This is a genomic window from Staphylococcus sp. URHA0057 (genome assembly GCF_000620265.1).
Taxonomy (GTDB): domain Bacteria; phylum Bacillota; class Bacilli; order Staphylococcales; family Staphylococcaceae; genus Staphylococcus; species Staphylococcus pasteuri.
This window is the reverse complement of record NZ_KK211096.1, coordinates 1-57,671: the sequence shown is the minus strand read 5'-3', so window position 1 is coordinate 57,671 and position 57,671 is coordinate 1. Positions and strand designations below refer to the sequence as shown.

Genomic DNA, 57,671 nt, shown 5'->3' with positions numbered 1-57,671 from the left:
GCTATCTGCGTCGGAATCGGAATCTGCGTCGCTATCTGCATCCGAGTCTGAGTCCGCATCGCTATCCGCATCTGAGTCGGAGTCCGCATCGCTGTCTGCGTCGGAATCGGAGTCTGCATCACTGTCTGCGTCGGAGTCTGAATCGGCATCGCTGTCGGAATCTGAATCTGAGTCTGCATCGCTATCTGCATCGGAATCTGAATCTGCGTCGCTATCTGCATCGGAGTCTGAATCAGCATCACTGTCTGCATCAGAATCTGAATCTGCGTCGCTATCTGCATCAGAATCTGAATCGGCATCGCTATCTGAGTCACTGTCTGCGTCTGAATCTGAGTCCGCATCACTGTCTGCATCGGAATCTGAATCCGCGTCGCTATCTGCATCAGAATCTGAGTCTGCATCGGAGTCTGAGTCCGCATCACTATCTGCGTCTGAGTCTGAATCTGCATCGCTGTCGGCATCTGAGTCTGAGTCCGCATCACTGTCTGCGTCGGAATCGGAATCCGCATCGCTATCTGAATCGGAATCTGAATCTGCGTCACTGTCGGCGTCTGAGTCTGAGTCCGCATCGCTGTCTGAATCTGAATCGGAGTCTGCGTCACTATCTGCGTCGCTGTCCGCATCTGAATCGGAATCCGCATCACTGTCTGCGTCGGAATCTGAGTCCGCATCGCTATCTGAATCTGAATCTGAATCCGCGTCGCTATCTGCATCAGAATCTGAGTCTGCATCGCTGTCAGCGTCTGAATCGGAATAAGCATCGCTATCTGCGTCGCTGTCAGCGTCTGAATCGGAATAAGCATCGCTATCTGCGTCTGAGTCTGAGTCCGCGTCGCTATCCGCATCTGAATCGGAATCCGCATCACTGTCTGCATCGGAGTCGGAGTCCACGTCACTGTCTGCATCGGAGTCGGAGTCCGCGTCACTGTCTGCATCGCTATCTGAGTCTGAGTCGTCATCATAGTAACCATTATCTATAGTCATATCATCATGATCAGTAATAGTTACATGGACATCTTCACCATCAGCGTCTTTATCGTCTTCACCAGAATTAGTAGTTGTTTGAGTAAGTCCTTCAGGTTTATCAAAATGAACAATATAATCTCCACTATCTAAATCATCAAAACGATATTTACCATTTTCATCTGTAGTTGTTGTTTTAAGTACATTACCGTCTTTATCTTTTAATGTTACAGTTACGCCTGGAATACCTTTTTCTGTATCATCTTGTTTACCATCTTTATTTGTATCTTCCCATACATAGTCGCCTAGTGAATATTTTTTGGCATCTCCAGTTGCAGTAGAAGAACCTGCTACAGCAGCATATGAATTTGACCATCCATAAGATTTTTCATTTGTTTCTAATTTATAATCAATTTTACCATTAGTGTCTGTAGAACTATCTTGAGGGTAAGCTACTTGTTGAATAATATATTGCTTATTACTACTTTTAGCTCCATTTAATAAGTCAATCGTCGCAGTTTGATTATTATTACTATAATTTATTTTAAAATTACTAGTTACATCTTTAAGGTTTGCAGTATTAGGTGCAAAACTATCAACAAACTGATTTTGATTAGTTACTTCATAAATTTTGAAATTATTTTTACTAGGATCAAACTTAAATCCAGTTAAATTAGTTGTGAATTTCTCAGTAGTAAATGTACTTTTAGGTTGGTTAATATATGCAGTCATATGACGTGCTAATGTATCATTTTCTATATAATTAGTACTAGAAATAATCGGAACATTTTTATTACCATAGTCTACAATTACATTTTTTGAATATGAGTCACTTCCTAATGTCACTTGCATAGGATAAGATGTTTTATCTGTAGTTGCACTTTCTTTTTTGGCAAAAGCAACTTTTTCAAAACTACCTTTAATATTATTATATTGATCTACATAGTTAGTAAACGTATACGTTGTCGAATTAGACGCGCTATCATAAACTCCCTTAGCAACTAATCTTCCATTTTCATCATATAAATTTTGTTCTGTAGTAGGTAAAGTCACTGAACCTGGACGGATATATTGACCGTATTTAAAGGTCATTTGATCGCCTTCATGTACATCATCATCTATTGTGTAATCAGCTTTTACTTTTAATACATCACTTGATGTTGCCCAAAATTCTTTATTGCCTGTTTGAGTATTTGTATGACCTTTATCAATAGCTATATCAATATTAGAAAAATGTACTTTATTATTTACATTCGTACCTTGTTTTGCAGCAGCTAATTTTCTTACAGCTAAACGACTTACAGTTTTTGGTGTAGAAGTTATAGAGCGTTCAGTAGCATAAGTTGTTTCTGATTCTTTCTTATTTGAATAATCTTTAGCTAATGCATTTAATAATGTATTTTTATCAATATTATTAAAGTCTAAATCTAAGTTTTCAACTTGTGCTTTAGCATTTGCTTTACTTGTGTTATTTGCATCAGCAATATAATTAGTTAAAGCATCTTGTTTATCTTGTGTTGTTGTAGCATTTTGAACATCGTTAACTACAGTGTCAACGTCTTGTGAATTATTTGTTTTTTGTGAATTTTGAGATTGAGTTTTTGTTTGAGATGTTTCTTCTGAAGTAGTTTCTTTTGAATCAGTTTGATTTGATTCTGGGGTCTGTTCTGTAGTAGTCTCAGCTTTTGGCGCTTCTTGTGTTGGTTGTTCTTTAGTAGTGTTTGATTGTGTGTCTTCTGTTGTTGATTCTTCTTTAGTTGTTTCTGCTTTTGGTGCCTCTTTTGTCGGTTCTTCTTTAATAGCATCTGCTTTTGTGTCTTCTGTCGTTGATTCCTCTTTAGTTGTTTCTACTTTTGGTCTTTCTGTTGTTGATTCTTCTTTAATGTTTGCTTGTGTTGTAGATTCTTTAGCAGCATCTTCTTTTGTTACTTGTTCTTCAGAAGAATTTGCTTTTGAATCTTCTTGTGTAGATTGTTCTTCTGTTACGTTATTTTCTTTAGTTAGATCTGTTTGTTCAGGACGATCATTGTTATTTGTAGTTTGTTCGTTTGTTTGAACAACATCTTTTTGTTTCACAGCATCATCTTGTGAGGACGTATCTTCACTTGTTTGTGCTGACGACTCTTCAGTAGTATTTTCAGCTGCTTTAGCTTCTTGGTTTCCAACACCAAATACTAATGTAGCTCCTACTAATATTGATGCGGTTCCTACTGTGAATTTTCTGATAGAATATTTGTTCAATTTGTTAGGTAAAAAATCTAGTCTTTTTTTTCATATTTTCCTCCTAGCTACTTTTAAAAATTATATGTAACAACCATATATTTATACATATCGTTGTCATCTCAAATATAATATAAACAATATTGTTTTGAAACGCTTATTTATTTTTGTATATAAACAAATATATTCGTTATGTTTAATTGTTCTTATTTTTATTTACTAAAATTTAAAAACACTTCAAATTTTAGTAAACTTAATTTACAAAATAATTACAAAAAAATTATCCTCTCAATTGTTCAATGTCTAGTTAGAGTTAGTGATTACAAGTTCAATCGTTTCTCTCTAAAAAATTGGACACAAAATTTAACAATTAAAAGGATTATCGTTATATGTATACTATATGCTTAATTACAATTGTACTTTTAATATTTAATTGTAGCGTTTCATTAGATATTGCAAGCCAAGAAATGACTTCCAATGATTTAACAACATTATTGTATAATCTTTTTAAAAGAATATCAATCATAAAAATGCCATAAAATTAAATAACTTAATTCTAAAAATGTATAGAATTTACAAACAAATTACTTTTTAAACATAATAAAACTCAAACAATAATGATAGAGTTCTGAATAATTTAAACCCTTATCAAATATTTGTTTGAGTTAAGTTAGTAATTTATATAATTGTTTATTTCAAATGATCATATGGGCTATTATTAGCGAATGAAACAATTTGGTCGACAAATAATCTTGCACGTAATTGAAATTCGTCATCTTCTAAGTATAAAGTACCATCATCCAATTTAGCATAATCGCTATCATGTGTAGCAATTTGTGTTGGAACTGCTATTCCTAATAAGCTTCTAACGATAATCCGTAATTGTGAAAGTGGTTCTGAGCTTACTATTCCTCCACTATTACCAATTAGACCAACAGGTTTCATTTTAAAATAATCCATATTTAAATGATCTAATGCATTTTTTAAAATACCTGAAAATGAGCCATGATAATTAGGTGTTCCTAGTATAAAGAAATCTGATTCCATAGCTTTGCTTTGTAACATATCTACATTTTGTTTAATTTCATCAGTTGCTTGTGTTGTACCTGCAAAGTCCAATTGATGGATTGGATTTTTAGCTAAATCAAAAATTTCCAATTCGACATCATGTTCTTCAAATTGTCCTTGTAAATATTGGGCTAAGGCACTTGTATGAGACCCCAATTGTGCACTTCCTATTATTGCTATTCCTTTCATTCTCTTGTTAACTCCTTTTTAGCTATATTATTGATTGTCATTAATCAGTTTCATAATTGCTTTTCCTACACCACTATTTTCATTAGTGTCAGTTGTATACTTTGCGATAGCTTTTACTTCTGGTGCTGCATTGTCCATAGCAACAGGATATCCCACTCGTTCTAACATAGAAACGTCGTTTAAGTTATCGCCAATTGCCATTACGTTTTCCATTTTGACTCCTAATCGTTCAGCAATTGTTTCTAATGCAATACCTTTTTGTGCATCTGAATGAGTAATTTCTAAATTTCCTCTTGAAGAAGATGAAATAGCAAGGTTTGGTGATGCCGCAAGTTCTTGTCCAATACGGTCCATCTTTTCTAAATCTGGATTAAAAGCTAATACTTTCATGATTAATTCACCTGGAATATCCTCTATATCATCATAACTTTCGACGACTTTTAAAGTTCCATTATCAATACGTTTTTGAATTCCTGCTTTTATCTTTTCAACATCTGCTTGTTGACCAGCACGTTCAGCAATATCTATATAAATATCTAAGTCTTTTTGAGGATTTTCAGTATAAATACCTCTATTAGTGTAAATTTGGTAGTATATACCTTCATCTTTTAATTTTGAAGTCACTTTATTAACTAATTCATGATTGAGATGAGAGGTACTCATAATATTAAATGTTTCATCGCGACCTTCCGCCCCGTTCAAACAAATATACGGTACTTTCAAGTCTGTATCAGCTACTGGTGTATTTGCTTCATAAAAAGCTCTACCAGTTGCGATGACTACAGTAATACCTTGTTCTTGAGCATATCGAATTGCTTGTTGATTCTCTGGAGAAATTTCATGTGCTGCATTTAATAACGTACCATCCATATCTGTTGCTATTAACTTAATCATTCGTTAACCTCGTTCCATTCTATTATTTATTATCTAGATAATTTATTTACATTCAAACACTTGCTTTACTATTCTATTTTAACAAATTCTCTTGTATCTATTGAATAGCCCGTTTGTCTGATTTTTTCTTTTCTCTTAAATTTTTAAAAAATTTTCTCAGTAGGTTACCACACTCTGCTTCTAACAATCCGCTTTCTACTTGTGCTCTGTGATTAAAATTCGGTTGGTTCAATAAATTCATTAAACTACCCGAACAACCACCTTTAGGATCTGCAGCACCATATTTAATAGAAGGAATGCGACTCATTACTATAGTACCCGCACACATAACACATGGCTCAAGTGTTACAAATAAAGTACAATCTTCAAGACGCCAACTTCCTAAAACTTCAGCGGCACGCTCAATGGCTAAATGTTCAGCGTGTGCAGTGGGTTGTTGCATAGTTTCTCTTAGATTATGTGCACGAGCTATAATTTGATGATTTTTAACTATAACAGCACCGATAGGCACTTCACCTAACTGTTCAGCTTTTTGGGCTTCTTCTATTGCAATTTTCATATAATATTCATCAGTTTCCATTCGTGTCCAGACACCTCACTTGTGTTACAATACTCACTGTCTATCTTAACATTTGGAGAAGTGAATATGAATAAACCATTTATCGCAATTGAAGGTCCAATAGGTGTTGGTAAATCTTCCCTTGCACACAAATTAAGTCAATCATTAGATTTCTATGAAGAAAAAGAAATTGTTGATGAAAATCCTTTTTTATCAGATTTTTATGAAGATATTTCAAAATGGAGTTTCCAAACTGAAATGTTCTTTTTATGTAATAGGTATAAACAATTTCAAGATATCAACTTTAAACATAAAGGTATTGTTAGTGACGCACATATTTATAAAAATAAAATTTTTGCGAAAAATACACTACAACCTGATGAATTTAATAAATTCACACGTATATATGACATACTTACCGAAGATTTATCGATGCCTGATACTGTTATTTTTTTAGATGCAGAATTAGAAACTCTTAAGGCAAGAATAGCTAAACGTAATCGTAGCTTTGAACATCAAATTGAAGATGATTACTTATTAGCTTTAAAACATGATTATCATAATTTTTATAAGTCTTTACAAAATACAAACGTAAAAACATTATTCATTGATACGACTAAACTAGACTTTGTTAATAATGAAGATGATTACCAAGGTATTTTAAAACAAGTAAAATCAATGATTGGAGATATATAAAATGAATTCGTTTAACATACCACAAGATGCTATTATTACAATTGCAGGTACAGTTGGAGTAGGTAAATCAACACTCACTCAAGCTTTGGCAGATAAATTAAATTTTAAAACTTCATTTGAGAACGTAGAACACAATCCTTACTTGGATAAATTCTATAATGACTTTGAGCGCTGGAGTTTTCATCTACAAATTTATTTTTTAGCAGAACGTTTTAAAGGACAAAAACGAATGTTTGAATATGGAGGCGGTTTTGTACAAGACCGTTCAATATATGAAGATGTTGATATATTTGCGAAAATGCATGAAGAACAAGGTACAATGAGTGAAGCTGATTTTCAAACATACTCTGAACTATTTAACGTTATGGTTATGACACCTTATTTTCCAAAGCCTGATGTGCTTATTTATTTGGAATGTAACTATGATGAAGTCATAGAGAGAATTAAAGAACGTGGTCGTGATATTGAAATTAATACTGACCCTGAATACTGGCAAAAACTATTTAAACGTTATGATAATTGGATCAATAGTTTTAACGCTTGTCCTGTTGTCCGCGTTAACATTAACGACTATGATGTGCATAATGACCCAGATTCATTAAACCCTATTATTGAAAAAATAGCTCATGTTATTAAAACATATAGAGAAACTGACCCTAGATAAAAAAAGGATTATAAAATTTAACGCCAATATAGATATCTTTTTGATAAAGACGTCTATATTGGCGCTTTTTAATTATTTTTGTGAAAATTGATCAATGACATTTTTAACTTCTTTAGCACTTTCTACTATAACATCTGCCTCATGGAGTTCTTCTTCTTTAGCAATACCTGTTAAAACACCAATACTTAATCCTAGGTGGGCATTTATCGCAGTCTTCATATCATTTGCTGTATCGCCGACGATAGCAACTTGTTCAGGTTTAACATTATAAGCGGCAAATAATGGATCCAATACTTTAGGATTAGGCTTTTCTTCAGCATGTGTTTCTGTAGAAATAACTAAGTCAAATAAACTAGTAGATTGTGTTGCTTCTAAAAATTGAGTTGCTCCTTTATTTGTATCACTTGTAACGATTCCTATTTTATAACCTTTTTCTCGTAATTCTACAATTGTGTCATACACGCCTTCAATCCAATTATTTTCTGGTTCCCTTGAATCTACTAATTCTTGACTTGTATTTCTTGCCCATTCAGAAGTATCTTGTCCAGTAATATTATCAAATGATTTAATCATTTCGCCTAATGAACCCGAACCCATAACTGAATCAGGTACAATTTTGTCATCCATTATACCAAGTTGTCGATGTGCAACTTCTTTATCATGTACAGGAAATGTATCTAGTAATTTATCGACAAGACGTATACCAATCTTTTCCCAACTTTTATCAAATTCTATTAATGTGCCATCTTTATCGAATAGTATCCATTCCATTGATATCTCTACACTCCATGTTTATATTTTCTTTCAACATATACCATTGTAGTACAACCTTACTTAAAAAAATAGAAAAGTCACTTATATACAACACATGCGTATATATACTTTTTTCTACTTCATATGAATTTAAAGAATATAAAAATTTATATTACTTTCTCACATGTAAAAAAGCTAGAAACCTTTAAATTATAAGGCTTCTAGCTCATACTCTATATATTTTAATATCTTGGAACTACAAATCTCCAACCATGGCGATCTTCAAGTGTTCCGTTTTGAATACCAGTATATTCATTATATAGTTTTTGAGTAACTTCACCTGGTTCATTATTATTAATCACGATTTCACGGTCTTCATAACGTAAAGTACCAACTGGTGAGATAACTGCTGCTGTACCTGTACCGAATACTTCAGTTAATTCACCTTTATCATATGATTCAAATAACTCATCAATTGATACACGACGTTCTTCTACTTCATATCCTAAATCTTGAGCTAATTCAATAATTGATTTACGTGTAATACCTGGTAAAATACTACCATTTAATGCTGGTGTAACAACTTTACCATTTTCAACGAAGAAGATATTCATACTTCCTACTTCTTCTACATATTTTTGTTCAACACCATCTAACCAAAGCACTTGGTCATAACCTAATTTATTAGCGTTCGTTTGTGCTAATAGACTTGCTGCATAGTTACCTGCTACTTTAGCAAAACCAACTCCGCCTCTTACTGCACGAACATATTCATCTTCAACGTAAATTTTAGTTGATTTTAATGTATCTCCACCATAATAAGCGCCTGAAGGTGATAAAATAATTAATAATTTATAAGCTTGTGACGCTCTTACTCCTAAGATACCTTCTGTCGCAAATACAAATGGACGAATGTATAATGATTGACCTTCTCCTTCAGGAATCCAATCACGTTCTACATCTACTAATTGTTTTAAACCTTCCAATAATACATCTTCATCTACTTCAGGCATTTCTAAACGAGCTAAAGAATTGTTAATACGTTTAAAGTTTTGGTCTGGACGGAATAAAACTACTTCTCCATTATATTTATATGCTTTTAATCCTTCGAAAACAGCTTGCCCATAATGTAAACCTTGAGCTGCTGGTGAAATTTCAAAAGGTGCGTATGGTACTATTTTCAAATCATGCCAACCTTTATCAGCATCATAATCATAACTCAACATATAATCTGTAAAGTATTGACCAAATCCTAAGTTAGAACTATCTGGTTTTTCTTTTAATGTTTCTCTTTTTTCAAAATTGACTTGTTCTGTCATGATAACGGCCTCCTAATATTGCTACCAATATAAATATGTATACTAGATTATAGCAATCGAAATAATACTATTCAATAAGTTTTCCGAAAATTCAAAATAAATACTTATGTATACAATATATCTTAAGTTAAACACTATCATCTACATCTTACAAGTTATCTTACTGATTAAGCATAAAAAACACTCCTTCTAATGTAAAAATAATTAGAAGGAGTAAAAATAGTATTTATATCGTTATATATATTGAACGGGTTATTTTGTAGCTTTTTCTTTCTTTTCAATAGCTTCTAACATTAATTTAGTCATGCTTTCTAAATCATATTTAGGATCGAATCCCCATTCACCACGTGAACAACTCGTATCAATGCTATCAGGCCAACTCTTAGCGATATTCTCTCTGACAGGATCTACATCATAGTCTAATGTGAAATCTGGATAATATTGTTGAATGGCTTCTTTAACCATTTCTGGATCAATACTCATCGCACTTAAGTTATAGCCATTTCTAGTTTCTAATTTTGCTCCATCCGCTTCCATTAACTGAATAATAGCATCGATTGCATCATCCATATACATCATATCCATGAATGTACCTTTATCAATATAGCTTGTGTAATGATTTTCTCTCACTGCTTTGAAATAGATTTCAACAGCATAATCTGTAGTACCGCCACCTGGTTCTTTAACATGTGAAATTAAGCCAGGAAATCTCACGCTACGTGTATCTACGCCAAATTTTGTGAAGTAATATTGGCATAACAATTCACCAGCAACTTTATTAACACCATACATAGTTGTAGGTTGTTGAATGGTTACTTGTGGTGTATTAACTTTAGGTGTTGAATCACCAAATGCACCAATAGAACTTGGTGTGAAGAAATGTAAGTCATATGTTCGTGCTGCTTCTAGAGCATTCATTAATCCACCCATATTTAAATCCCAAGCGAACATTGGGTTCTTCTCAGCAGTTGCTGATAATAAAGCAGCCATATGCATTAATGTATCTGCTCCAAAATTCTCAACTAATTCAAACATTTTATCTCGATCAGTCACGTCTAAAATTTCAAATGGACCATCTTGAACTGGAGAATCCGCTTCTGGTTCTCTAATATCTGTTGCAAGTACATTATCTGTACCATAAATTTTTCTACATTTTACAACTAATTCAGTACCTATTTGGCCTAAAGCGCCTGTAATCATAATTTTCTTCATTATAAAATCTCCCCTTGTGTTTATAGAAAATTCATTGTCTTTCTTGTATGTACAAACATTCTATTTACATCTATATTGTAATATAAAAGCGCTTTCTTGTATATATAGTGAGTACAAAGTTAATATTTTAAAATAATTTGAATAACATTACTTTTATTTTTGAGTACTTCCAGTATTCATTTATTAAACACACAAAAATGGTCAATATAAAAATAAGTGACGATGTTTTTATATTAACATCATCACTATCTATCAATTACTTCATTAAAAATGATTTAAATGTCTGCGGTTTATCATTTACTAGCATTTCAAAATCATTAGACTGTTGATCTAAAAGTCCTCTTGCTCCAGCTTCATACATTGATGCTAATAAATCACCAAATCCTTTTGGTTCATCATACATTTTAGCAAATGTCTCTAAAGAAACCGGATCATATTCAATTTTAGTTCCCGATACTTCCGAAAGTATATTTGCAAGTTCGTACATATCATAACTGTATCCGGATAATAAGTAGCGTTTCCCCCATGAATTGGGATTATTTAATATAGCGATAATTCCTCTTGCAATATCATGTCTTGAAATATAATTAATTCGACCATCACCCACCGGATAAATCAATTTATGCATATTCATCAATTCTGGAAGATAGGGTTTTAAAGGATCCATATACATTGCCATTCTAACGTACGTAAAATCAATACCACTTGTAGCTAATAACCGTTCTGCATATCCAAAGTATGGACTCATATGAAATGGATTGTCGTGTTGATCTGCATAATATCCAATATATATAATATGTTTTACGCTGCTTTCTTTAGCTGCATCAACAAGATTCTCTACTTCTGGAATACGTTTTATAGATGGGTGTATAATACTTGGGATAAAAATAACTGTATCAATATCATGAAAAGCACTAACCATACTTTCTTTATTGAAATAATCTAAGTGTCTTACTGTAACATGTTCTTTCCAATCTGTTGGTACCTTATCTAAATTTCTTACACCTATATAAAATTCTTTCATTTTATGTTCTATGGCTTGATTAGTAATATGTGTGCCCAAATTACCTGTTGCACCTGTTAACATGACCTTCATTTTATTCATCTCCCTTTTCCAATATATTTTAATATATTCGATGTTTCTTTATCATAAATAAACACTTAGTAAATTAACTATTGTCAATTCACTAAGTGTCCATTGCTAAATATATATCATTTTATGCTTCCATTAACTTATCGACATTGCGCATAATTCTTGCTTTTTTATAACCATGAAGATCATGTAACTCTTTATACGCACTAAATAATTTTTTATAACGTTTTACTTTTTCTGGATCAGGTGTCACTTCATATAATATAGGTTCTTTCATTGATTCAATTGCTTCATTTAAACTTTGGTGAGCACCACCACAAACAGAACCAAGAATTGCTGCACCAATTGCTGGAGCATATTCACTATCAATAATAGTTACTTTTTTATTAAGCACGTTTGCATAGATATCCATCATTAAAGGATTTTTCTTAGGTATTCCGCCGCAAGCAAATACATCTTCGACATCCATATTCCAACTTTGATATTGTTGCATAATCATTTTAGTACCAAATGCAGTAGCTTCTAAATATGCACGATATAATTCTTCATGTGTTGTTTGTAGTGACATACCGAATACGCATCCTTTAAGATTACTATCACTTAATACACTTCGGTTACCATTATGCCAATCTAAAACGACAAGACCACTTTCACCTGGCATTTGATCTTTTACTTTTTCATTCAATAATTCAAAAATTGAAATACCTCTTTCATTTGCTTCATCTACGTACTCTTTTGGTGATTGTTTAGCAATATATTCAAATAAATCACCGACTGCAGATTGCCCCGCTTCATAAGCATATAATTCAGGAATAATAGCTCCTTTAACAGAACCAGAGATACCTGGTACTTGATGTTGCTGTTCATTTATCATTAAATGACATGTACTCGTTCCTATAACCATAGTCATTTGTTTGTCTTGTTGTGAACCAATTCCTAATAGACTTGAATGTGCATCTATAATAAATGGACTTACTTTAGTCTGTGTAGAAAGACCAAGTTTTTCGGCCATTTCTTCTGATAATTGTCCTACTGTTTCGCCAATTTTAACTATTGGTGCATCCACTTTATCACGAACAACATCTGATAATTGATCACTCACTTTATCAAATAAATCATAATGGAATCCTTCATTTTCTTCCCAGAATGATTTAAATCCTAATCCACAGTTCGAACGAACATTTTCACCTGTTAACTTATTAACAATCCAGTCGCCAGCTTCCATTATATTAGCTGTTTTATCTAACACTTCTGGTGCTTTGTTCATAACTTCCATAATTTTTGGAATCATCCACTCACTACTTACATTAAATCCGTAATAACCTAACCATCTACTCTTATTATCTAAAGCAGTTTGGAATAATTGGTCCGCTTCAGCTTGAGCACCATGATGTTTCCATAACTTAACGTATGCATGTGGATTATTTTCAAAACCAGGTAAATTATGAATAGGTTCTAAATTTTCGTCAGTAAACATAACTGTTGATGAAGTAAAATCTATTCCTATTCCTACTATTTCTTCTGGTTTCACACCTGAAGATTGAATTAAATAAGGTACGCCTTCTTCTAAAACTTCCATATAATCGTTACCATTTTGAAGTGAAAAACTATGTGGCAATTTTACCCCATTTAAATCTTTTTCGATTGTGCCATGTGTATATGGCTTTATATATTTATCTATAATTTTTCCATTTGTAGTATCAACTAAAAAAGCTCTACCTGAGCCTGTTCCATAATCTACTCCAATACTATAACTCATTACTAATACCCCCATACTTTGTCTGCATCTCTGTTTAAGTAAGCGTTTTCTTTAGATGATACGCACAAATGAACAATAAATCAATAAAAAAACATAAAAAAGCATCAAAACAAACATTTTTGTGCAAAAACCATTGACACAAATGACTGTAAGCGTTTACCATTATTTACATAAATAAAAATGAACAGAAATTAAAGGGAGATGAACAGAAATGAGCATTGAATCAAAAGCATATCGTCTTATTCAACCAGGCGAATTTGAATATACAACAATAAATCATGAGTTTAGAGATGGTGATGTTATTGTTAATCCAGAAAAAGCAAGTGTCTGTCACGCTGACTTAAGATATTACACAGGTAATAGACGTAAAGAAGCACTAGATAAAAAATTACCAATGGCATTATTCCACGAAGGTATCGGTACTATTGAAGATTCTAAACATCCTGATTATCAAAAAGGAGATAAAGTAGTTATCGTTCCTAATATTCCTTCTCGTTTAAGAGCTGGTGATTTTGAAGAAACAGATTTACTTGATAACTATGATGAAAATGCCGTATTTATGGGTAGCGGTTATGATGGTATTTGCCAAGATAGAATGGTAGTACCTGGTGACAACATCGTTAAAATTCCAGATACATTAGATGAAGATGTTGCGTTATTAGCTGAACTTTGTTCAGTATCATTATTCCCAATCAATCAATTAAAAGAAATCACAACTAAATCTTCTCCACAAGTAGCTGTATTTGGTGACGGACCAGTTGGATATTTAGCTGCAACAGCTTTACATTATATTTATGGTATTGAACAAGAAAACTTAATTGTCTTCGGTGCTATTGAAGAAAAATTAAAATCATTTGAAAACTTTGCAACTACACATCTAGTTAATGATTATGATTTCAATAGTCATAAAGGTGTTCATACCGTATTTGAATGTTGCGGTGGAAAATTCTCTGAATCTGCTATTAACCAAGCAATTGACTTAATCGATAGACAAGGTCAAATCGTGTTAATGGGTGTAACAGAAGATTTAGTAGGTATTAATACACGTGACGTATTAGAAAAAGGTTTAACACTTTCAGGTAGTTCAAGAAGTACTAAACATGAATTCGAACAATTAATTGCTTCATTCGAAAATAAAGACTATCAACAAGCACTTAAAAAATTAATCCCTGATGATTACTATGATATCCATAGTACAGAGGATTTGAAAAAAGCAATGGATGATACTGCTGCTCACAAAGGTTGGAAAAAAACTTATTTAAGATATCACTGGTCATAAACCATTGTATCTAAGGGGAGATAACAAATGATGAATAAGACAACATTTTTAGGTATGCCCAAACAAATTGTTTGGGGTTACATAGGGATTTTAATATTTATGATGGGAGACGGCCTAGAAATTGGTTGGTTAAGTCCTTATTTACAACATAATGGTTTCAGCTCTAATGAAGTGAGTTGGCTATTTGGTTGTTATGGTATCACAGTCGCAATTGCAAGTTGGTTTAGTGGCGTATTTGCTGAAGCATTCGGTGGTAAACGTACAATGTTTATCGGCTTGATTTTATACATTATAGGAACTATTTGTTTCGTTGGTATTGCATTACCATCTGAAAACTTAGCAATTATGTATCCAGCTTATGCACTACGCGGTTTAGGTTATCCATTATTTGCATATTCATTCTTAGTATGGATTTCATACCGTTCAGAACAACGCACATTGGGTGCAGCTGTTGGTTGGTTCTGGCTAGTATTTACTGGTGGACTAAACGTATTAGGTGCGTTTTATTCTATCTATGCGATTAAATACTTAGGTCATATTGGAACATTATGGAGTTCATTATTCTGGGTAATTTTAGGTGGCTTTTTAGCTATTGTCTTAAATAGAGATAAATTACCTACAGATAAAAGTAATGCTAAAGCTAAATTAAAAGAAATGATGAAAGGTTTCACTATTGTAGTTGAAGAACCAAAAGTATTATTAGGTGGTATTGTTCGTGTTATTAACACTACTGCACAATTTGCATTCCCTATTTTCTTACCTTTATATCTAGAATCATACGGAATACCAACTTCAAAATGGTTAGCTGTTTGGTCTGCTATCTTCTTCGGTAATATCGTATTCAACCTTATTTGGGGTATTATTGGAGATAAAATTGGTTGGCGTAATACTGTAATGATCTTTGGTGGTATCGGTAGTGGTGTTTCTTGTCTATTAATGGGTTATGTCCCAATATGGTCACACGGTAACATTATTTTATTAACAATTGTTGGCGTTGCTTGGGGAATCTTTATTGCAGCTTATGTACCATTAACTGCATTAATTCCTTCACTTGTTAAAAAAGATAAAGGCGCAACACTTTCAATCTTAAACTTAGGTGCTGGTTTACCAGTATTCATAGGACCAATGATAGTTAGAATTTTCTTAGAGCCACTTGGAGATTTAGGTGTAATTTGGATTTTAGGAATTATATACTTTATTAGTACAATCCTAACATTCTTCATTAAAATGCCGAAGAGTCAACAATATGGTGAAACGGAATAACGTTAAATAATTTATAGGCTGTAGACTGAATATATGATGATCATTTCATTGTCATACTTTCATCTACAGCCTTTATTATGTATTTGATATACTATAATTAAAATCGACTTAATCTTATCATTTTTATTATCAAAATTACTGAATGGAGACGTTTTATATGTTACCTGCTGAAAGAGAACAAAAAATCATTGCTTATTTAACTAAATATAAAACTGCTACTGTTCATACATTAGCAACAGAATTTAACGTACACGATGCAACGATTCGTCGTGACTTAGTAAAACTTGAACAATACAACCAAATCAGACGTACCCATGGTGGTGTCGTACTAAATAATGAAAATGTTTATAGTGAATTAAATTTCGATGATAGACAAACTTCTTACTATTATGAAAAATTAGGTATAGGATACAAAGCTGCTGAATTTGTAGATGATGGAGATACATTAATTATTGATTCAGGTTCTACCACTCTATTATTTGCAAAAGCTATTTTACAAAAGCAAAATTTAACTATTATCACTAATGACATTCATATTGCTTCTATTCTTCATTCTTCTAACCATAAAGTGATTGTCACTGGTGGTACACTTTATCATAATAATTATGTATTAAATGGATTAATTACTACTCAAACCTTGCAATCATTTAATTCTATGAAAGCATTTTTAGCTACACCTGCTATGGATGCATTAAAAGGCGTGACGCACTACAGCGAAGAATTCGTAGATGCTAAACGCCAAATGGTTTATCAGTCTAAAGAGGTTTACATGTTAACAGATAGTTCAAAGTTAAATAAAGTAGCATTTTATCAAGTTTGTCCAACTAACAAAATTACTACGTTGATTACTGATAATCATGAAGATTTACAAGAATACAAAAAAGTAATTCCTAATGTGATCGCCATTAATCCAAGTGATTATCAATAAAGCAAAAATTTTACTATCGCATACAAAAATAAAGAAGTGAGGTAGAAATTGTACATTTTCCACCTCACTTTATTTTTATTGTTGAGCTTTTTTATAAAAATAATTGGCAACTACAATGTCTACAATTGCTAAGCCCACTGATTTAAATAAAGTGATTTCGTTATCATTCATACGTCCTTGTTTATTCCCAGCAACAATGTCACCAAGTTCTGCATAAAGTGATTCTTGAGATAATATGCCTTCTTGTTCAGGAATTTTTAAATCTCCTGTTTCTTCCATTGCAGCTTCTGTAGATTCAACAATAATTTTATCTGCTACTTTCATTGATTCAGAAGGTAATTCTTGCATATCTGGTTTAAAAGAACCTACCGCATTGAGATGTACACCCGCTTCTAAAGTTCGACTAAACACAGGATGTGAAGAATTAGTAGCTGTCACAACAATATCTGCACCTTCTATTGCTTCATCAGCATTTTCAAATACTTTTACGTTAACATCATATGTTGTTTGTGACTGTTTTGCTAAACGCTCAGCTTTTTCCGTCGTTCTACTTGCAAAATGAATAGTATCAATATCTCTAACAGCTAAAACAGCTTCAATTAATCCTTCTGCTTGTTCTCCTGCACCAATTACACATAAAGTACGTGCATCTTCCCTAGCTAAATATTTTGTTGCTACACCAGAAATTGCACCTGTTCTGATTTTAGTTAAATAGCCTCCATCTAGGACTGATAACGTTTCACCTGTCTCATAATCACTCAAAATTACTGATCCACTGATAGTTGATTTACCTTTTTCAGGATTTTTAGGTGCAAATGTAACTGTTTTTAATCCCACAATTTTTAAGACATCAGATAACGCAGGCATAACTAAATATCTATTTTCATCATTAAAAGGAATTGAATATCGTAATGGTGTTTCAGTCTTACCTTCTGAAAAAGCTTTCAAGGATTCTCCTACTTCATCTATTACTTCACGCATATTTAATAATTGTTGTTGATCTTTTTCATTTAAATATAGCATTCCTTTTCCTCCATAAAATTTAATTATTCATTTATATACCTAATACCCGATATTTTATAAAAAAATGTTGGCAAATTAAAGTTTATATTGTTCTCAAACTGTATTCATGCTATTCTTAAAAACATAAATAAAGAGACAGTTGGACATTATTGTGTCTTAACTATCTCTGCGATTTTGTTTAACTAAACAAAACTATTTAATTTAACTTTTGACGACATTCATTCTCCTACACTGGAGAATGATTTTTTTTGGCTTTTTTTAGTTATTAATAGGTATATGATATCTTTTAACTGGTAATCCATTCTTTTTGATATATGGTTCTATTTCGTATCCTCCATATGATTTTATAACTTTTTGTGATGCAAAATTTTTAGGATTACACGTCATTAGCACATTTTTTATTTGATACGTTTTTAAAATATCTATCGCTTTTCCTAACATAACAGTCGCATAGCCTTTACCACGTTGTGATTTTGCTACACCATACCCTACATGACCGCCAATACGAGTTAATTGTTCGTTAAGTTCATATCTAATGTTAACCGCTCCTACAATTTTTCCATTTTTAAAATAAAAAAATGTACTGGTTTCAACCCAATCTTCCCTAGGTTTAGGTTGATTAATATAATCCACCATGTCTTTGAAACTAGTATACTTCTTTAAATCTGTATTACCAGGTACAATCTTCTCATTATGTTCGTACCACTCATTAATATATTGTAGGAATAATTGTTCATCTTTATAATCAAGTTGGCGTAGTTCATCTACAACATCCATAATGTTCACCTCAAGATATTAAAAAAGCACTCACAGTTAATGAGTGCTTTATTTATTATTCTTATATTAAATAATGTTAAGTTCTTTTCCTACTTTTTCGTAAGCAGCTAAAGCTTTATCCAACATTTCTTTAGTATGTGCTGCTGTAGGCATATTTCTTACTCTACCCGTACCTTTTGGCACTGTAGGGAATACGATTGACTTAACATATATACCTTCTTCTTTTAATCGTTTACTGAATGCTTGCGTATCTTTTTCATCACCAATAATAACTGGTGTAATTGGTGTTTCTGATTCACCTGTATCAAATCCTAGTTTTGCTAAACCATCTTTAAGATATTGAGCATTTTCCCATAATTGATCATGCAATTCAGTTGAAGCCATTAATTTTTTAACTGCTTCTGTAATAGCTTTTGTATCTCCAGGCGCTAATGATGTAGAGAATAAGAATGGACGAGATTGTGCTTTTAACCAGTCAATTAATTCTTTAGTTCCTGCAACATAACCTCCAACAACACCAATTGCTTTAGATAATGTACCAATTTGGAAATCAATTTTATCTTGTAAGCCAAAGTGTTTAACCGTACCAGCACCTTTACCCATTACACCAGAGCCATGTGCATCATCTACATAAGTTAATAAACCAAATTCTTCAGCTATTTTAACAATTTCAGGCAGTTTAGCAACATCGCCATCCATACTAAACACACCATCAGTGATATACATTACTTTATTATACTGACCTGATTCTACAGCTTCTTTAGCTTTTGCTCTTAAATCATCCATATCTGAATGATTCACACGAATAATTTTCGCTTTAGATAAACGACAACCATCAATAATTGAAGCGTGGTTCAATTCATCAGACAGAATAGCGTCATTTTTATTCATTACAGCTGAAATCGCAGCCATATTGCAATTAAATCCAGATTGGTATGCAATTGCAGCTTCTGTACCTTTAAATTTAGCTAATGTTTCTTCTAATTCATCATGTAAATCTAACGTACCGTTAATAGAACGTACAGCACCAGCACCAACACCATGTGTATCAATCGCAGCTTTAGCAGCTTCTTTTAAATCTTCATTTGTTGCTAATCCTAAATAGTTATTTGAACTTAAATTGACATAAGTTTTACCTTCAATTTTAATTTCTGGACCATTAGCACCTTCAATTGAATCTATTTCATTGTATAAACCATTTTCTTTCAAATAATTAATGTTTTCATCTAAAAAATCATGTAGTGATTGAACCACAACGATATCCCCCTTGTTTCTCTATTTGTCTTTATAATACATCAATTTAGCCTTTCATGAAAGCCCTATCACTCGTGGTAATTTTAAAAAATAAATATTCATTTTCAACTATTTTGTAACATTAGATAGTGATATACTAATTATCATAATAATACGGAAGAAGTGATCGTTTTGTTTGATTGGTTTCAATTGGCTAGTAAAAAAGAAAAAAGAATGATTCAACTGCGACGTTATTTACATCAATATCCTGAACTTTCTTTTGAAGAGAAGCAAACACATGACTATATAGTTAATCAACTTAGCCAATTGTCATGTGACATTCAAACTCCAGTAGGTAGAAACGGAATTAAAGCAACTTTTAAAGGAAAAGAAAATGGACCGACTATCGCATTTCGTGCTGATTTTGATGCATTACCAGTTCAAGAACTAAATGATGTGTCTTATAAATCTAAAAACGATGGTTGTATGCATGCGTGTGGACATGATGGTCATACAGCCATACTATTAGGTGTTGCTGAAATAGTAAATGAGCATCGTCACCTACTTAAAGGTAATGTCGTTTTTATCTTTCAATATGGTGAGGAAATTATGCCTGGTGGTTCTCAAGAAATGATTAATGATGGTTGTTTAAAAGACGTAGATAAAATTTACGGTACGCATCTTTGGAGTGGCTATCCAACAGGAACCATATATTCACGACCAGGTCCAATTATGGCTTCACCAGATGAATTTAGTATTACAATTCAAGGTAAAGGCGGCCACGGCGCTAAACCACAAGAAACTATTGATCCTATTGTTATTATAGCTGAGTTTATTTTAAGTGCTCAAAAAATCATCTCACGCACTATAGATCCTGTAAAACAAGCTGTTTTAACATTTGGTATGGTACAGGCTGGTTCATCAGATAGTGTTATACCAGATAGTGCATTTTGTAAAGGGACAGTGCGTACATTTGATACACAAATTCAAAGTCATGTTAAACAAAAGATGGATAAATTACTACAGGGTTTGGCATTAGCAAATGATATCACATATGATTTTAACTATATTAAAGGGTATTTACCTCTTCATAATCATGATCAAGCCTATGAAGTTGTTAAACAAGCAGCTAACGATATGCATTTACGCTTTAATGAATCTGATTTAATGATGATTGGGGAAGATTTTTCACATTATTTAAAAGTGAGACCTGGGGCTTTCTTCTTAACAGGTTGTGGCAATAAAGATAAACAGATCACAGCACCACATCATAATCCCTACTTTGATATAGATGAATCAGCATTCAAATATGCAGCAAGTGAATTCTTAAAAATATTAGAAATTGAAAAAGTTTTTTAAAAATATAAACCGATATCTATCCTGAAATAATTATGAACTTACAAACATCTCTAAATGATTAATAATCATTCATTTAGAGGTGTTTTTGTATATAAAAGCTAACACATTTCATATGTAATATTGAACTTAATTATGGAGTATGTATAATTCGTAATTAGCTGAATACGAGGTATATAGGCAAAATTCAAAGTACATATTTTATAAATAAAAAAGACCCCTAAACGGGGCCTTTAATTATATCGAATAATAAATTATTCGTGGATTTCAGTTACAACGCCTGATCCTACAGTACGTCCACCTTCACGGATTGAGAAACGAGTACCGTCTTCAATCGCGATTGGAGCGATTAATTCAACTGTCATTTCAACGTTGTCACCAGGCATAACCATTTCAGTACCTTCTGGTAAGTTAACTACACCAGTTACGTCAGTAGTACGGAAATAGAATTGTGGGCGGTAGTTACTGAAGAATGGAGTATGACGTCCACCTTCATCTTTAGATAAAACGTAAACTTCCGCTTTGAATTTTGTATGAGGTGTGATTGAACCTGGAGCAGCTAATACTTGTCCACGTTGTACGTCTTCACGAGCAACACCACGTAATAATGCACCGATGTTGTCACCAGCTTCAGCGTAGTCTAATAATTTACGGAACATTTCTACACCAGTAACAGTTGTTTTAGAAGTGTCATGTAAACCGATGATTTCAACTTCTTCACCAACTTTGATTTGACCACGTTCAACACGGCCTGTAGCAACAGTACCACGACCAGTGATTGAGAATACGTCCTCAACTGGCATCATGAATGGTTTGTCAGAATCACGTTCTGGAGTTGGAATGTAGTCATCAACTGCTTGCATTAATTCTAAGATTTTTTCTTCGTATTTTTCGTCGCCTTCTAATGCTTTTAATGCAGAACCAGCGATTACAGGTACGTCGTCACCTGGGAAGTCATATTCAGTTAATAAGTCACGAACTTCCATTTCTACTAATTCTAATAATTCTTCGTCGTCTACCATATCAACTTTGTTTAAGAATACAACTAAAGCTGGTACACCAACGTTACGAGATAATAGAATGTGTTCACGAGTTTGTGGCATTGGACCGTCAGCTGCAGATACAACTAAGATACCGCCGTCCATTTGAGCAGCACCAGTGATCATGTTTTTAACATAGTCAGCGTGTCCTGGGCAGTCAACGTGAGCGTAGTGACGTTTGTCAGTTTGATATTCGATGTGTGCAGTATTGATTGTAATACCACGTTCTTTTTCTTCTGGTGCGTTGTCAATCATGTCATATGATTGTGCAACAGTGTCACCGTTTTTAGCTAATACAGTTGCGATTGCAGCTGTTAAAGTAGTTTTACCATGGTCAACGTGACCGATAGTACCAATATTGGCATGTTCTTTTGAGCGATCAAATTTTTCTTTTGCCATTATTAAATCTCTCCTATTCTTAATAAAAGTTATTTTCAAATTTATCTCTCATGATAGTTTCTCACCATCATGAGAAGATGATTGATTAAGTTGAGTCTAAAAGAAGTATTACTCAATTCATACTTCCTTTATAATGCATTTACCCATAAAAATCAATTCATAAAAGTGATTAGCCTATAACTAAGCTCAACCTGTATTTTAACCTAGCATAGCTAGTAAAAACAAGTTATATTATTCACCTTTATTTTTCTTAATGATTTCTTCAGAAATTGATTTTGGAACTTCTGCATAGTGGTCAAAGTACATAGTGTAAGTACCGCGACCTTGAGTGTTAGAACGTAATGAAGTTGCGTAACCGAACATTTCTGAAAGTGGTACATAAGCATTTACAACTTGTGCATTACCACGAGGTTCCATACCATCAACACGTCCACGACGAGATGTTACGTCACCCATGATATCGCCCATGTATTCTTCAGGCATTTCGATAGTTACTTTCATCATTGGTTCTAAGATAACTGGATCACATTTTTTAGCAGCTTCTTTAAGTGCTAATGATGCAGCAATTTTGAAGGCCATTTCAGATGAATCGACATCATGGTATGAACCATCATATAATTTAGCTTTAACATCAATTAATGGATAACCAGCAAGAACACCATTTTCCATAGCATCTTTAAGACCAGCTTCTACTGATGGAATGTATTCACGAGGAACTACACCACCAACGATAGCATTTTCGAATTCGAAACCGCCACCAGTTTCATTAGGTGTGAATTCAATATGAACATCACCATATTGACCACGACCACCTGATTGACGAGAGAATTTACCTTGAACTTGTGCTGATTGCTTGAATGTTTCACGATATGAAACCATTGGCGCACCAACATTACATTCAACGTTAAATTCTTTCTTCATACGGTCAACTAAGATATCTAAGTGTAACTCACCCATACCACCGATGATAACTTGTCCAGTTTCTTCGTCAGTATGTGCATGGAAAGTTGGGTCTTCTTCTTGTAATTTAACTAAAGCTTGAGTCATTTTATCTTGGTCAGCTTTAGATTTTGGTTCAACTGATAAGTGGATAACTGGTTCTGGGAATTCCATTGATTCCAAGATAATGTCGTTTTTCTCTCCACATAAAGTATCACCAGTACCTGTTTCTTTAAGACCTACCGCAGCAGCGATATCGCCTGAGTAAACAGTGTCAATCTCTTGACGTGAGTTAGCGTGCATTTGTAATAAACGACCTACACGTTCACGTTTGTCTTTAGATGAGTTTTTAATATATGAACCTGAGCTCATAGTACCTGAGTAAACACGGAAGAAAGTTAATTTACCAACATAAGGGTCAGTCATAACTTTAAATGCTAATGCAGCGAATTCAGCTGAATCGTCTGGTTTAGCAATTACTTCTTCTTCAGGATTGTTAGCACGGTGACCAACGATTGGTTTTACATCTAAAGGAGATGGTAGGTAATCAATTACAGCGTTAAGCATTAATTGAACACCTTTGTTTTTGAATGCAGTACCGCAAAGAACTGGGTAGAATTCTACATCAGTTGTAGCTTGACGGATTGCATTTTTTAATTCTTCAACTGAAATTTCTTCGTCACCAAGATATTTTTCCATTAATTCATCATTAGTTTCAGCTACTGCTTCAATTAATGTTGAACGAGCTTCTTCAGCTCTTTCTTTGTGATCATCTGGAATTTCAATTTCATCGATTTCTGTACCTAGGTCGTTAGTGTATTTGAAACATTTCATTTCAACTAAGTCAATGATTGCTTCAAATTCATCTTCAGCACCAATAGGTAATTGGATAGGTGCAGCATTAGCTTGTAAGCGGTCATGTAATGTGCTTACAGAATAATCAAAGTTTGCTCCTAATTTATCCATTTTGTTAATAAACACGATACGAGGTACGCCGTATGTTGTAGCCTGACGCCAAACTGTTTCAGTTTGAGGTTCAACACCTGATTGAGCATCAAGTACTGTAACCGCACCGTCAAGTACACGTAAAGAACGTTCAACTTCAACTGTGAAGTCTACGTGTCCTGGTGTATCGATAATATTTACACGGTGGCCTTCCCAAGCTGCAGTTGTTGCAGCAGATGTGATAGTAATACCACGATCTTGTTCTTGTTCCATCCAGTCCATTTGTGAAGCACCTTCGTGAGTTTCACCAATTTTGTGGATACGACCTGTGTAATAAAGAATACGTTCTGTCGTAGTAGTTTTACCAGCATCAATGTGAGCCATGATACCGATATTACGAGTATTTTTCAAAGAAAATTCTCTTGCCATGTATTTTTTCTCCTTCCAGTTATTACTGAATAAGTACTTTAGATATGGCGATGCCCTAAGCATGAGCCATTATTGGTAAACCAATCGTTTGGAACACACTCAGGGTAAAAGCTTCAATCTTACCAACGGTAGTGAGCAAATGCTTTGTTAGCTTCAGCCATTTTGTGAGTGTCCTCACGTTTCTTAACTGCACCACCTGTATTATTTGCTGCATCTAAGATTTCGTTAGCTAAACGTTCTTCCATAGTTTTTTCACCACGAAGACGCGCATAGTTAACTAACCAACGTAATCCTAAAGTAGAACGACGTTCTGGGCGTACCTCAACAGGTACTTGGTAGTTTGAACCACCCACACGACGAGCTTTAACTTCTAATACTGGCATAATGTTTTCGATTGCTTCTTCGAATACTTCAATAGCTTGACGACCACTACGTTCTTCAACTAGGTCGAACGCTGAATAAAGAATTCTTTGAGCTGTTCCACGTTTACCGTCTAACATAATTTTGTTAATTAATTTTGTAACTAATTTTGAGTTATGAATTGGATCTGGTAATACGTCTCTTTTAGGTACTGATCCTTTACGAGGCATAATGTAAATCCTCCCTTCCTATTATAGTATATTGTGTTTCATTATTTTTAAAATTTACGTAATCTTAAAAATTAATTTTTAGGTTTTTTAGTTCCGTATAATGAACGACCTTGTCTACGTCCGTCTACACCTGAAGTATCAAGTGCACCACGTACAATGTGGTAACGCACACCAGGTAAGTCTTTTACACGTCCACCACGTACAAGTACTACACTGTGTTCTTGTAAGTTGTGTCCGATACCAGGAATGTATGCGTTGATTTCAATGTTATTTGATAAACGCACACGTGCATATTTACGTAACGCTGAGTTAGGTTTTTTAGGTGTCATAGTACCCACTCGAGTACAAACGCCACGTTTTTGTGGAGAATTCAATTCAGTGAATTGTTTCTTCTTACTGTTAAAACCTCTGTTTAAAGCTGGTGAATCAGATTTTTTTGATTTGCTTTGTCTTGGTTTACGTACTAATTGGTTAATAGTTGGCATTGAATATGTCCTCCTCTCTTCATTTTTTAATGCCACACATCCAGGTGGTTCATTTTAAGGTTAAATAAAATTTAGTAAGTAAAAACTTACTAATTCTCATTCAATATAGCAACGATTGTTGCATTAACATTAATACCTACATATTCTCCTAAATCCTTCTTAGATGAGAAAAGTGTATATGGTATGTTTTTTTGATTGATTTGGCTTAACACGCGAGTCATAAGATGAACCTCAACGTCTTGAGCAATAATCAATGATGTAACTTGATCTTTATTCAACGCTTTAAGCGTCTCCTTCAGACCAACTACATATTGTTGTTTGTTAAAGCGTGCAACTTTTTCATTAGACATTTATAATATCCTCCAAAGTTCTGCTTGCATCAACCTTTAATATAGTAACATTACATGACTACAATAGTCAATATTTATTCATGCATTTATGAAATAAATAAGAATCAAGAGACTAAAATTTTCGTTTAGTCTCTTGATTAAATAACTATTCGGTAACGTCTACCTCTTCTTCTGTACTAGCAACTGGAGCTACGTTTTTATCGAATTGAACATCGCTATAACGTCTCATACCAGTACCAGCTGGGATAAGTTTACCGATAATTACATTTTCTTTAAGACCAAGTAAATCATCGCGTTTACCTTTAATAGCTGCATCAGTAAGTACACGAGTTGTTTCTTGGAATGATGCTGCAGATAAGAAGCTTTCTGTTTCAAGAGAAGCTTTTGTAATACCTAGCAATACTGGTTTTGCAGTTGCTGGGCGTTTACGTTCTTTAAATGCTTCTCTGTTAGCATCTGTAAAGTTGTGGATATCAACTAATGAACCAGGTAATAACTTAGTATCTCCTGCTTCAATGATACGAACTTTACGTAACATTTGTCTTACCATTACCTCAACGTGTTTATCATCAATTTCAACACCTTGCATACGGTAAACTTTTTGAACTTCTTTTAATAAATAGCTTTCAGTAGCATTTAAACCAGCAACTGATAAGAAGTTTTTAGGTTCAATTGAACCTTCTGTTAATACTTCACCACGTTCAACTGATTGTCCTACTTCAACTTTAAGTCTAGAAGTTCCTGAAGCTAGATAAGATCTAGTTTCATTTTCACCTTTAACAACAATTTCTTGTTGACGGTCTTTTGCTAATTTAATATCTTCTACTACACCTTCAATTTCAGTGATTACAGCTTGACCTTTAGGGTTACGTGCTTCAAATATTTCTTGAATACGTGGAAGACCTTGAGTAATATCGCTTCCGGCTACCCCACCTGTATGGAATGTACGCATTGTAAGCTGTGTACCTGGTTCACCGATTGATTGTGCAGCAATTGTACCAACTGCTTCACCCACTTCAACTTTTTCACCTGTTGCAAGGTTTTTACCATAACATTTTTCACATACACCATGACGTGTATTACAAGTGAATGCTGAACGGATGTACATTTGTTCAATGCCAGCGTCAGTAATTTTCTTAGCAATTTCAGCAGTGATTAACTCATCTGGACGGATAATCACTTCATCAGTTTCAGGATGACGGATAGTTTCTTTTGAGTAACGTCCTTCAATACGTTCAATGAATGGTTCAATCATTTCTGTACCTTCTCTAATATCTGAAACAAGTAAACCTCTGTCAGTACCACAATCTTCTTCACGAACAATAACATCTTGTGCAACGTCAACAAGACGACGAGTAAGATAACCTGAATCGGCAGTTTTAAGTGCTGTATCGGCAAGACCTTTACGCGCACCATGAGTAGAAATGAAGTACTCTAACACTGTTAAACCTTCACGGAATGATGATGTGATTGGTAGTTCGATGATCTTACCTGATGGTGCAGCCATCAATCCACGCATACCTGCTAACTGTGTAAAGTTAGATGCGTTACCACGGGCACCAGAGTCACTCATCATGAAGATTGGGTTTGTTTTTTCAAGTGATTGCATTAATTCACCTTGAATTTGGTCCTTAGCATCTGTCCAAATTTCAACGACAGCATTGTAACGTTCTTCTTCAGTGATTAAACCACGATTGAATTGTTTAGTTACACGATCAACTAATTTTTCATGCTCATCTAAAATATCTTTTTTATCTGGTAATACCACGATATCAGATACACCAACAGTGATACCTGCTTTTGATGAGAATTTAAATCCTAGGTCTTTCATGCGGTCAAGCATCATAGATGTATCAGTGATACTAAATCTATTGAATACTTCAGCAATGATATTACCTAAGAATTTTTTATTGAATGGTTCAGTTAATTCTTTAGTTTCAAAGAATTCTTTTAATCCACCTTCACCTAACTCTGTTGGGTCAACAAAGTATTTATCAGGTGTTTTACCTTCAAGGTTAGCTTGAGTTGGTTCATTGATATAAGCAAATGAATCAGGAATGATTTCATTAAAGATAATTTTACCTACTGAAGTAGCTAAAATTTTATTGTTTTGCTCATCTGTAAATGTTGGATTATTGAATGAACTTGCATGTACACCAATTCTAGTGTGTAAATGAACATAGCCATTAGCATATGCTTTTAACACTTCGTTAGTATCATTAAAGATTGCCCCAGTGTTAACAGCATCTTTACGTTCTAATGTTAGGTAATAGTTACCTAATACCATATCCTGTGATGGTGTAACAACTGGTTTACCATCTTTAGGGTTCAAGATGTTTTGCGCAGCTAACATTAACATACGTGCTTCGGCTTGAGCCTCTTTAGATAATGGAACGTGAACAGCCATTTGGTCACCATCAAAGTCAGCGTTATATGCTGTAGTAACAAGAGGGTGTAAACGGATTGCACGACCTTCAACTAAAGTTGGTTCGAATGCTTGGATACCTAATCTGTGAAGTGTAGGTGCACGGTTTAGTAATACTGGATGTTCTACGATAACTTCTTCTAAAACATCCCATACTTCATCGTCCATGCGTTCGATTTTACTCTTCGCATTTTTAATGTTTGTTGCAATTTCACGTTGAACTAATTCTTTCATTACGAAAGGTTTAAATAGTTCAAGTGCCATTTCTTTAGGTAAGCCACATTGATACATTTTCAGACTTGGACCTACTGCGATAACGGAACGACCTGAATAGTCAACACGTTTACCTAATAAGTTTTGACGGAAACGACCTTGTTTACCTTTTAACATATGTGATAGTGATTTTAATGGACGGTTACCAGGACCTGTAACAGGACGGCCACGACGACCATTATCAATTAAAGCATCAACAGCTTCTTGTAACATACGTTTTTCATTTTGAACTATGATTCCAGGTGCACCAAGATCTAATAAGCGTTTCAAACGATTGTTACGGTTAATAACACGTCTATATAAATCGTTTAAGTCACTTGTTGCAAAACGTCCACCGTCTAATTGAACCATTGGACGGATTTCTGGTGGGATGATTGGAAGTACATCTAAAATCATCCAAGCTGGATTGTTACCTGAATTACGGAATGATTCAACTACCTCTAAACGTTTGATAGCACGAGTAAGTCTTTGTCCTGTTGCAGATTCTAATTCATCACGTAAAGTTTTAAGTTCTTCATCTAAGTCAATTTCTGATAATAAGTCTCTGATACCTTCAGCACCCATTTTGGCAACAAATTGACCTGGATATTTATCATAATAATCTCTAAATTCTGCTTCTGATAATAATGTTTTCTTTTCTAAACCAGTTGGACCTGGGTCAACAACAACATAAGAAGCAAAGTAAATAACTTCTTCTAATGCTCTTGGAGACATATCTAATAATAGACCCATACGGCTAGGGATACCTTTGAAGTACCAAATATGTGAAACTGGTGCTGCTAATTCAATGTGTCCCATTCTTTCACGACGTACTTTTGACTTCGTTACTTCAACACCACATCTATCACATACCATGCCTTTGTAGCGTACACGTTTGTACTTACCACAACTACACTCCCAGTCTTTTGTAGGTCCAAATATTCTTTCACAGAAAAGACCATCTTTTTCAGGTTTTAACGTACGATAGTTAATTGTTTCAGGCTTTTTAACCTCACCATAAGACCATGAACGAATCTTTTCAGGTGAAGCTAATCCTATTTTCATATAATGGAAATTATTTACATCAATCAAGGAGCCTACCTCCTTCAATTTAGATTAGCTGTGCTATTTGATTGATTTACATTTATAGTATATAGAATTTGAGAAAGGTTTGAGCGACACTGATGTCGCCCCAACCTATATTCTAGTTATCTATGTGCATATTAATCAGTAGTTTCTTTTTGTGATTCTGGCGCATCTTTTTGTTGTAAATCTACTTTGCGTTCAGTTACATCTTCATCTTCGTTGTCAGCCATTTCGATTTCGTTATCTTGCTCATCCATCACTTTGACGTCTAATCCTAAACTTTGTAATTCTTTCATCAATACACGGAATGATTCAGGAACACTTGGTCTAGAGATATTTTCGCCTTTTACTATAGCTTCGTATGTTTTAACACGACCTACAGTATCGTCTGATTTATAAGTCAAGATTTCTTGTAATGTGTATGCAGCACCATATGCTTCAAGTGCCCATACCTCCATTTCACCAAAACGTTGTCCACCGAATTGCGCTTTACCACCTAATGGTTGTTGCGTAACTAATGAGTATGGACCAGTTGAACGCGCATGTAATTTATCGTCAACCATGTGTGCAAGTTTAAGCATGTACATAACACCAACTGAAATACGATTATCGAATGGTTCACCAGTACGACCATCATATAATACAGTTTTACCGTCACGAGCCATACCTGCTTCTTCGATAATTGACCAAACGTCATCATCGTTGGCACCATCGAATACTGGAGATGCAACATGGATACCTAAGTTTTTAGCAGCCATACCTAAATGTAGCTCAAGTACTTGTCCGATATTCATACGTGATGGTACACCTAATGGGTTTAACATGATGTCAATTGGAGTTCCATCTGGTAAATATGGCATATCTTCTTCAGGAACAATTTTAGAAATGACACCTTTGTTACCATGTCGACCACACATTTTATCTCCGACGTGAATTTTACGTTTTTGAACGATATAAACACGTACTAATTGGTTAACACCTGGAGATAATGTATCATCGCCTTCTTCACGATTGAATACTTTAACATCTAGAACGATACCGCCAGCACCATGTGGCACACGTAATGATGTATCACGAACTTCACGTGCTTTTTCACCAAAGATTGCATGTAATAATCTTTCTTCTGCTGTAAGTTCTGTAACTCCTTTTGGTGTTACTTTACCTACTAAGATGTCTCCATCATTAACTTCAGCACCAACATAAACGATACCACGTTCGTCTAAGTTTTTAAGTGCACTTTCAGAAACATTAGGAATATCACGTGTAATCTCTTCAGGTCCTAATTTAGTATCACGAGCTTCTGATTCATACTCTTCAATATGAATTGAAGTGTAAACATCGTCTTTAACTAAACGTTCACTCATGATTACAGCATCCTCGTAGTTATAACCGTCCCAAGTCATGAATCCAACAACAACGTTACGGCCTAATGCCATTTCGCCTAATTCCATTGAAGGACCATCAGCTAGTATTTCGTTATATTCAACGATGTCACCAGCAGCAACAATTGGGCGTTGGTTATAACAAGTACCAGAGTTAGAACGTTTGAATTTCGCTAATGGATAACGATCTAATTCACCTTCGTGCTCTTGTCCATTTTGTTCAACTAGACGACGTACTAAGATTTCATTAGATTCAACATGTTCAACTCTACCTCTATGGTTTGCTGTAATAGCAGCACCTGAGTCACGTGCAGCAACATGTTCCATACCAGTACCAACAAATGGAGCTTCAGGGTTCATCAATGGTACTGCTTGACGTTGCATGTTTGCACCCATTAACGCACGGTTAGAGTCATCGTTTTCTAAGAATGGGATACATGCTGTAGCTGCTGATACAACCTGTTTAGGTGAAACATCCATGTAATCCATTTTTTCTTTAGCCATAACTGTGTTATTACCACGGAAACGACAAACAACTTCATCGTCTAAGAAACGGCCATTTTCATCTAATCGAGAGTTCGCTTGGGCAACAACATAACTATCTTCTTCATCAGCAGTTAAATAGTCAATTTGATCAGTAATTGCATTCGTATCTAAATCTACTTTACGATATGGTGTTTCAATGAAACCAAATTCATTCACACGTGCGTAACTAGATAAAGAGTTGATTAATCCAATGTTTGGACCCTCTGGTGTTTCAATTGGACACATACGACCATAGTGAGAATAGTGTACGTCACGAACTTCCATTTGTGCACGTTCACGTGTTAAACCACCAGGTCCTAAAGCAGAAAGACGACGTTTATGTGTTAATTCTGCTAATGGGTTAGCTTGGTCCATGAATTGTGATAATTGTGAACTACCAAAGAATTCTTTAATAGATGCAATAACAGGACGGATATTGATTAATTGTTGTGGTGTAATTGAATCCGTATCTTGAATAGACATTCTTTCTCGAACTACACGTTCCATTCTTGATAAACCAATACGGAATTGGTTTTGTAATAATTCGCCTACTGAACGTAAACGACGATTACCTAAATGGTCAATATCATCTGTATAACCGATACCACTTAATAAGTTAAAGAAATAACTCATTGAAGAAATGATATCTGCTGGAGTAATACATTTAACTTCTGAATCTGGTAATGCATTACCAATAACAGTTGTTGTGCGTCCTTCTTCATCATTAGGAACATATACTTTGATTGATTGAATTTCAACTGGTTCATCAATAACTGTTCCTTCTAATTCAAATACTTCACTATTAGCATTTGATTCTAAAACGTCCATAATTTCGTCTAATTTACGACGATCAAGAACTGTTCCTTCTTCAACTACAATTTCACCTGTTTCACTATTAACAATTGGTTCTGCTAATTTTTGGTTGAATAAACGGTGTTTTAAGTGTAGTTTTTTGTTTGCTTTGTAACGACCAACGCTTGCTAAGTCATAACGTTTTGGATCGAAGAAACGTGAATATAATAAGCTTTTAGCATTTTCTACTGTTGGTGGTTCGCCAGGACGTAAACGCTCATAAATTTCTAATAATGCTTGTTCTGTGTTTTCAGTACCATCTTTTTCTAATGTATTACGTAAGTATTCACTATCACCTAGTAAATCTACAATTTCTTGATCACTTGAGAAACCTAATGCTCTTAGTAATACAGTTAATGGTAATTTACGTGTTCTATCAATACGTACATAAACAACGTCTTTTGCATCAGTTTCATATTCTAACCATGCACCACGGTTAGGAATAATTGTTGCATCATAGTTTACACGGCCGTTTTTATCAAGTTTTTCATTGAAATAAACGGATGGTGAACGTACTAATTGTGATACGATAACACGTTCTGCACCATTGATAACAAATGTACCTGTATCTGTCATTAGTGGGAAATCACCCATGAATACTTCTTGCTCTTTTACTTCGCCAGTTTCTTTAATAATAAGACGTACTTTTACACGAAGAGGTGCAGCATAAGTAGCGTCACGGTTTTTTGATTCTTCTAAGTCGTATTTCGGTTCACCTAATCTATAATCTACAAATTCTAAAGATAGGTTACCTGTGAAATCTTCAATCGGAGAAATGTCTCTAAACATTTCTAATAAACCTTCTTTAAGGAACCAATCGTAAGATTTTGTTTGAATTTCTATTAAGTTCGGTAATTCTAATACTTCTGAAATTCTCGCGTAATTTCTACGTTTACGATGTCTTCCATATTGGACAACTTGACCTGCCAAACAGATTCACCCCTCAAAAATTGTGTGGTTTGCTTTTACTCATAAAACAAAAGAGAGACTCAAGATTTAAAGACAAAAAGAAAACGGCAACACTTCAGATGACACCATTTTCTATTCTTTATTTATCTTGTTTAACTTATTTGTTTTACATAAAAGTACACACTTATTGAACATAAATTTTTACATTTTATAACTATATCAGAATACTACTCTTAAATCAAGCTTTTGAACTTTTTAATATATAGTACCCTTTACTTTTATTTACAACTTCCACATTGTTAAATAATTCATCCATTTTCTTTTTAGCGGAAGGCATACCTTGCTTTTTTTGGATGACGACAAATAACTCGCCACTTACTTTAAGTTTTTGGTAAGCTTCTTCAAAAATACGATGAACGACATCTTTGCCCGCTCTGATTGGCGGATTAGTTAATACAAAATCAAATTGGTTATCTTCAACTTGAGTCATCCCATCACTCTCTAAAATATCCGCATTTTCAATGTGATTTCTTTTTTTATTCTTTTTAGCTAATTCTAAGGCTCTTCTATTCACATCTAACATAGTAATATGATGATGTGGAGATACCTTAGCAATCATTAATCCAATTGGACCATATCCACAACCAACATCAGCAATTGTTTTACTTGGACCAGGTGGATTGTTATTTATGAATGTTTGAATTAATAAGTCAGATCCATAATCAACTCTATCTCTAGAAAAAACTCCATTATCTGTAATTAAATCTATTGATTGTTGATAACACTCATAAGTGATATGTTTTTCATCACTTTTTACATCCGGATTTTCATCATAGTAATGACTCATGTCTTCACCTCTATTAGTCTTTTGTATAACATTAATTGAAAAAATTATTATAAATGAATTAAAAACCCCGTTATCGCAATAACGGGGTTTTTAACTTCTCAAAGAATGTAGTCACAAATATAATTTGTAACTATATTATTTAGTTAGGAAACTAGAATTATTTTAATTCTACAGTTGCGCCAACTTCTTCTAATTGTTCTTTAAGTTTTTCAGCTTCTTCTTTAGGTAAAGCTTCTTTGATTACTTTAGGAGCTCCGTCAACTAATTCTTTAGCGTCTTTTAATCCTAAGCCAGTTGCTTCTTTAACTGCTTTAACAACTTTGATTTTTGAAGATCCAGCTGAAGTTAATTCAACATCAAATTCAGTTTTTTCAGCTGCTGCGTCGCCGCCACCAGCTGCACCTGCTGCTGCTACTGGAGCTGCTGCAGTTACACCAAATTCTTCTTCAATTGCTTTTACTAAATCGTTTAATTCTAAAACTGACATTTCTTTAATTGCTTCAATGATTTGTTCTTGATTAGCCATTTTATAATTCCTCCGTTATTTTTAATTTTTTATGCGCAATTATTCAGCGCTTTCTTCTTTTTGTTCTCCAACAGCTTTAACCGCATAAGCGAAGTTGCGTACTGGAGCTTGTAATACAGATAAAAGCATAGATACAAGACCATCGTGTGAAGGTAATGAACCAACAGTTTTAACTTCTTCTGCTGAAATAACATTTCCTTCCATAACGCCTGTTTTAACTTCTAACGCTTCATGTTCTTTTGCAAATCCTGCAATAACTTTTGCTGGAGCTACTACATCTTCAGTTGAAGTTGCGATAGCTGTAGGACCTGTTAAGAATTCATCTAAGCCTTCGATACCAGCTTTTTCAGCAGCACGACGTACCATTGTGTTTTTGTATACTTTATACTCAACACCAGCTTCACGTAATTGTTTACGTAATTCAGTAACTTCAGCTACTGTTAAACCACGGTAGTCAACGATCACTGTTGAAACTGAGTTTTTAAGTTGATCAGCAATTGTATCAACTAATTGTTTTTTAGCTTCAATGATAGCAGACATTCAGACACCTCCATTTAATTTTTTCGGTGCTTTTTTTAAGTTTAATAAAAAAAGCACTTTCTACCCACGGCAAAAAGTGCTTGAAAGTTAATAGTCACGTTCAAGTCAATTTTAGCCTCGGTAGGATTATGTTTTAAGTTATCAAATAACTCCTACTGTCTTAGGTAAAATAATCACAATATTAAATATAACTGCTTAATTGTAATATGTCAATATGTTTTTTAGAAACTCTTAACATTTTAATGCTTAGAGTTTCTTAGAGTGCAACTCTCAAATCTATCTGATTTCTTAGTGTTGCCTCCACAAGGTTGACTAGACCAATCATGAGCTCTGTGATATGAGTGGTCAGTTAACTACTGTGAGCATGAGCTTTAGCTCAGGCGTTCCTCTCGTAATGCATTTTAATGCTTAGAGTTTTTTAGAGAGCAACTCTAAAATCTACCTGATTTCTTAGTGTTGCCTCCACAAGGTTGACTAGATCAATCATGAGCTCTGTGATATGAGTGGTCAGTCAACTACTGTGAGCATGAGCTTTAGCTCAGGCGTTCCTCTCGAAGTGCATTTTAATGCTTAGAGTTTCTTCGTTTTTAAAAATTAAACCTAGGACTTTAACAGCCCTAGGTTATATTTATTAATTATAATTTGAATGAAGAAGTATCAACTTTAACTCCAGGACCCATTGTTGTAGTTACAGCAACAGATTTGAAGTAAGTACCTTTAGAAGATGATGGTTTAGCTTTTGCTAATACATCTTGTAAAGCTTTGAAGTTTTCAACTAATTTTTCATCGCTAAATGAAACTTTACCGATAGAAGCATGTACGATACCAGCTTTTTCAGCACGGTATTCAACTTTACCAGCTTTGATTTCTTCAACTGCTTTTTTAACATCCATTGTTACAGTACCAGTTTTAGGGTTTGGCATCAAACCTTTAGGTCCTAATACACGACCAAGTTTACCAACTTCGCCCATCATGTCTGGAGTAGCAACAACTACGTCAAAGTCGAACCAACCTTGTTGGATTTTTTGTACGTAATTAGATTCACCTACGTAATCTGCGCCTGCTTCTTCAGCTTCAGTGATTTTATCACCTTTTGCGAATACTAATACACGTTGTGATTTACCAGTTCCGTTTGGTAGCACTACTGCACCACGGATTTGTTGGTCATTTTTACGTGTATCAATTCCTAAACGGAATGCAACTTCAACTGATGCGTCAAAGTTAGCAATGCTTGTTTCTTTAGCTAATTTAATTGCTTCTTCAACACTATAGTGTTGTGTACGGTCAACTTTATTAGCTGCTTCTTGATACTTTTTACCTTTTTTAGCCATTTATTGTTCCTCCTTTAGTGGTTTTAGCGGAATTTCCTCCCACATTTACTTGTGTCTACCACAAGTTAAGAGCAGATAACAGATAGTTTCTTAATCGAATCAGCCTTTTCAAGCTACTGAGTGCTAAGATGTCATAGACAAAATGGATTGTTTATACCTATTCTGTTACCTGCTTTTATCGTTTGAATCAGTTCATTTCAAATTAGATTTGATTGTTTATTATTCTACAGTGATACCCATACTACGAGCAGTACCTTCGATAATACGCATAGCTGCTTCTTCGTCTGCAGCATTTAAATCTTGCATTTTTTCATTAGCAATTTGACGTACTTGATCTTTAGTTACTGAAGCAACTTTGTTTTTGTTAGGTTCGCCTGAACCTTTTTCAACGCCAGCTGCTTTTTTAAGTAGTACTGGAGCCGGTGGAGTTTTTGTAATGAATGTAAATGAACGGTCTTCATATACACTGATTTCTACCGGAATGATTAAACCTGCTTGCTCTTGAGTACGTGCATTGAACTCTTTACAGAATCCCATAATATTCACACCTGCTTGACCTAATGCTGGACCAACTGGTGGTGCTGGGTTTGCTTTACCTGCAGGAATTTGTAATTTAACTACTTTTTCTACTTTTTTAGCCACGATGTGCACCTCCTTGATATCGTGATGTGGTCACAGGGCTCAGTTTTGCCCTCCCACTCTTAACATTTCGTGACGAAATGAACGCTCTAAAAGCGCGACCACATTATTTTAACACTGTTTCACTTCAGAAAGCAATAGTAAAATTTCAACTTTCATATATTATATATGTTAATTTTGTTTACTATAATTTTTCGATTTGATCGAATTCAACTTCTACCGGTGTTTCTCTTCCGAACATATCAACTAACACTGTTAATTTAAATTTTTCCGCTTCAATTTCTTGAACTTCGCCGACTTGGTTTGCGAATGGTCCAGATTTAATGCGTACTTGTTCGCCAACATCTAATTCGACATCGATTGTTTTTTCCTTTAATCCCATTTGTTTAAGAATAAAGCGAACTTCTTCTGGTAATAATGGGTTAGGTTTTGATCCAGCTCCAGCTGAACCGACAAATCCAGTTACACCTGGTGTATTTCTTACTACATACCATGATTCATCTGTCATTACTAATTCTACTAGTACATATCCAGGGAATGTTTTTTTCACAAGTTTTTTAGCTTTTCCATCTTTAACTTGTGTTTCTTCTTCTTCAGGTATGACAACTCTAAAGATTTGTTCTGTCATATTCATTGATTCTACTCTTTTTTCAAGATTCTTTTTAACTTTGTTTTCATATCCTGAGTATGTATGCACTGCATACCAACGCTTTGCGCCTACTTCTTCAGACATGTCGCCACTCCTAACCTAATAATAAATTTTTCAACGCTGTAATTCCTAAATCTAAGGCATAGAAAAAGACTAAGAAGAATATTACTGTCGAAACAACTATAACAGTGTATTTAAATAATTCCTCTTTAGTTGGCCAACTTGTCTTTTCCATTTCAGATTTTACACCTTGAAAAAAGCTATCTTTTTTAGCCACTAATAAAACCTCCAAATCTTTTAACAATATCTTTATCACATGCTGCGTATTGTTTATTTTGATTCTTTATGTACTGTATGAGCATTGCATCTTGAACAGTATTTCTTAAGGGTCAATCTTTCAGCAGAGCCTTCTTTTTTGGGTACATTATAATTTCTATTGCCACACTCTTCACAATTCAAGGGTACTTTTTTCACATTCATTCACCTTTACTCATTAATATACCAGTCTACTATACATAAATCTAAATATGAATGTCAAACTAGTATACGTCATATTAAGGTTATATCGTTTCTTGCATTCATATTATTATCACTATTTAAACTTATATTCTAAATGATGTCTTATTTTCATTTTACAACGTTGTATCGCATTGTAAACTACTTTGTCTTTAATAGATAATAGGTTAGCGATTTCCTTAGGCTTATAACCTTTAGTATATAAATCAAATACCTTTTGTTCTTGAAGTGTCAAATATTGTTTTATCACATTGATTGCTTCTATTATTTCTTTTCTCTGTAAATTGACCTCTATCTCGTCTCGATTAAGTATATTAATTTGATAATCTATGACATATTCATTAACCAAATTTTTAAATTGCTTTTGATCAGAGAAACATTTTCTATAATAATCACATTTCACAGATTTAATTAAACATGATACGTATTTTACAAATGATTCATCACATTGGTAATTATACCGTTTGAGCGCTTTGTATATTTTAATCAAGATTTCTTGATATAAATCATCTTTTTCAAATTGATTTTGAGAAATTGAATTAATCCTTTTGATAATTAATGGGTTGAATCGGTGTATAACCTTTTTTAAATCCATTTCTAATCTTTGCAAATCTGGCGATATTTGTTGTTGTTCTAGTTGTCCTTTTTCTTGTGTCATATAAATAGCCTTTCCAAAAATTTAAGACTATTTTATAAGATATCTATTTTAAATAGCAATATTGCAGAAATTAATCTTTTTTATGGTTACCCCTTCTTATTTTTTCAAATTCTGCAAGTATATCTTTAGACAACGGAATTCGAGTTCTTGGTTTCTTTTCTGTGATGTCTTCTAACGATTTACTAACAGTAATTTGATTTTCTTTTAATTCTCTCCACATTTCTCTAGAGGAAATTCGATATGCACCAGAACCAAAAATAGCATGTTGTTCGCTCATATCACTCGTCACAACTGTTATATGCGTTGTGTGTTTGTTATACAATTCATAAACATAGCGCTCAATAAAGCTATCGGCCGTTTCTTTTTCCTTAGTAAATACTGTTCTAACTCCGTGATACATATACTCTCTTTCGATGCCAGATTGTTCATAAGCATCGAATACGCAAACAATCTCGTCGGCGATTACAGCATTATAGTTTGCAATAGCGTCAATCAATTGTTCTCTTGCTTCTTCAAGGTTATCTTTAGCAATTTTACTCAGTGTCGTTGATTGGCCAATCATATTGTAACCGTCAATAATTAAATAACGTTCCTTCATTATTCGTCTCCGTTCGAATGTCTTTTACGGAATACCTCGTACATCATTAAACTTGCAGCAACTGATGCATTTAAACTATTTACATGACCAACCATAGGAATTTTAATATAGAAATCACATTTATCACTTACTAAGCGACTCATGCCTTGTCCTTCACTTCCTATTACAATTGCTAGAGACATATCGGCTTCTAACTCTCTATAGTCTGTTGCATTATTTGCCTCTGTACCAGCAACCCAAAAGCCATTATCTTTTAGTTCATCAATTGTTTTGGCTAAGTTTGTTACTCTGATGACAGGCACATGCTGTATGGCACCTGTAGAAGCCTTAGCAACGGTTTGAGTTAAAGAAACAGAACGTCGTTTAGGAATTATGACGCCATCAACACCAGACGCATCAGCTGTTCTTAAAATTGAACCTAAGTTATGAGGGTCTTCTAAACCGTCTAATATCATAACTGTAGATAATCCTTCTTTTTCTTTTTGTTGTTTTAAAAATTGATCGAAATCAGCATATTCATATGGTGCAATAAGTGCAGCTACTCCCTGATGGGGTGCAGTAGATAAAAAATCTAATTTAGATTTTGGCACTGTTTGTACTATGATTTTTTGATCTTTTGCATTTTTTAAAATATCGTTGATTTGTTGTTTTTTTATACCATCTTGTATCAAAATCTTATTTATTGAATGACCTGAAGTAATAGCTTCTTTTACTGCATGTCTACCAACAATGACTATATCTTCCACTTACTCACGACCTCTCATTAACTATTTCTATTATTTTATTTAGCAATTCTTTCAATCGTTCTTCATTATGTTCTAAATACAAATAACCAAGTACCGCTTCTATAGCTGAACTCTTACGGTAAGTTTGAATGTCTGTATTTTTAGCCTTAGTATAACTTTTAGCATTACGCCCTCTTTTTAATATATCCAGTTCTTCTTCAGTAAACCAATCTTCATCAATAAGCGTTTCAAGTGTTTGTGCTTGGCTTTTAGCTGAGACATATTGTTTTGAAACTTGATGTAATCGGTTAGGTTTACTGCGTAATTTGAGCACGATATATTCACGAACATGCTGATCTAAAACGGCATCACCCATATAAGCTAATGTTAAAGGATTAAGTAATTTCGTATTCATATTATCCACGTTTAAATCTAACACCTTGAGGAGTATCTTCTAAAATAATATTCTTCTCTTTTAAATGGTCTCTAATTTCATCAGCACGTGCGAAATCTTTATTTTTTCTAGCTTCATTACGCTCTTCAATTAATTTTTCAATGTCTTCATCTAATAAATCATCTTGTTGTTTTCCTTTTAATGGTACACCTAATACATCACTAAATATTTGATAAACTTCTTTAAATCTATGAATAACTTGAGTTGAAGTAACATTTTCTAATACATATCGATTGGCTAATTTCGCTAAATCATACCAAGCTGTTACAGCATTAGCTGTATTAAAGTCATCATCCATCACTGATTCAAAATTTGCTAAGATATCATTAATTTGGTCGATATATTCTTCTTGATTTTCAATATCAGTAGCTATTGCTTCTCTTTCTTCAATTAATTGATAACTATTTCTAATACGTTCTAGACCACTTTTAGCTGCACTTACAAGTTCTAAATTATAGTTAATTGGACTACGATAATGCACACTAATCATGAAGAAACGTAAGACATCCGGATCAATTTCTTTTATAATATCGTGCACTAAAATAAAGTTACCTAAAGATTTACTCATTTTTTCATTGTCGATATTTATAAAGCCATTATGCATCCAATAATTAGCAAATGGTGCATGGTTGTGTGCTTCTGATTGTGCAATTTCATTTTCATGGTGAGGGAATTGTAGATCTGAGCCTCCTGCATGAATATCGATTGTTGGTCCAAGCTCGTGAAATGCCATTACTGAACATTCAATATGCCATCCAGGACGACCTTCGCCAAAAGGACTTTCCCAACTAATTTCGCCAGGTTTCGCCTTTTTCCATAAAGTAAAGTCTAGTGCATCTTCTTTTTGGTCTCCTGTTTCGATACGAGCACCTACTTTTAAGTCATCAATCGATTGATGACTTAACTTACCATAATCTTTAAATTGACGTGTTCTGAAATAAACATCTCCGTTACTTTCATAAGCATAGCCTTCATCCACTAATTTCTTGATGAAATCTATAATTTCATCCATGTGATTCATTACTCTTGGATTTGATGTAGCTTTTTTAACGTTAAGCGCACCAACATCTTCATAAAATGCTTTTATATATTTATCTGCAATTTCTGGAACACTTTCGTTAAGTTCTTTTGAACGATTAATTAGTTTGTCATCCACATCAGTAAAGTTTGATACATATATTACTTCATAGCCTTTATATTCAAAATATCTACGTACGACATCATAGTTGATTGCAGGTCTTGCATTACCAATATGAATATAGTTGTATACTGTAGGCCCACAAACATACATTTTTACCTTACCTGGTTCTATAGGTTCAAAAGTCTCTTTTTGACGCGTTAACGTATTATATAATGTAATCATCTTGAATCTCCCCGTTTCTAGTTTTTTCAAGTTGTCTTTCTAAGTGTTTAATTTGTTCATATAATGGATCTGGTAAATTTCGATGATCAAATGTTTTACCAATGCGTTTACCATCTTGTTTAACAATATGACCCGGTATTCCTACTACTGTTGAGTAGCTTGGTACTGATTGTAATACCACTGAATTAGCACCTATATTTACATTAGAGCTAATTTGAATATTACCTAACACTTTTGAGCCGGCTGCAATTAACACGTTGTCACCAATATCTGGGTGTCTCTTTCCTTTTTCTTTACCAGTACCACCTAAAGTAACACCTTGATATATTGTCACGTTATCACCAATAGTACATGTTTCCCCTATAACCACTCCCATGCCATGGTCAATAAATAATCGTTTTCCTATTTTAGCGCCTGGATGTATTTCTATACCTGTAAAAAACCTTGAGATTTGAGATATTGCTCTTGCAGCTACATAGCGTTGTTTATTATATAATTTATGTGCAATTAAATGACTCCATACCGCATGTAGACCTGCATAAGTTGTAACGACTTCAATAGTTGATCGTGCTGCTGGATCCTGTTCAAATACCATTTTTATATCGTCTCTCATTCTTTTTAACAAAACATTCTCCCCCTTAGCCTTATTAGACTATCAACTAAAATTATTTAATAAAAAAGCACCTCTAACAATAATTGCTAGAGGCGCAAAAGCACGGTTCCACTCTTCATTTAGTAAATCACAATTCAATTAACTCAACATTTGATTTACTCTCATTTAATCCATATTTGAATTTATTTTATAGATCAAAGGTGCATTCATTAAATTCCATGATGTGCTCGCAGCAACCGCACACTCTCTGAATCATGTACTACTTAATTACTAATCCTTTGATTAACTCACTTATTACTTTTAATATTATGTGGTAAATTGTAATTTTTCAAGTGTGAATTTTAATTCAACTTTAATTTCACTTTTTAAATATACTGTTTCAAACGAGATAATACTTTATCTTTACCAAGTACTTCAATTGTATTTGGTAATTCAGGACCATGCATTTGACCAGTTACAGCTACACGAATTGGCATAAATAATTGTTTACCTTTTATACCAGTTTCTTTTTGAACTTCTTTAATTGTTTTTTTAATTTCTGTAGCTTCAAATGGTTCAAGTGCTTCTAATTTACCATATAAATGAGTCATTAATTCAGGAACTTGTTCTCCATTAATCACTTCTTGTTCTTCTTCTCCAAATTCTGGCATTTCTTTAAAGAACATTTCTGAAAGTGGTACGATTTCTCCTGCATAACTCATTTCTTTTTGATATAAAGCGACAAGCTTACGTCCCCAATCTAAATCTTCTTCAGATGGATTTTCTGGGATTAAGTTAGCTTTGATTAAATGTGGTAAAGCTAATTCAAATACTGTTTCAGTATCTTTTTGTTTCATATATTGGTTGTTTACCCAAGCTAATTTTTGTTTATCAAAGAATGCTGGTGATTTAGATAAACGTTTTTCATCAAAGATTTTAATGAATTCTTCTTTAGAATAAATTTCTTCTTCGCCTTCAGGTGACCATCCTAATAAAGTAATGAAGTTAAATAAAGCTTCTGGTAAATAACCTAAATCACGATATTGCTCGATAAATTGTAAAATTTGGCCATCACGTTTACTTAATTTTTTACGCTCTTCATTAACAATAAGTGACATATGAGCAAATCTTGGTGCTTCCCATCCAAATGCTTCATAAATCATTAATTGTTTAGGTGTGTTTGAAACATGATCGTCACCACGAATAACATCAGTGATTTCCATAAAGTGATCATCAATTGCTACTGCAAAGTTATATGTTGGTACACCGTCTTTTTTAACGATTACCCAGTCACCCATATTATTTGAATCAAATGAAATTTCACCTTTAACCATATCGTTAAATGCGTACGTTTTGTCTTTAGGTACACGGAATCTAATTGATGGTTGGCGTCCTTCCGCTTCAAATTGTTGGCGTTGTTCTTCAGTTAAGTGAGCATGTTGGCCACCATATCTTGGCATTTCACCACGCGCAATTTGAGCTTCGCGTTCTTCTTCTAATTCTTCTTCAGTCATATAACATTTATAAGCTTTATCTTCATCTAATAATTGTTTGATAAGTGGATTATAGATGTCTGCACGTTCAGATTGACGATAAGGTCCATAACCTTTATCTTTATCTACTGATTCATCCCAGTCTAATCCTAACCATTTTAAATTATCGAATTGTGAAGATTCTCCATCTTCTAAGTTACGTTTTTTATCAGTATCTTCAATTCGTACTACAAAATCGCCATCATAATGTTTAGCAAATAAATAGTTAAATAAAGCAGTACGTGCATTACCAATATGCAAGTAACCTGTTGGACTTGGTGCGTATCTTACTCTTACGCGTTCACTCATTTTATCCACTCCTGTAGTTTAAATTATTAATGTTTTATTGGTGTATACCAATTTTATTCAACTTTTTATTGAATAAGTAACGAATGATTATGTTTATACAGTAAACAATAGTCTGATAATGATTGACTTTGTCATTTACCTTCTAATTTATTAATCATTAATCTCACAAATTGTGTCAAAAATTATTGTAGCACTTCTCAGCTACTTTGATAAGTTACTCGCATTTATTTTTCAAGTAATATATTTCCAGATTATATGAAAATGCCTGCTTAAATTAAATTCATTTAATCAGTTGGTGTTTCATTTAAATTTTTAGCGAATACAATACGTCCGGAAGAAGTTTGTAGTAAACTTATAACTTCTAAATCCACGTGTTGTCCAATCAATTTTTTAGCATTATCGACAACAACCATTGTTCCATCATCTAGATAGCCGACACCCTGACCCGGCTCTTTACCCATTTTAGTTAATAAAATATTCAAATGATCTCCTTGGTGTACATTAGGTTTAATTGCCTCTGAAAGATCATTAATATTCAATGCACTAATTCCATGTACGTGACATACTTTATTAAGATTAAAGTCCGTCGTAATAATATGCGCATGATGTTGTTTTGCTAATTTAATTAATAACATATCAATATCACTATGTGATTTGGTTGGGTTAATGACACGTGTTGGATATTCTAAATCATAAATCTGATTGAGCTTATCCAAACCACGTTGTCCTTTTTCTCGCTTTACACTATCATTAGCATCCGCTATAATTTGCAATTCGTTAATTACACCTTGTGGAATAAGTACTTCTCCATCCATGAACCCACATTTCATAATATCGATAACTCTGCCGTCAATAATAGCACTTGTATCAATTATTTTTGGAACTGCTTTAAAAGAATGTTGAGACATTGAGCGTGAAATATTTTCCGGTAAGAACATCAACATCTCGTCTCTCTTTTTCAAACCAAATTGGAAGCCAAAATAACATAAAATCATCGTAATAATAATTGGTATAAAATGATTTAAAATGGAATTACCAATCAATTCCAAGATAAATGAAATCATAACGGATATTAAAAGTCCGATAATTAAACCAATAGTTGCAAACAAAATCTCTACTGCGCTTCTCTTCATTACTGTATGTTCTAATTCTTTAAAAGCGTATGTAATATGTTTAATAAAGAAACCAAAAACAATAAAAAATACAACAATGCCAATTAATCCGTCTATATAATAGTTAGTGAGTATAGGATAATTACTTAAGCCTAAATCTTTTATAACTTCTGGTATTATAATGATGCCTAATGTTGCACCTACTACCATATAAATAACGATTACAATTAATCTTAATGGATTCATTTTTTACCTCCTTTCATTTAAATGATTTATGAATTAAATGCATACTTTAATGCGTCATGAACTGATGATACACCGACAACTTTTATATCCTCAGGGAATGTCCAACCACCAATATTAGTTTGTGGAATAATCACCCTTTTAAATCCTAATTTTGCAGCTTCTTGAACACGCTGTTCAATTCTTGCTACTCGTCTTACTTCACCAGTCAAACCAACTTCGCCAATAAAACAATCTAAGCCGTCTACTGCTTTATCTTTAAAACTAGATGCAGTAGCAACTATAATACTAAGATCAACTGCTGGTTCAGTTAATTTCACTCCTCCAGCTACTTTAATATATGCATCTTGTTGCTGTAGTAGATAATTTTCTTTTTTCTCTAACACTGCCATTAATAAGCTCAAGCGATTGTGGTCAATGCCTGTAGCCATTCGACGTGGGTTGTTGAATGTTGTAGGTGTTACTAAAGCCTGAACTTCAATAAGTAAAGGTCTTGTTCCTTCCATAGTCGATACTATTGTTGACCCTGGAACATTAGTAGAACGTTCTTCTAAAAACATTTCGGAAGGATTCATAACTCCTTTTAACCCGCTTTGTTTCATTTCAAAAATACCCATCTCATTAGTTGAACCAAAACGGTTTTTAACGGCTCTTAATATTCTATAGGCATGGTGTTCATCACCTTCGAAATAAAGCACTGTATCAACCATGTGTTCGAGTAATCTAGGTCCAGCTATTTGCCCCTCTTTAGTAACATGACCAACAATAAATGTCGCGATATTCATTTGTTTAGCGATATTCATTAAGCTTTGTGTACTCTCTCTTACTTGAGAGACAGAACCAGGTGCGGAACTAATTTCTGGGTGATAAATTGTTTGTATTGAGTCAACGACTAATAAATCTGGATTAATATCTTTAACTGTCTGATAGATTACTTCTAGATCTGTTTCAGCCAACACTTGTAACTTGCTTGAGTCTTCTTCTAAGCGATCTGCACGAAGTTTTGTTTGATTAATTGATTCCTCACCTGTAATGTATAAAACATTTTTAGATTGAGAGAGAGAAGCACAAATTTGTAAAAGTAATGTTGACTTCCCAATACCTGGGTCACCGCCTATTAAGACAAGCGATCCATTTACAATGCCTCCACCAAGTACACGGTTAAACTCTTTTGATTCTGTAAGCACTCGTGGTGTAGATTCATGTTTAATACTGTCCAGTGTTTGTACTTTTCCTGCAGTTTCTTTGGATTTAACACCATGTTTTGGATTGGCGGCTTTTTCAACTATTTCTTCCATTTGGTTCCATGCACCACAGTTAGGGCATTTCCCCATCCATTTTGGAGATTGATAGCCACATGCCATACATTCAAATATTATTTTTTTCTTGGCCAAATTCGCACCCCCGTTTTATTTAAGAACAAATCTATTTTAAACTGACAAATTCATAATGACAAATTAAATGTTAATACTTTAATTAATTATTTAAAATTATTCAAAATCACTATGATTATGTCAATTTTTGTATTGTATTAATTGTTCAATACTTGTTTGTTACCAATACATACTAATTATTTCAAAAGTCTTTGATATCATCGTCTATTATTATGGCACATCTTGATAGAGTATTCATTTATTTTTTATAATGATTCTAATTTAACATTACTAAATAAAGAGGCAGGGACATTTTAGTCCCTACCTCTTTATTAATAATCAATCTATAAGTTGATTACGCTTCTGTAGAAGCTTTATCTTCTTTTTTATCTTGAATATCATATTTAAATTCTTCACCATCATGATCAACAGTTACATTCTTACCTTCTAATTGATTACCGTCTAATATTAATTCACTTAGGTTATCTTCAACTGTCTTCTGAATTGCGCGGATAAGTGGTCTTGCACCATATTCTGGGTCATATCCTTCTTCAGCAATTTTTTCTTTAGCTTTTTCAGTTACTTCAATATTTATATTTTGTTCTGATAAGCGTAGTGTTAATTTATTAACCATCATAGTTACGATTTCTTTAAGTTCATCTTTAGATAATTTATGGAAAACAATAATGTCATCCACACGGTTTAAGAATTCTGGACGGAATGCATTTTTAAGTTCTTTCATCATTGTTTTACGTATTGATTCATAATCTTGACCATCATTGGCACCACCAAAACCTGCGAAACGTTGATCTTGTAATTCTTGAGCGCCAACATTTGAAGTCATAATAATCACTGTATTACGAAAGTCAACTTGACGTCCTTTAGTATCAGTTAAATGACCATCATCTAATACTTGTAGCAAGATATTAAATACGTCTGGATGTGCTTTTTCAATTTCATCGAATAGTATAACTGAATAAGGTTTACGTCTAACTTTTTCAGTTAATTGGCCACCGTCATCATGGCCTACATAGCCAGGAGGGGCACCAACTAAACGACTGACAGCGTGTTTTTCCATAAATTCACTCATATCAACACGAATCATTGCATCATCTTCGCCAAACATAGATTCAGCTAAAGCACGAGCTAGTTCTGTTTTACCTACGCCTGTAGGACCTAAGAATATAAAGCTACCAATTGGACGTTTAGGATCTTTTAATCCTGCTCTTGCACGTCTTACCGCTTTACTAATAGAAGTCACAGCATCTTTTTGACCAATAACTCGATGATGTAATGTGTCTTCTAAGTTAAGTAAGCGATCTGATTCAGTTTCATTAATTCTTGTTAACGGAATACCTGTCCAACCCGCAATAACTTCTGCAATATCTTCTTCAGATAATGATGTACTTACGCCATCTTGTGCGTTTTTCCATTCATTTTTAGCTTCTTCAAACTGTTTTTCTAATTTAGTTTGTTTATCTCTAAGATTTGCCGCGTTTTCAAATTCTTGAGCGTGAACGGCTGCGTCTTTTTCATTTTTAACTTTTTCAATTTGTTGTTCAATTTCTTTTAAGTTATTAGGTGTTGTATGACTTTTTAGTCTTACTTTTGAGCTTGCTTCGTCAATTAAATCAATTGCTTTATCAGGTAAAAATCTATCTGATACATAACGATGACTTAATTTAGCTGCCGCTTCTAAAGCTTCATCTGAAATGTTAATACGATGATGGGCTTCATAACGGTCACGAAGTCCTTTTAAAATTGCAACAGTATCTTCAACTGAAGGTTCATCAACTTGTATAGGTTGGAAACGACGTTCTAATGCTGCGTCTTTTTCAATATTTTTGCGATATTCGTCTAAAGTAGTCGCACCAATGCATTGTAATTCTCCACGAGCTAAAGCAGGTTTTAGAATATTAGAAGCATCTATGGCACCTTCAGCTCCACCAGCACCGACTAATGTGTGCAATTCATCAATAAATAGAATAACATTGCCTGCTTGATGAATTTCTTCCATTACTTTTTTCAAACGTTCTTCGAATTCGCCACGATATTTAGTTCCAGCTACAACTGTTCCCATATCTAAAGACATGACACGTTTGTTTTTCAATGTTTCTGGTACTTCATTATTTACAATTGCTTGCGCTAATCCTTCAGCAATCGCTGTTTTACCTACACCAGGTTCACCAATTAATACTGGGTTGTTTTTAGTACGACGACTAAGTACTTCTATAACACGTGTGATTTCTTTATCACGTCCTACTACAGGATCTAATGTTCCATCTTTAGCAATGACTGTTAAATCACGTGCTAAACCATCTAAAGTTGGTGTGTTATTAGATTTATTTGCTTGAGCATTTTTATTACTCATTTCTGGACTACCTAAAGCTTTAACGACTTGAGCACGTGCTTTTGTAATATTTAAATCGAGATTTGCAAATACACGTGCAGCTACGCCTTCGTTTTCTCTAATTAAACCAAGTAGTATATGTTCTGTTCCTACGAAATTATGATGTAATTTTCGTGCTTCATCCATTGATAATTCAATAACTTTTTTAGCTCTAGGCGTATAGTGAAGTGTCGCCATTGGTTCTTGACCGTGTCCAATAAGTTTTTCTACTTCTTCTACTACTCTGTCCTCTGTAATATTAAAACTTTCTAATACTTTTGCTGCAATGCCTTCAGGTTCTTTCATTAAACCTAGTAAAAGATGTTCTGTTCCAATATTTGAATGATTCAATCGAATTGCTTCTTCTTGTGCATGTGCTAACACACGCTGCGCACGTTCTGTTAATCTACCAAATAGCATATAATGTGTTACCTCCTATTTTATATGTTCTCTCAAAATATTAGCTCTTTTTTCATTGACTGGTGTTTCATCTTCTTCATCAAATAAAAATGGAGTTTGAATGCCTACCATTAATTCATTAAATTTAAAATTATCAAGTTTAATATAATTTAAATCTATACCTAATTTAACTTCACTCAACCGGTATGATGCTTCTTCCATAGAAATAAGTCTGCTATTTTGAAGTATTCCTAGCGAACGATAAACTCTATCTAACGTTTCTAATTGCTTATGCTCATCTAATCTTTCCCGAATTTGAAGCTCTTCATTTATAATCTGATTAATAACTTCTGTTAAGTTTTCAATAATTTCTTCTTCTGTTTTCCCCAATGTTAATTGGTTTGAAACCTGATAAATATGACCATATACTTGTGATCCTTCACCATAAATACCTCGAATTGTAAATCCAAATCTATTTATAGTTTGAGAAATGCCTGTCATTCTTTTCATAATTGAAAGACCTGGTAAGTGCAACATCACGCTTGCTCTCATCCCAGTACCTATATTAGTAGGACAAGTAGTTAAATAACCTAAATGTTCATCATAACTAATATCAAGTTTTTGATCTATTGTATCATCAAGTGCTGAGGCTTCTTTGTACAATCTTTCCAATGATAAATCAGTACCTAATGCTTGAATTCTTATATGGTCTTCTTCATTTATCATTACACTGATAGATTCATCATCATTTAACATGACAGCTGCTGCCGGTTGTTTAATTAATTCTGGACTTACTAAATGTTTAGCTACTAACTTCATTTTATTTTGTTGGTCCATCACATCTAGTCTTTTTAAAGTCATATTAGGTAAAGCATCTTGTACTTCATTAATAACTCTGAATCCATCTTGTTCTGTTGGGAACATAAGGGGGTGAACGTGATTTTCTAGATTTCTAGCTAAACGAATTCTTGATGAAATCACAACCGGTGCTTCCTTTGCTGTTTTCATCCATTTACTTACATTTGGCTCTAAGTCACTCATCATGTTGCACCTCGCCCTCTTCACGTAGCGCTTTAATTTCATCACGTATAATGGCTGCTTGTTCAAAATCTTGTTCATCTATTAACTTTTGTAAATATTGATTTTTTTCTTCGATTTTCTTTTTAAGTGCAAGTTTATGATAAGAAGACTGAGGTACTTTTCCAACATGTTCAAATTGACCACCTTGCACACGTCTAACAATGTCTAAAATGTCATCTTTAAAAGTTGCATAACAATCTGAACAACCGAATTTACCTACATGTGCAATATCTTTTAATGTCATCTGACAAGTTGGACATCGCTTTTCTTCTTTAAATGCCATTTCGTGAAAATTAATACCATGCTTAGTAGCTAAATGTTGTAATATTTGTTTTACAACAAATGCTTCTTCGATATCATCTTGATGATATGATGATTGTTCTTGATGTGTCCATGGATTATCACCTTGTGCACAAGTACTACATACCCATTTTTCTTGCACACCATCTTTACTTTTAACAGTTAATTTAACTTCAGCCTCATTTAAATGGCAATTTTCGCAAAGCAAAAAGCAACACCTCAATTCTCCTAATAATAATTGATAACTGGTAAAATTCTTTTGAGAATATTAGCTCTAATAATATCACGAGATACAATATCCATTTTCAGAGTTTCTCGATCAATTGCTGCAATAATCATTTTAGCTTCTCTTTCATTAACTAGTCCTTTATCTAACAACCCATCTATTAAATAGAGTGCTTGTTGTTGAGATATGGATGGACCTATTAACTGAAGTAAATGATTAATATAACCTGTCTCATCTTTGTTTTCAATTTTTGTGATTCGGATGTAACCACCGCCACCACGTTTACTTTCTATTTCGTAACCATGCTCATTTGTGAATCGTGTTTTAATAACATAGTTTAATTGAGAAGGGACACAATCGAAACGTTGAGCTATGTTTGCTCTTTGAATTTCAACCACGTCTTCATTGGTTTCTTCAAATAAATGTTTAATGTATTGTTCTATGATGTCGGACATATTATGCATGATTATCACCTCTTTTTTGACCTTCTTTGACTATATTATATGACCAACTTTGACCATTTTCAATTATTTTGACTTTAAATTTTTAAAATTTATGATGTTAGCGTTTCTATTTTATTGTATGATAGACAATAGAATAAATTAAAGGAATGAAAAAACACATGCATATTCTCATTGGGATTATTGGAATCATTTTCTTCTTAGCACTCGCGTACTTATTTAGTTCAGATAGAAAGAATATTCGATGGCAATATGTTGGATTATTGCTAGTTATTCAATTAATTTTTGCGTTTATTTTACTTAAAACTAATATTGGTATTTCAGTCATTGGTGCTATATCTAATGGATTTGGTTATTTATTGTCAAAAGCAGCTGAAGGAGTTAATTTTGTTTTTGGTGGCTTTAAATATATTGACCCTAAAAACCCACCATTTTTCTTTAACGTTTTATTACCAATTGTATTTATTTCAGCATTAATTGGTATCTTGCAGTATACAAGAATTTTACCTCTTATTATTAATGTCTTAGGTTTTCTTATTTCAAAAATTAATGGTATGGGTAGATTAGAATCTTACAATGCTGTAGCAGCAGCAATTTTAGGTCAATCAGAAGTGTTTATCTCATTAAAACAACAATTACCTTACATACCTAAACAACGTTTATATACATTAACGGCATCAGCAATGTCTACAGTATCAGCTTCAATTATTGGTGCTTACTTTACATTGATTGAACCAAAATACGTTGTAACAGCTGTTGTATTAAATTTATTTGGTGGCTTCATTATTGCATCTATCATTAATCCATATAAAGTTAATGAAGAAGATGATAAATTATTAGTTGCTGAAAGTGAAACAAAAAATCAATCTTTCTTTGAAATGCTTGGAGAGTATATCTTAGACGGATTTAAAGTTGCAGTAATAGTTGGTGCAATGTTAATTGGATATATCGCAATTATCGCATTACTAAATGGTTTAGTGAGCGGCGGCTTTAGTTTAGCAAGTGGTGGCGCAATCAAATGGGATTTCCAAACTTTAATTGGATTTGTATTTGCTCCGTTTGCATTTTTAGCAGGTGTTCCATGGAACGATGCAGTTCAATCAGGTTCTGTGATGGCTACTAAACTATTATCAAATGAATTTGTGGCAATGCAAGCACTTGGTAAATTAAATGGGATTTCTGAACATGCTAAAGGTGTTACTTCAGTATTCTTAGTATCATTTGCAAACTTTAGTTCAATTGGAATTATTTCAGGTGCTATTAAATCTCTTAATGATAAAAAAGGTGATGTTGTTGCAAGATTCGGATTAAAATTATTATTCGGTGCAACTCTTGTATCATTCATTTCAGCAGCAATTGCTGGATTCTTCATCTAATAATAAATAAAAGGCAATGCATACATTGGAGTTTGTAACCAATCCAATCATGCATTGCCTTATTTTTATTTTTGAATCATATGATTAATAAAATAATCAGTTACTCGGTAATCATCTGTTAATTCTGGATGGAAAGAAACTCCTAAATATTTATCTTGCTTTACAGCGACAATTTTGTCGCCTACTTCGCTTAAGATTTCAACATTATCTCCAACTTTTGCTATATGAGGTGCTCTAATAAATACGCCTTCAATATCAGTAGCTATACCTTTTATTTCTAATTCGGATTCAAAACTATCTACCTGTCTTCCAAATGAATTACGTTCAACAGTAATATCCAACTTATTTAAATATCCAGTTTCTCCTTCAACATCACTGGCTAATACTATTAGCCCTGCACATGTACCAAACATAGGTAATTCTGATTGTTGTAACTTTTCTTTAAAACCATATAAATCCATTAATCTTCTCAATGTTGTTGACTCGCCACCAGGTAATATTAAGCCATCAATATCATCTAACTGTTCTACTTTTTTGATTGCAATACCTTCATGACCACTTAACTCTATATGTCGAATATGTTCTCGAACTGCTCCTTGCAGTGCTAATACACCTATTTTCATATACTACCAACCACGCTCTTGCATACGTTCTTCTAAAGAAATTTGATTAATATCTAAACCTTTCATAGCTGTACCTAATTCTGCTGCTAGTTTACCGATAAGTTCATAGTCTTGATAATGAGTAGTAGCTTGAACGATAGCTTTAGCAAATTTTTCCGGATCTTCAGATTTAAAAATACCTGATCCAACAAATACTCCATCTGCGCCTAATTCCATCATTAAGGCAGCATCTTGAGGAGTAGCAACACCACCAGCTGCAAAGTTTACGACTGGTAATCTACCATGATCTTTAATTTGTTTTAATACTTCGTATGGTGCACCAATATCTTTGGCAAAAGTCATGATTTCGTCATCATTCATTACAGTCAAACGACTTACTTCAGCATTCACTCTTCTCATATGTCTAACTGCTTCTACTATATTACCTGTACCAGGCTCTCCTTTAGTACGTAACATAGCTGCTCCTTCGCCAATACGACGAGCTGCTTCGCCCAGATTACGACAACCACAAACGAAAGGTACAGTGAATTGATCTTTACGTAAATGGTATTCTTCATCTGCTGGAGTTAATACTTCTGATTCATCTATATAGTCCACTCCCATTGCTTCTAAAACGCGCGCCTCTGTAATATGACCAATTCGTGCTTTAGCCATTACTGGGATTGATACTGCATTCATTACTTCTTCAACAATTTTAGAATTAGCACTACGAGCAACGCCACCCGCCGCTCTAATATCAGAAGGTACTCTTTCTAAAGCCATTACTGCTACAGCACCAGCTTCTTCAGCAATTTTCGCTTGTTCAGCATTAACTACGTCCATAATGACGCCGCCTTTTTGCATTTCAGCCATACCACGTTTAACTCTTTCAGATCCAACTATTTTAGACATACAATCTACCCCTTTACTTCTTGATTAAATTTATTGTAAAGGATAAACTGATATTTAAAAAGGTTCAATTTATACATAATAAAGGCGGTCAGTTTAATGAGACATTCTAATTCATTATATTTAGATTTATATGAAAAACTGAAAAAACAAATAATAGAAGGACAATATCAATCCAACGATAGATTTCCCTCTAAACGACAATTAAGCGAACATTTATCTTTAAGTAACACAACGATTGAGCATGCCTATCAATTACTACTAGATGAAGGATTTATATACTCTAAACCGAGATCTGGATACTATGTATCTGATATTGAATCATTACCGGTTCTTCCTAACCCCTATGTAACAATTTCAAATGAACAAATTGATGGAATTGATTTAAATGTAGAACATAATGATTATGATTATTCTTTTAATTTATCAGAAATTGATGCAGAACATTTCCCATCTCATTTATTCCGGAAATACGCTAAAGAAGTATTTGAAGATCATAACTTAGATTTTTTACAAAGAGGTAATAAACAAGGGGAATTCGAGTTAAGACAACAAATTGCACATTACTTATTCACTAGTAGAGGTGTTACTGCACACCCTCAACAAATTGTTATTGGTTCTTCTACTGAACAATTATTAAATATGCTAACTGATATACTTGAATCTTCATCATTTATTATTGAAAAGCCAAGTTATCCACCTATTAAACAAGTTCTAGATAAAAAGAAATTTAAATATTTACAAGTACCAGTCGAAAAAAGCGGCATACAAACTAAACCCATTTTTTCTTCGAATTATAACGTACTTTATATTACTCCATCACATCAATTTCCAACAGGACACGTTATGAATTTGAAAAAAAGAACACAGCTTATCAATTGGGCTCAACATCAAACTAACAGATATATTATTGAAGATGATTATGATTCAGAGTTTAGATATTTTGGAAAGCCAATACCCGCATTACAAAGTCTAGATTCACAAGATAAAATTATTTACATCAGTACATTCTCTAAATCAATTTACCCAAGCTGTAGAATAGCGTATATAGTATTACCTCCTAAAATATTAGATTTATACCACCAATATGATTATAGTGAAGCAAACACTGCTCCAGTACATATACAAAGAATTATCGCTCAATTCATGAGCAGTGGAAGTTTTGAACGTCATTTAAATAAAATGAGGAAAATTTATAAAGAAAAATTAACGTATATTTTAAATGCACTTTCCCCATATGAAGAACAACTAAAAGTTGATGGTGCTTTAACTGGTATGCATTTTACATTAACAGTTTTAAATGGATTAAGTATGGAAGAATGCATAGATCGTGCTAAACATCACTCATTAAAATTAACACCATATCAATTCGATGATGATGTAAAAATAAAACCAAAGTTTATTATAGGTTTTGGAGGAATTCCAAAAGAACAATTAAATTCACATACAGAAGCCCTTATTAATTCGTTAATTATAAAGTAACACTTCTTTTTATTTAAAAAGTTAGTGTTACTTATGCAATTGACTTTAGTCTATTGTATTCATAATTAACTTTACAAAAACATTCCTTAATATATTAGTTGCATATTCTAAAAATGATTTCATCATCCAAAAATATTGTATTAAAAAACTGGACAGATAAAATTTGAATTTTCATCCGTTCAGTTTTTTTTTAAATAGATAAATTAAGACATAAAAAAAAGACCTTACGGTCTCAATGCGGCTCATCGCATCCTATCATTTGCCTGGCAACGTCCTACTCTAGCGGAACGTTAGTCCGACTACCATCGGCGCTAAGGAGCTTAACTTCTGTGTTCGGCATGGGAACAGGTGTGACCTCCTTGCCATTGTCACCAGACAAATGGAATGTATTATACATTCAAAACTAGATAGTAAGTAAAGTGATTTTGCGTCGCAAAACATAAAATTGATTAAGTCTTCGATCGATTAGTATTCGTCAGCTCCACGTGTCACCACGCTTCCACCTCGAACCTATTAACCTCATCATCTTTGAGGGATCTTATAACCGAAGTTGGGAAATCTCATCTTGAGGGGGGCTTCATGCT

General features: G+C 33.6%; 50 protein-coding genes, 2 rRNA genes and 1 other annotated feature (1 of these 53 running past the window's edge). Of the genes, 8 read left to right on the top strand and 44 right to left on the bottom strand.

The genetic code is table 11. The annotated features are described in order from the left end of the window. The 4 genes from N524_RS0109715 to tadA form a co-directional block, all read right to left on the bottom strand. Positions 1-3,204, bottom strand: partial view of a YSIRK signal domain/LPXTG anchor domain surface protein gene (locus N524_RS0109715; protein ID WP_029056363.1) — the 5' portion only. 312 nt of this gene lie to the left of the window's left edge; 3,204 of the gene's 3,516 nt are visible here — the first part of the coding sequence; its start codon is at positions 3,202-3,204; its stop codon lies beyond the left edge, outside the window. A gap of 669 nt (positions 3,205-3,873) precedes the next feature. Then, entirely contained in the window at positions 3,874-4,440 is a 567-nt protein-coding gene (locus N524_RS0109710; RefSeq protein WP_029056362.1) for an NADPH-dependent FMN reductase, read from the bottom strand. Positions 4,441-4,467: 27 nt separating this feature from the next. Next, positions 4,468-5,334 (bottom strand): Cof-type HAD-IIB family hydrolase, encoded by an 867-nt coding sequence (locus tag N524_RS0109705; RefSeq protein ID WP_029056361.1) that lies wholly within the window; start codon positions 5,332-5,334, stop codon positions 4,468-4,470. Positions 5,335-5,431: 97 nt separating this feature from the next. After that, positions 5,432-5,914, bottom strand: coding sequence for a tRNA adenosine(34) deaminase TadA (tadA, locus tag N524_RS0109700; RefSeq protein WP_017637556.1), 483 nt, complete (start codon positions 5,912-5,914; stop codon positions 5,432-5,434). A gap of 66 nt (positions 5,915-5,980) precedes the next feature. Between tadA and N524_RS0109695 the strand changes: the two genes are divergently transcribed. Both N524_RS0109695 and N524_RS0109690 read left to right on the top strand, forming a co-directional pair. Next, positions 5,981-6,589 (top strand): deoxynucleoside kinase, encoded by a 609-nt coding sequence (locus N524_RS0109695; protein ID WP_029056360.1) that lies wholly within the window; start codon positions 5,981-5,983, stop codon positions 6,587-6,589. 1 nt (position 6,590) lies between these two features. After that, complete coding sequence (locus N524_RS0109690) at positions 6,591-7,253, top strand: deoxynucleoside kinase (protein WP_029056359.1); 663 nt, start codon at positions 6,591-6,593, stop codon at positions 7,251-7,253. Between the two features lie 72 nt (positions 7,254-7,325). On the opposite strand, the gene N524_RS0109685 is transcribed toward N524_RS0109690, so the two are convergent. From N524_RS0109685 to N524_RS0109665, 5 genes are all read right to left on the bottom strand, one after another. Continuing rightward, a complete protein-coding gene (locus N524_RS0109685; RefSeq protein WP_029056358.1) occupies positions 7,326-8,024 on the bottom strand; it encodes an HAD family hydrolase in 699 nt (232 codons plus the stop codon). A 224-nt stretch (positions 8,025-8,248) separates the two neighbouring features. Beyond that, positions 8,249-9,325, bottom strand: a complete 1,077-nt coding sequence (locus N524_RS0109680; RefSeq protein ID WP_017637552.1) for a branched-chain amino acid aminotransferase — start codon at positions 9,323-9,325, stop codon at positions 8,249-8,251. Positions 9,326-9,577: 252 nt separating this feature from the next. Continuing rightward, on the bottom strand, positions 9,578-10,537 hold the full coding sequence (locus N524_RS0109675) for an NAD-dependent epimerase/dehydratase family protein (RefSeq protein WP_017637551.1): 960 nt from the start codon (positions 10,535-10,537) through the stop codon (positions 9,578-9,580). Positions 10,538-10,793: 256 nt separating this feature from the next. Beyond that, positions 10,794-11,633, bottom strand: coding sequence for an SDR family oxidoreductase (locus tag N524_RS0109670; protein WP_029056357.1), 840 nt, complete (start codon positions 11,631-11,633; stop codon positions 10,794-10,796). 121 nt (positions 11,634-11,754) lie between these two features. Further along, entirely contained in the window at positions 11,755-13,389 is a 1,635-nt protein-coding gene (locus N524_RS0109665; RefSeq protein WP_029056356.1) for a ribulokinase, read from the bottom strand. 211 nt (positions 13,390-13,600) lie between these two features. Between N524_RS0109665 and N524_RS0109660 the strand changes: the two genes are divergently transcribed. The 3 genes from N524_RS0109660 to N524_RS0109650 all read left to right on the top strand — a co-directional run bounded on the left by N524_RS0109660 (position 13,601) and on the right by N524_RS0109650 (position 16,859). After that, entirely contained in the window at positions 13,601-14,668 is a 1,068-nt protein-coding gene (locus N524_RS0109660) for a zinc-binding dehydrogenase (protein ID WP_029056355.1), read from the top strand. Positions 14,669-14,695: 27 nt separating this feature from the next. Next, a complete protein-coding gene (locus N524_RS0109655; RefSeq protein WP_017637547.1) occupies positions 14,696-15,931 on the top strand; it encodes an MFS transporter in 1,236 nt (411 codons plus the stop codon). A 157-nt stretch (positions 15,932-16,088) separates the two neighbouring features. Continuing rightward, positions 16,089-16,859: a DeoR/GlpR family DNA-binding transcription regulator gene (locus tag N524_RS0109650; protein ID WP_029056354.1), complete on the top strand. Its 771-nt coding sequence runs from the start codon at positions 16,089-16,091 to the stop codon at positions 16,857-16,859. A gap of 75 nt (positions 16,860-16,934) precedes the next feature. On the opposite strand, the gene N524_RS0109645 is transcribed toward N524_RS0109650, so the two are convergent. The 3 genes from N524_RS0109645 to N524_RS0109635 all read right to left on the bottom strand — a co-directional run bounded on the left by N524_RS0109645 (position 16,935) and on the right by N524_RS0109635 (position 19,913). Continuing rightward, positions 16,935-17,882: an ornithine cyclodeaminase family protein gene (locus tag N524_RS0109645; RefSeq protein WP_029056353.1), complete on the bottom strand. Its 948-nt coding sequence runs from the start codon at positions 17,880-17,882 to the stop codon at positions 16,935-16,937. Positions 17,883-18,140: 258 nt separating this feature from the next. After that, positions 18,141-18,659: a GNAT family N-acetyltransferase gene (locus N524_RS0109640; RefSeq protein ID WP_029056352.1), complete on the bottom strand. Its 519-nt coding sequence runs from the start codon at positions 18,657-18,659 to the stop codon at positions 18,141-18,143. Between the two features lie 66 nt (positions 18,660-18,725). Beyond that, entirely contained in the window at positions 18,726-19,913 is a 1,188-nt protein-coding gene (locus N524_RS0109635) for a glycine C-acetyltransferase (protein WP_017637543.1), read from the bottom strand. Positions 19,914-20,084: 171 nt separating this feature from the next. Between N524_RS0109635 and N524_RS0109630 the strand changes: the two genes are divergently transcribed. Next, positions 20,085-21,251 carry a M20 family metallopeptidase gene (locus N524_RS0109630; RefSeq protein WP_029056351.1) on the top strand — a complete coding sequence of 389 codons (1,167 nt, stop codon included), beginning with the start codon at positions 20,085-20,087 and terminating at the stop codon, positions 21,249-21,251. 251 nt (positions 21,252-21,502) lie between these two features. Here the strand turns inward: N524_RS0109630 and tuf are convergent, their stop codons facing one another. From tuf to N524_RS0109495, 28 genes are all read right to left on the bottom strand, one after another. Then, positions 21,503-22,687 carry an elongation factor Tu gene (tuf, locus tag N524_RS0109625; RefSeq protein WP_017637541.1) on the bottom strand — a complete coding sequence of 395 codons (1,185 nt, stop codon included), beginning with the start codon at positions 22,685-22,687 and terminating at the stop codon, positions 21,503-21,505. Between the two features lie 231 nt (positions 22,688-22,918). Continuing rightward, the gene (gene fusA, locus N524_RS0109620) at positions 22,919-25,000 is read right to left on the bottom strand and encodes an elongation factor G (RefSeq protein ID WP_029056350.1); all 2,082 of its coding nucleotides are present in this window, start codon (positions 24,998-25,000) and stop codon (positions 22,919-22,921) included. Positions 25,001-25,119: 119 nt separating this feature from the next. Further along, entirely contained in the window at positions 25,120-25,590 is a 471-nt protein-coding gene (gene rpsG / locus N524_RS0109615) for a 30S ribosomal protein S7 (protein ID WP_002451223.1), read from the bottom strand. A gap of 71 nt (positions 25,591-25,661) precedes the next feature. After that, entirely contained in the window at positions 25,662-26,075 is a 414-nt protein-coding gene (rpsL, locus tag N524_RS0109610; RefSeq protein ID WP_002451222.1) for a 30S ribosomal protein S12, read from the bottom strand. An 89-nt stretch (positions 26,076-26,164) separates the two neighbouring features. Beyond that, complete coding sequence (locus tag N524_RS0109605) at positions 26,165-26,425, bottom strand: ribosomal L7Ae/L30e/S12e/Gadd45 family protein (protein ID WP_017637538.1); 261 nt, start codon at positions 26,423-26,425, stop codon at positions 26,165-26,167. Between the two features lie 145 nt (positions 26,426-26,570). Continuing rightward, positions 26,571-30,167, bottom strand: coding sequence for a DNA-directed RNA polymerase subunit beta' (gene rpoC, locus N524_RS0109600; RefSeq protein WP_176745280.1), 3,597 nt, complete (start codon positions 30,165-30,167; stop codon positions 26,571-26,573). A 158-nt stretch (positions 30,168-30,325) separates the two neighbouring features. After that, positions 30,326-33,877 carry a DNA-directed RNA polymerase subunit beta gene (gene rpoB / locus N524_RS0109595; RefSeq protein ID WP_029056349.1) on the bottom strand — a complete coding sequence of 1,184 codons (3,552 nt, stop codon included), beginning with the start codon at positions 33,875-33,877 and terminating at the stop codon, positions 30,326-30,328. A 217-nt stretch (positions 33,878-34,094) separates the two neighbouring features. Beyond that, complete coding sequence (locus N524_RS0109590; RefSeq protein ID WP_017637535.1) at positions 34,095-34,703, bottom strand: class I SAM-dependent methyltransferase; 609 nt, start codon at positions 34,701-34,703, stop codon at positions 34,095-34,097. A gap of 157 nt (positions 34,704-34,860) precedes the next feature. After that, positions 34,861-35,229, bottom strand: a complete 369-nt coding sequence (rplL, locus tag N524_RS0109585) for a 50S ribosomal protein L7/L12 (protein ID WP_017637534.1) — start codon at positions 35,227-35,229, stop codon at positions 34,861-34,863. Positions 35,230-35,268: 39 nt separating this feature from the next. Then, entirely contained in the window at positions 35,269-35,769 is a 501-nt protein-coding gene (rplJ, locus tag N524_RS0109580; RefSeq protein ID WP_017637533.1) for a 50S ribosomal protein L10, read from the bottom strand. Positions 35,770-35,807: 38 nt separating this feature from the next. Then, positions 35,808-35,952 (bottom strand) — a sequence feature (ribosomal protein L10 leader region). A 452-nt stretch (positions 35,953-36,404) separates the two neighbouring features. Next, positions 36,405-37,100, bottom strand: coding sequence for a 50S ribosomal protein L1 (gene rplA, locus N524_RS0109575; protein ID WP_029056348.1), 696 nt, complete (start codon positions 37,098-37,100; stop codon positions 36,405-36,407). 219 nt (positions 37,101-37,319) lie between these two features. Continuing rightward, the gene (gene rplK / locus N524_RS0109570; RefSeq protein ID WP_017637531.1) at positions 37,320-37,742 is read right to left on the bottom strand and encodes a 50S ribosomal protein L11; all 423 of its coding nucleotides are present in this window, start codon (positions 37,740-37,742) and stop codon (positions 37,320-37,322) included. A gap of 181 nt (positions 37,743-37,923) precedes the next feature. After that, positions 37,924-38,472, bottom strand: a complete 549-nt coding sequence (gene nusG / locus N524_RS0109565) for a transcription termination/antitermination protein NusG (RefSeq protein WP_002451213.1) — start codon at positions 38,470-38,472, stop codon at positions 37,924-37,926. 10 nt (positions 38,473-38,482) lie between these two features. Continuing rightward, on the bottom strand, positions 38,483-38,665 hold the full coding sequence (gene secE / locus N524_RS0109560; protein ID WP_017637530.1) for a preprotein translocase subunit SecE: 183 nt from the start codon (positions 38,663-38,665) through the stop codon (positions 38,483-38,485). Between the two features lie 53 nt (positions 38,666-38,718). Next, positions 38,719-38,862 carry a 50S ribosomal protein L33 gene (gene rpmG / locus N524_RS13275; RefSeq protein ID WP_026083498.1) on the bottom strand — a complete coding sequence of 48 codons (144 nt, stop codon included), beginning with the start codon at positions 38,860-38,862 and terminating at the stop codon, positions 38,719-38,721. Positions 38,863-38,980: 118 nt separating this feature from the next. Next, positions 38,981-39,562 carry a sigma-70 family RNA polymerase sigma factor gene (locus N524_RS0109555; protein ID WP_029056347.1) on the bottom strand — a complete coding sequence of 194 codons (582 nt, stop codon included), beginning with the start codon at positions 39,560-39,562 and terminating at the stop codon, positions 38,981-38,983. A gap of 70 nt (positions 39,563-39,632) precedes the next feature. Beyond that, entirely contained in the window at positions 39,633-40,160 is a 528-nt protein-coding gene (locus tag N524_RS0109550; protein ID WP_017638455.1) for an NYN domain-containing protein, read from the bottom strand. Continuing rightward, positions 40,160-40,906, bottom strand: a complete 747-nt coding sequence (gene rlmB, locus N524_RS0109545; protein WP_017638456.1) for a 23S rRNA (guanosine(2251)-2'-O)-methyltransferase RlmB — start codon at positions 40,904-40,906, stop codon at positions 40,160-40,162. The genes N524_RS0109550 and rlmB overlap by 1 nt, the downstream gene beginning before the upstream one ends. Before the next feature lie 4 nt (positions 40,907-40,910). After that, positions 40,911-41,300, bottom strand: a complete 390-nt coding sequence (locus tag N524_RS0109540; protein ID WP_029056346.1) for a Mini-ribonuclease 3 — start codon at positions 41,298-41,300, stop codon at positions 40,911-40,913. 1 nt (position 41,301) lies between these two features. Beyond that, positions 41,302-42,702, bottom strand: coding sequence for a cysteine--tRNA ligase (cysS, locus tag N524_RS0109535; RefSeq protein ID WP_017638458.1), 1,401 nt, complete (start codon positions 42,700-42,702; stop codon positions 41,302-41,304). Next, positions 42,686-43,315, bottom strand: a complete 630-nt coding sequence (gene cysE / locus N524_RS0109530) for a serine O-acetyltransferase (protein ID WP_176745279.1) — start codon at positions 43,313-43,315, stop codon at positions 42,686-42,688. Before cysE ends, cysS begins: the two co-directional genes overlap by 17 nt. A gap of 365 nt (positions 43,316-43,680) precedes the next feature. Continuing rightward, complete coding sequence (gene gltX / locus N524_RS0109525; RefSeq protein WP_017638460.1) at positions 43,681-45,135, bottom strand: glutamate--tRNA ligase; 1,455 nt, start codon at positions 45,133-45,135, stop codon at positions 43,681-43,683. 284 nt (positions 45,136-45,419) lie between these two features. Then, the gene (locus tag N524_RS0109520) at positions 45,420-46,493 is read right to left on the bottom strand and encodes a PIN/TRAM domain-containing protein (RefSeq protein ID WP_029056344.1); all 1,074 of its coding nucleotides are present in this window, start codon (positions 46,491-46,493) and stop codon (positions 45,420-45,422) included. A 26-nt stretch (positions 46,494-46,519) separates the two neighbouring features. Then, positions 46,520-47,884 carry a DNA repair protein RadA gene (gene radA, locus N524_RS0109515; RefSeq protein WP_029056343.1) on the bottom strand — a complete coding sequence of 455 codons (1,365 nt, stop codon included), beginning with the start codon at positions 47,882-47,884 and terminating at the stop codon, positions 46,520-46,522. 334 nt (positions 47,885-48,218) lie between these two features. Further along, a complete protein-coding gene (locus N524_RS0109510) occupies positions 48,219-50,672 on the bottom strand; it encodes an ATP-dependent Clp protease ATP-binding subunit (protein ID WP_029056342.1) in 2,454 nt (817 codons plus the stop codon). 15 nt (positions 50,673-50,687) lie between these two features. Next, positions 50,688-51,692: a protein arginine kinase gene (locus N524_RS0109505; RefSeq protein ID WP_037555779.1), complete on the bottom strand. Its 1,005-nt coding sequence runs from the start codon at positions 51,690-51,692 to the stop codon at positions 50,688-50,690. Then, complete coding sequence (locus tag N524_RS0109500) at positions 51,685-52,239, bottom strand: UvrB/UvrC motif-containing protein (protein ID WP_029056340.1); 555 nt, start codon at positions 52,237-52,239, stop codon at positions 51,685-51,687. Before N524_RS0109500 ends, N524_RS0109505 begins: the two co-directional genes overlap by 8 nt. Before the next feature lie 20 nt (positions 52,240-52,259). Continuing rightward, on the bottom strand, positions 52,260-52,721 hold the full coding sequence (locus N524_RS0109495) for a CtsR family transcriptional regulator (protein ID WP_002451197.1): 462 nt from the start codon (positions 52,719-52,721) through the stop codon (positions 52,260-52,262). A gap of 158 nt (positions 52,722-52,879) precedes the next feature. Between N524_RS0109495 and N524_RS0109490 the strand changes: the two genes are divergently transcribed. After that, positions 52,880-54,094, top strand: a complete 1,215-nt coding sequence (locus N524_RS0109490) for a NupC/NupG family nucleoside CNT transporter (protein WP_017638466.1) — start codon at positions 52,880-52,882, stop codon at positions 54,092-54,094. A 65-nt stretch (positions 54,095-54,159) separates the two neighbouring features. Here the strand turns inward: N524_RS0109490 and pdxT are convergent, their stop codons facing one another. Continuing rightward, positions 54,160-54,717, bottom strand: coding sequence for a pyridoxal 5'-phosphate synthase glutaminase subunit PdxT (gene pdxT, locus N524_RS0109485; protein WP_017638467.1), 558 nt, complete (start codon positions 54,715-54,717; stop codon positions 54,160-54,162). Positions 54,718-54,720: 3 nt separating this feature from the next. Further along, on the bottom strand, positions 54,721-55,608 hold the full coding sequence (gene pdxS / locus N524_RS0109480; RefSeq protein ID WP_029056339.1) for a pyridoxal 5'-phosphate synthase lyase subunit PdxS: 888 nt from the start codon (positions 55,606-55,608) through the stop codon (positions 54,721-54,723). 96 nt (positions 55,609-55,704) lie between these two features. Between pdxS and pdxR the strand changes: the two genes are divergently transcribed. Next, positions 55,705-57,087, top strand: coding sequence for a MocR-like pyridoxine biosynthesis transcription factor PdxR (pdxR, locus tag N524_RS0109475; RefSeq protein ID WP_017638469.1), 1,383 nt, complete (start codon positions 55,705-55,707; stop codon positions 57,085-57,087). 261 nt (positions 57,088-57,348) lie between these two features. Here the strand turns inward: pdxR and rrf are convergent. Both rrf and N524_RS0109465 read right to left on the bottom strand, forming a co-directional pair. After that, a 5S ribosomal RNA gene (gene rrf, locus N524_RS0109470) occupies positions 57,349-57,463 on the bottom strand. Between the two features lie 69 nt (positions 57,464-57,532). Further along, positions 57,533-57,671 (bottom strand): 23S ribosomal RNA (locus N524_RS0109465); the annotation flags it as partial.

Bases quoted from the DNA above. Each gene is read 5' to 3' on its own strand.
- N524_RS0109710 (WP_029056362.1), bottom strand. From the start codon at position 4,440: ATGAAAGGAATAGCAATAATAGGAAGTGCACAATTGGGGTCTCATACA.
- N524_RS0109705 (WP_029056361.1), bottom strand. From the start codon at position 5,334: ATGATTAAGTTAATAGCAACAGATATGGATGGTACGTTATTAAATGCA.
- tadA (WP_017637556.1), bottom strand. From the start codon at position 5,914: ATGGAAACTGATGAATATTATATGAAAATTGCAATAGAAGAAGCCCAA.
- N524_RS0109695 (WP_029056360.1), top strand. From the start codon at position 5,981: ATGAATAAACCATTTATCGCAATTGAAGGTCCAATAGGTGTTGGTAAA.
- N524_RS0109690 (WP_029056359.1), top strand. From the start codon at position 6,591: ATGAATTCGTTTAACATACCACAAGATGCTATTATTACAATTGCAGGT.
- N524_RS0109685 (WP_029056358.1), bottom strand. From the start codon at position 8,024: ATGGAATGGATACTATTCGATAAAGATGGCACATTAATAGAATTTGAT.
- N524_RS0109680 (WP_017637552.1), bottom strand. From the start codon at position 9,325: ATGACAGAACAAGTCAATTTTGAAAAAAGAGAAACATTAAAAGAAAAA.
- N524_RS0109675 (WP_017637551.1), bottom strand. From the start codon at position 10,537: ATGAAGAAAATTATGATTACAGGCGCTTTAGGCCAAATAGGTACTGAA.
- N524_RS0109670 (WP_029056357.1), bottom strand. From the start codon at position 11,633: ATGAAGGTCATGTTAACAGGTGCAACAGGTAATTTGGGCACACATATT.
- N524_RS0109665 (WP_029056356.1), bottom strand. From the start codon at position 13,389: ATGAGTTATAGTATTGGAGTAGATTATGGAACAGGCTCAGGTAGAGCT.
- N524_RS0109660 (WP_029056355.1), top strand. From the start codon at position 13,601: ATGAGCATTGAATCAAAAGCATATCGTCTTATTCAACCAGGCGAATTT.
- N524_RS0109655 (WP_017637547.1), top strand. From the start codon at position 14,696: ATGATGAATAAGACAACATTTTTAGGTATGCCCAAACAAATTGTTTGG.
- N524_RS0109650 (WP_029056354.1), top strand. From the start codon at position 16,089: ATGTTACCTGCTGAAAGAGAACAAAAAATCATTGCTTATTTAACTAAA.
- N524_RS0109645 (WP_029056353.1), bottom strand. From the start codon at position 17,882: ATGCTATATTTAAATGAAAAAGATCAACAACAATTATTAAATATGCGT.
- N524_RS0109640 (WP_029056352.1), bottom strand. From the start codon at position 18,659: ATGGATGTTGTAGATGAACTACGCCAACTTGATTATAAAGATGAACAA.
- tuf (WP_017637541.1), bottom strand. From the start codon at position 22,687: ATGGCAAAAGAAAAATTTGATCGCTCAAAAGAACATGCCAATATTGGT.
- fusA (WP_029056350.1), bottom strand. From the start codon at position 25,000: ATGGCAAGAGAATTTTCTTTGAAAAATACTCGTAATATCGGTATCATG.
- rpsG (WP_002451223.1), bottom strand. From the start codon at position 25,590: ATGCCTCGTAAAGGATCAGTACCTAAAAGAGACGTATTACCAGATCCA.
- rpsL (WP_002451222.1), bottom strand. From the start codon at position 26,075: ATGCCAACTATTAACCAATTAGTACGTAAACCAAGACAAAGCAAATCA.
- N524_RS0109605 (WP_017637538.1), bottom strand. From the start codon at position 26,425: ATGTCTAATGAAAAAGTTGCACGCTTTAACAAACAACAATATGTAGTT.
- rpoC (WP_176745280.1), bottom strand. From the start codon at position 30,167: ATGAAAATAGGATTAGCTTCACCTGAAAAGATTCGTTCATGGTCTTAT.
- N524_RS0109590 (WP_017637535.1), bottom strand. From the start codon at position 34,703: ATGAGTCATTACTATGATGAAAATCCGGATGTAAAAAGTGATGAAAAA.
- rplL (WP_017637534.1), bottom strand. From the start codon at position 35,229: ATGGCTAATCAAGAACAAATCATTGAAGCAATTAAAGAAATGTCAGTT.
- rplJ (WP_017637533.1), bottom strand. From the start codon at position 35,769: ATGTCTGCTATCATTGAAGCTAAAAAACAATTAGTTGATACAATTGCT.
- rplA (WP_029056348.1), bottom strand. From the start codon at position 37,100: ATGGCTAAAAAAGGTAAAAAGTATCAAGAAGCAGCTAATAAAGTTGAC.
- nusG (WP_002451213.1), bottom strand. From the start codon at position 38,472: ATGTCTGAAGAAGTAGGCGCAAAGCGTTGGTATGCAGTGCATACATAC.
- N524_RS0109555 (WP_029056347.1), bottom strand. From the start codon at position 39,562: ATGACACAAGAAAAAGGACAACTAGAACAACAACAAATATCGCCAGAT.
- N524_RS0109550 (WP_017638455.1), bottom strand. From the start codon at position 40,160: ATGAAGGAACGTTATTTAATTATTGACGGTTACAATATGATTGGCCAA.
- N524_RS0109540 (WP_029056346.1), bottom strand. From the start codon at position 41,300: ATGAATACGAAATTACTTAATCCTTTAACATTAGCTTATATGGGTGAT.
- cysS (WP_017638458.1), bottom strand. From the start codon at position 42,702: ATGATTACATTATATAATACGTTAACGCGTCAAAAAGAGACTTTTGAA.
- cysE (WP_176745279.1), bottom strand. From the start codon at position 43,315: ATGAGAGACGATATAAAAATGGTATTTGAACAGGATCCAGCAGCACGA.
- gltX (WP_017638460.1), bottom strand. From the start codon at position 45,135: ATGAGTGAACGCGTAAGAGTAAGATACGCACCAAGTCCAACAGGTTAC.
- N524_RS0109520 (WP_029056344.1), bottom strand. From the start codon at position 46,493: ATGAATCCATTAAGATTAATTGTAATCGTTATTTATATGGTAGTAGGT.
- N524_RS0109510 (WP_029056342.1), bottom strand. From the start codon at position 50,672: ATGCTATTTGGTAGATTAACAGAACGTGCGCAGCGTGTGTTAGCACAT.
- N524_RS0109505 (WP_037555779.1), bottom strand. From the start codon at position 51,692: ATGAGTGACTTAGAGCCAAATGTAAGTAAATGGATGAAAACAGCAAAG.
- N524_RS0109495 (WP_002451197.1), bottom strand. From the start codon at position 52,721: ATGCATAATATGTCCGACATCATAGAACAATACATTAAACATTTATTT.
- N524_RS0109490 (WP_017638466.1), top strand. From the start codon at position 52,880: ATGCATATTCTCATTGGGATTATTGGAATCATTTTCTTCTTAGCACTC.
- pdxT (WP_017638467.1), bottom strand. From the start codon at position 54,717: ATGAAAATAGGTGTATTAGCACTGCAAGGAGCAGTTCGAGAACATATT.
- pdxS (WP_029056339.1), bottom strand. From the start codon at position 55,608: ATGTCTAAAATAGTTGGATCTGAAAGAGTTAAACGTGGTATGGCTGAA.
- pdxR (WP_017638469.1), top strand. From the start codon at position 55,705: ATGAGACATTCTAATTCATTATATTTAGATTTATATGAAAAACTGAAA.